Origin of the sequence: Micromonospora sp. NPDC047793, assembly GCF_040642635.1 — a bacterium.
GTDB lineage: Bacteria > Actinomycetota > Actinomycetes > Mycobacteriales > Micromonosporaceae > Micromonospora.
In genome coordinates this window covers 171,386-215,889 of record NZ_JBEYSG010000010.1, presented here as the reverse complement: position 1 = coordinate 215,889, position 44,504 = coordinate 171,386, and the positions used below count along the sequence as shown (strand labels likewise).

The window sequence follows — 44,504 nt, the reverse complement described above, 5'->3', positions numbered from 1 at the left end:
ATCGACACACTCACCCCACACGACGCCCCATCGAAACCCTTCTTCGACGAGTCGTACCCGATCCCCAGAATCGTCTCCCGCACGATCGACGGAATGTCGGCATACGCCTTCGTCGTCACCTCACCCGCCACATGCACCTGACCAGTCGTGATCAGAGTCTCCACCGCCACACGGCTATGCGGATCCTGAGTGAGCAGGGCATCGAGAATACCGTCACTGATCTGATCAGCGATCTTGTCCGGGTGGCCTTCCGTGACCGATTCGGACGTAAAGAGGCGGCGTGACACGCTTGTCCTTCCCAGAGCGAGACGGGGTCAGTGGATAGGGCGTTCCGTGGAATCACCCCTTCATGGCAGCCTGCCATGCGGCAACCGTCGGCGGCGAGTCCATGTGTTCGGGAACGCGGCTGCGGACACCACGAGAGAGTGTGGCAGGCGGCCGACCCCCTTGACGAGAAAGGTCGAGGTCGTTCCAAGCCTCGGCGACGGTGCGCGGGATCGGCCCGTCGCCTACCGGCCCGTCGCAGCCAGGTCCAGCAGCGTACGCACGACGGCGTTGCGGGCCAGCGGCACCTTGAAGGCGTTCTCCGGCAGCGGTCGCGCGTCGGCGAGCTCGGCCTCCGCGGCCCGGTGCAGTCTGTCCTCCGTGGGCGGTCCGCCGCGCAGCAGGTCCTCGGCGCGGGTGGCCCGCCACGGCCGGTGCGCGACGCCGCCCAGCGCGATCCGGACGTCGCGGATGCGTCCGTCGGCCAGGTCGAGCGCGGCGGCGACGGAGACCAGGGCGAACGCGTACGAGGCCCGGTCGCGGATCTTGCGGTAGTAGGAGCGGGCGGCGAAGGTCAGCGGAGGCAGGTCGACGGCGGTGATCAGTTCCCCGTGGGCCAGCACCGTGTCCGTCTGAGGTGTCGATCCGGGCAGTCGGTGTAGCTCGGTCAGCGGGATGGTGCGGCTGCCGTCCGGCCCGGTGGTCTGCACCAGGGCGTCCATCGCGGCCAGCGCTACGGCCAGGTCCGACGGGTGGGTGGCGATGCACTCCGGGGAGACGCCCAGGATCGCCAGGTCGCGGTGGTGTCCCTCGACAGCGGAGCAGCCGGTGCCCGGGGCGCGCTTGTTGCACGCCGTGGTGACGTCCTGGAAGTAGGGACAGCGGGTGCGTTGCAACAGGTTCCCGCCCACTGTGGCGAGGTTGCGCAACTGGGTGGAGGCGCCGTTGAGCAGCGCCTGCGCGACGACCGGGTAGCGACGCCGGATCAGCGGATCTGCGGCCAGGTCGCTGTTGGAGACGCCCGCGCCGATGCGGACGCCACCGTCGGGCAGCTCCGTGACGCTCCGGGAGGTGACGTCCCGCAGGTCGACCAGGAGGTCGGGGCGGGCCACGTCGAGCTTCATCAGGTCCACCAGGTTGGTGCCGCCGCCGAGGAAGGCCGCCTGTGGCGAGCGGGCCAACAGGGCGACCGCGCCGGCCAGGTCGGTGGCGCGCGCGTACCGGAAGGGCCTCATGACCGGGCCACCTCCTGGATCGCCGGGATCATGTTCGCGTACGCGGCGCAGCGGCAGAGGTTGCCGCTCATCCGTTCCCGGATCTCGTCGGGGTCGGCGGTGAGGTCGACCGGCCCGTGGGCGGCCGGGTCGGTGCGGTCGGGGTCGCGTACGGTGACCGCGCTGAGCCACCCGGATGCCGCCTCGGCGAGCATGGCGACCGCCGAGACGATCTGTCCCGGGGTGCAGTAGCCGCACTGGAAGGCGTCGTGGTCGATGAAGCTCTGCTGCACGGGGTGCAGTCGACCGTCGTGGGCGAGTCCGGCGGCGGTGATCACCTCGGCGCCGTCGTGGGCCACCGCCAGCGCGAGGCAGCTGTTGGCGCGTCGGCCGTCGAGCAGCACGGTGCAGGCGCCGCACTGGCCGTGATCGCAGCCCTTCTTGGGGCTGGTGTTGCCCAGTCGTTCGCGCAGCGCGTCGAGCAGGGTGGTGCGGGTGTCGACGGTGAGCCGGTGGTCGGCGCCGTCCACGCGGAGTGCGATCTCGGTGTCCATGCGGTCGTCCCCCGGAGGATCGTGGGTCGGCGAGTTAACGCTATTAAACGGATCTGTAACGCCCAAAGTCGTTAAAAGCGATAGAAAGGTACGCAACGACGTCTGGGGGTGTCGGCGGATGTTGGCGGAGGTGTGGCCGTTCGTCGAGCGGCGGTACGCGGCCGGGCAGCGGGTCGTGCTGGCCCGGCTGGTACGGCGAACCGGCCCCGGCTCCCGGCCGCTGGGCGCCACCATGGCGGTCGCCGCCGACGGCGGTTGGGTCGGCTCGGTCTCCGGTGGTTGCGTGGAGGGGGCCCTGCTGGCGGAGGCCCGCGCGGTGCTCGACGGTGCCCGCCCCCGTCTGACGGCGGTCACTCCCGCCGCGGAGTTGATGCCCTGGGAGGCCGCGCCCGCCTGCGTCGCCGAGCTGGGGGTGCTGATCGCGCCGGCGCCCACCGGCGCGGTGTACGCGACCATCGGTGCCGCGTTGGCCGCGCGCCGTCCGCTGGCGGTGGCCGTCGCGTTGCGGGAGCCGTTCGACTGGTCGGTCGCGGCGAGCCGGGACGGGCTGCCCGCCGATGAGGAGTGCTTCGTCGAGCAGTGGCGTCCCGGCCCGCTCCTGGTGCTGGTCGGTGCGACGGATCTGGCCGCCGCGGTGGCCGCGCTGGCCGTGCCGATGGGTTACCGGGTGACGGTGGTCGACCCGCGACCCGCGTACGCCTGTCGGGAGCGGGCGCCGGCGGCCGACGACGTGGTCTGCGACTGGCCCGACCGGTGGCTGTCCGCTGCCCCGGTCGGGCCTCGCGACGCGGTGCTGGTGCTGACCCACGACCCGCGCATCGACGATCGCGCGATCAGGGCCGCGTTGTCCGGCCGGGCCGGTCATGTGGGGGTGCTGGGGAGCCGGGAGACGCATGATCGACGGTTGGCCCGGTTGGGTGGTCTCGCCGGTCTCGACCGGCTCGCCGGTCCGGCGGGCCTGGATCTCGGCGGGGACTCGCTGGCCGAGACCGCTTTGTCCATGCTGGCCGAGGTGGTGGCGGTGGCCAATCGGCGTACGGGCGGTCGGTTGCGGGACGCGTACGGTCCCATCCGGGTCGGTGGCGCGTTGCCGGTGCCTGGCTGAGCCGATCCGTCAGGGGGATCGGGTCGACGGGTGCGGCATACGTCCGACGCGCACCGAAGGATGAGCGTGTTACCTAATTTATCCTATTTGCCCCGCCACTCTCCTCCGTCCGTGCTCGTTGCAAACGATGTGCGTCGGACGGGACGGACAGCGCCACGGTGCTCACCCGGTCCCACACTGGAGGGAGCGCGGTTCTGAACCGGATCGCAGGAATGATCATCGCGGCGGGAGGTGGCCGTCGTATCGGTGGCCCCGAGGCCCTGCTGCACCAGGGTGACAAACCCCTGGTCGACCAGATGATCGACACGCTGACGGAGGCGGGCTGCGGGCAGATCGTCGTCGTCCTCGGCGCCGCCGCCGACCAGGTCCGTGACACCGCGCACCTGGACCACGCCACGGTGGTGGTCAACCGGGCGTGGGGCACCGGAGTCGGCTCGTCCATCCGTGCCGGCCTGGCCGGCATCGACGACGACCGGGTGGAGGCCGCGGTGGTGGTCCCCGTCGACATGCCCGGGCTGACCGCCGAGGCGATCCGTCGGGTCACCGCGCTGCCCTTTCCCGACGTGCTGGTCTGCGCCACCTACAACGGGCTGCGCGGCTACCCGATGCTGTTCGGCCGTCGGCACTGGCCGGGCATCGCCACCCTGGCCAGTGCCGACGTCGGTGCCCGGCCCTACCTGCTGGCGCACAAGGACCAGATCGTCGACATCGCCTGCGACTCGGTGGCCGACGGCAGTCGGGTGGACACCCCCGAACTGATGGCGCTGTACGGCCTGACCGTGCCCGAGCAGCGCGTCGGCGTCTGACCCGCTCAGTCGGGTAGGACGTTGCCGGCGGCCAGGCGCTGGTACCAGTGGGCACTGTCCTTCCAGAGGCGTTCCTGGGTGTCGTAGTCGACGCGGATGATCCCGAAGCGGCGGTCGTAGCCGTACGCCCACTCGAAGTTGTCCAGCAGCGACCAGACGAAGTAGCCCCGCACGTCGACACCCGCCGCCATCGCGTCGTGCGTCGCGGCGATGTGCCGGCGCAGGTAGTCGACGCGGCGGTCGTCGTGCACCGCGCCGTCGGGCGAGACCACGTCGTCGAAGGCGGCGCCGTTCTCGGTGATCATCAGCGGCAGGTCGGGGTACTCGCGGTGCAGCCGCAGCAGCAGCTCGGTCAGGCCGGCCGGCTCGATGTTCCATCCCATCGCCGTGTACGGGCCCGGCTGGGGCAGGAAGTCGACCCGGTCGGCGCCGACCCAGGCGGAGTGCGCCGACCGGCCGTGGCCGTCCGCGCTCGACCGGGCCGAGACGCCGTCCCAGGTGCGGACCAGGGTGGTCGAGTAGTAGTTGACGCCGAGCACGTCGAGCGGGACGGCCGCGGTGCGCTCGTCGCCGTCGCGGACGAACGACCAGTCGGTGACCGCCGCCGTGTCGGAGAGCAGGTCGGCCGGGTACGCGCCGTCGAGCATCGGGCCGAGGAAGGCCCGGTTGGCCAGCGCGTCGGTGCGGCGTACCGCGTCGGCGTCGGCCGCCGAATCCGAGGCCGGACGGATCACGTGCAGGTTCAGCGTGACCGACAGCCGCGCCGCCGGAGCCAGGTCGCGGATCACCCGGCCGGCCAGACCGTGCGCCAGGTTCAGGTGGTGTACGGCGCGTAGCGCCGCCTCCGGTTCGGTGCGTCCCGGCGCGTGTACGCCGGAGGCGTATCCGAGGTACGCCGAGCACCACGGCTCGTTGAACGTGGTCCAGGTGTGCACCCGGTCGCCCAGCGCCCCGACGATCGCCGTGGCGTAGTCGGCGAAGCGCAGCGCGGTGTCCCGCTCCGGCCAGCCGCCGGCGTCCTCCAGTTCCTGCGGCAGGTCCCAGTGGTAGAGCGTGGCGACCGGCTGGACACCGCGCTCCAGCAGCCCGTCCACCAGCCGGGAGTAGAAGTCCACGCCGGCCTGGTTGACCGGGCCGGAGCCGCCGGGCTGCACCCGGGGCCAGGCGATGGAGAAGCGGTACGCGTCCAGCCCGAGCGCGGCGATGTGGTCCAGGTCGGACTCCCACCGGTGGTAGTGGTCGGCGGCGACGTCGCCGGTGTCCCCGTTCAGGGTGCGTCCCGGTGTGTGGCTGTAGGTGTCCCAGATCGACGGTCCACGGCCGTCCACCCGGGCTGCCCCCTCGATCTGGTACGCGGCCGTGGCCGACCCCCAGACAAAGCCCTCAGGGAACACGACATCACTCACTTCGTCACCTCCGTGACCTCGCAGCGGTACCCCGACGAGTCGCCCGCCACCACCTCGGCGGTGGCCGTCCCGTCGCGGTGGTACACCTCGAACTCCGTGCCGGACCCACGGTCGGGCGCGGGCACGCGTACCCGGGTCCGCTGGCCCGGTGCCGGAGCGTACAGGCGCAGGGTGACGTCGTCCGCCCAGCGGTAGTCGGGCCGGTCGGTGACCGTCCCGAACGGGATGACCGAGCCGGGCCGGGCCAGCACCGGGACGCTGTCGAAGCCGTGCTTCTCGGTGACCCAGCCCGGGCCGGTGACCTGTGCGCCGCTGGTCAGGTGGGTCCAGGTGCCGGCCGGCACGTAGTAGGTGACCTGACCGTCGGCGCTCATCACCGGGGCGACCAGCAGGTCCGGGCCGAGCATGTACTGCCGGTCCAGGTACGCGGCGGTCGGGTCGTCCGGGAACTCCAGGATCATCGGCCGCATCACCGGTACGCCCTCGCGGTGCGCCTCGTCGGCCGCTGCCGCCAGGTACGGCATCAGCGACATCTTGAGTCGGGTGAACCGGCGCAGCACGTCGACGGCCTCGTCGTCGTACGCCCACGGCACCCGGTACGAGCCGGAGCCGTGCAGCCGCGAGTGCGAGGAGAGCAGCCCGAAGGCGATCCACCGCTTGAACACCGCCGGGTCGGGCGTGCCCTCGAAGCCGCCGATGTCGTGGCTCCAGTAGCCGAAGCCCGACGCGGCCAGCGACAGGCCGCCGCGCAGCGACTCGGCCATCGCCACGAAGGTGGACTCGCAGTCGCCACCCCAGTGCACCGGGAACTGCTGACCGCCCGCCGTGGCGGAGCGGGCGAAGACGACCGCCTCGCCCTCGCCTCGCTCGGCCGTCAACAGCTCGAAGACGGCCTTGTTGTAGAGGTGGGAGTAGTAGTTGTGCATCCGCTGCGGGTCGGCGCCGTCGTGCCAGACCACGTCGGTCGGGATGCGCTCGCCGAAGTCGGTCTTGAAGCAGTCGACGCCCATGTCCAGCAGCACCTTCAGCTTGTCGGCGTACCACCGGACCGCGTCCGGGTTGGTGAAGTCGACCAGCGCCATCCCGGCCTGCCACTTGTCCCACTGCCAGACCGACCCGTCCGGGTTGCGGACCAGGTAGCCGGCCTGTCGGCCCTCCTCGAAGAGGTAGGACCGCTGGGCGATGTACGGGTTGATCCAGACGCAGACCTTGAGGCCGCGTTCGTGCAGCCGGCGCAGCATCCCCTCCGGGTCGGGGAAGGTCGCCGGGTCCCAGATGAAGTCGACCCAGTGGAACTGCCGCATCCAGAAGCAGTCGAAGTGGAACACCGACAGCGGCAGGTCCCGCTCGGCCATCCCGTCGATGAACTCGGTGACCGTCTTCTCGTCGTAGGAGGTGGTGAACGAGGTGGACAGCCACAGCCCGTACGACCAGGGCGGCACCCGGGCCGGGCGACCGGTCAGCGCCGTGTAGCGGCGCAGCACGTCCTTCGGGGTGGGGCCGTCGATCACGTGGTACGTCAGGGACTGCCCCGGCACGCTGAACTGGGTCTGCGACACCACCTCGGAGCCCACCTCGAACGACACGTGTTCGGGGTGGTCCACGAACACCCCGTACCCGGCGCTGCTGAGATAGAACGGCACGTTCTTGTACGCCTGCTCGCTGGCGGTGCCGCCGTCGGCGTTCCAGATGTCGACCGTCTGGCCGTTCTTGACGTACGCGCCGAAGCGCTCGCCCAGGCCGTAGATCGTCTCGCCGACGCCGAGCGAGAGCCGGTCGTGCACGTACTTGTGGCCCTCGGCGTCGGTGACCACGCCGATGCTGCGTTCGGTGGAGGAGGTGACCAGCTTGTCGCCGCGCAGGAAGTCGACCCGCCACGGGCCGGTCAGCGCCACCCGCACGGTCATCTCGCCGGTGGTCAACCGCGCGCTGAGCCCGGTGACCTCCACGTGCACCGGGTGTGCGGTGCTGTCGGCGAGGGCGAAGCGGGGCTGCTTGGGGAGCCCGCCGGAATGGTGTCCGACGGTCACCCCGACCACGCCGGGGGCGGGGGAGAAGAAGCGTACGGTCACCACTGGGCGGTTCAGGGTGTCGCCGCGTCCGGTGATCCTGCCGATCGGGGCGAAGACGGTGAAGGACCGCTCGTCCGGCTCCACCGACTCGACCGTGCCGGGGCGCAGCACGCTCACCCCGGGACGCAGTTGCCAGTATCCGTCGGTGAACTTCACTTGTCGGCTCCTGCCGTGATGCCGCGCGCCAGGGTGCGCTGGAAGACGAGGAAGAACAGGATCGCCGGGAGGAGACTGAGCAGCGCGCCGGCGTTGGTGGTGGGGGCGTCCATCAGCCGGTCGCCCTGCAACGAGGCGAGCGCGACCGGGATGGTCTGGGTCTGGTTGTCGATCAGCATGACCAGGGGGATGAGGAACTCGTTCCAGGTCCAGATGAAGAAGAAGACCAGCAGCACCGAGATGGTGGGCCGGACGTTGGGCAGCACGACCCGCCACAGGATCCGCCACTTGCCGGCCCCGTCGAGCGCGGCGGCCTCCAGCAGCGGGCGCGGGAAGGTGCTGAGCACCGAGGCGAGCAGGTACGTGCCGAAGGCGGCCTGGATGACGGTGAAGATGATGATCACCGCCAGTCGGGTGTTGTAGAGCCCGGCCTCCTTGGCGAAGTGGTACAGCGGATAGATCAGGGCTTCCTGCGGCAGCATGTTGGCCAGCAGGAACAGCCCGATGATCCAGAGCCGGCCCCGGACCCGGCCGATGCCGAGCGCGTACGCGCTGAGCAGGGAGACGACCACGGCGAGCACCGCGACGGAGCCGGAGATAAGGATCGAGTTCCACAGTTTGACCGGGAAGTCGACCTGCTCCCAGTAGGTGCGCAGCCCGGTCGTGTAGAACTCGGTCGGCCAGCTCAGCGGGCCGTTGGTCGAGTAGTCGCCGGGCGACTTGAACGCGTTGAGCAGCATGAACGCGAACGGCACCAGCATCACCAGCGCGGCGACGGTGACCAGGGCCAGCACGATCCAGCGGGTGACGCCCCGGTGGTGCCGGTCGGGAACCCGGCGGGTACGGCCGCCGGTGCGGGGTGGGGTGAGCGTGACGGCCATCAGATTCCTCCGTCGCGGCGTTCGGCACGGTTCTGCGCCCGGATGAACAGCACCGCCACCACGACGATGATCAGTGTCAGCACCATCGAGATCGCCGAGCCGTAGCCGACGTTGAGCCGCTTGAAGAAGGTGAAGTAGGCGAAGTAGGAGGGCACGTTTGTGGCGTTCTCCGGGCCGCCCCGGGTCAGCGCGTAGATCGGGCCGAACACCTTCATCGCGGCGATGGTGCAGGTGAGGCCGACCACGAAGGTCTCCGGCCGGATCTGCGGGAGGGTGATCGCGCGGAACCGTCGCCACCAGCCGGCGCCGTCGATCTCCGCCGCCTCGTACAGCTCGGGGTTGACCCGTTCCAGCGCCGCCATGAAGACGACCACCGGGTAGCCGAGCTGCACCCAGATCATCACGGCCATCACCATCGGCAGGGCGGTGTCCGGGTCACCGAGCCAGTCGTGGCTCAGCGTGCCGAGCCCGATGGCGTCGAGCAGCCCGTTGAGCGCGCCGTCGGGGCGCAGGATCCAGCCCCAGACGATGCCGGCCACCACGACCGGCAGCACCTGCGGCAGATAGAAGGCGGCCCGCAGTGCGGCGGCGGTACGCGGGCGGAAGCGACGTCCGATGGTGTCGAACAGGACGGCCGCCAGGACCAGGCCGATCAGGGTGGGCAGCACCACCATCGCGACGATCATCGCGATGGTGTTCGTGAACGAGGTCCAGAAGACGTCGTCGGTGAGCAGGGTGCGGTAGTTGTCCAGGCCGATGAAGCTGGGGTCGCCGACGCCGGACCACTTGGTCAGGGAGAGGTAGCCGGTGTAGACCAGCGGGCCGCCGATGACGAGCAGGAACAGCGCCGCACCGGGCAACAGGTAGAGCCAGTAGCCGGCGTCGGGGCGTCGGGGTCGGCGCGGGGTCCTGCCCGTCGGGGGAGACGGGGTCGCCCCCGGGCGGGCGGCGACGGTGTCGGGCACTGCCATGGGAGTCCTTCCACGGTGGGGCGGGCGTCACCGCCTCGGGTGACGCCGACGGGTACGCCCGCCCCGGCCGCCGCTCAGTCGCGCGTGATCTCCGCGACGCCGTCCTGGTAGGGCTTGGCGATCGCGTCGAGGACCTGCTCGGGCGACCTGGACTGGTTGATCAGGCCCTGGAAGCCGGAGACCAGCACGTCGTAGTAGCCGGGCACCGGCCAGTCCGGATAGAAGGCCAGGCCGTCCTGGCCGCTGATGGTGTTGAAGTTCTCGATCAGCTTGCGGTCCTTCTCGTCGCTGATCGCGGCCGGGTCACCGGCCACCGGCACGCCCCCGTTGTTGCCGATCAGCGCCTGGATCTCCGGCCGCATGGTGATGTCGATGAAGTCGTACGCCAGGTTCTTGGCCTTGCTGGTCTCCGGGACCACCCAGAGGTTGCCGGAGGAGCCGGCGTGCATCGTGTTGCCGGGGAAGAGGAAGCTGTCCCAGTCGTAGGAGATCTCGCTCTTGAACCGGCCGTACCACCAGCTACCGGAGACGATCATCGGGACCTTGCCGGAGATGAACGAGGTGCCCATGTCCTCGGCCTTGAGGCTGGCCGAGTCCTTGGCGATGTAGCCCTTGCCGACCCACTCGGCGAAGGTCTGTGCGCCGTACCTGAGCGGGTCGGCCTTGAAGTCCACCGGGTTGGCGTAGAGCTGGTAGTCGTTGACGAAGGTGCGGTCCGCGCGGGAGAGCGCGAGCTGGTAGAAGAGCTGACCGGCCGGGTACTCGGCGCCGGACATGCCCAGCGGCGTGACGCCCTTGGCGACGAAGGTGTCCATCGCGGCGGTCATCTCGGCCAGCGTCGTCGGCACGGTGACGCCGTGCTCGGTGAAGAGCTCCTTGTTGTAGTAGACCATCACGTACTCGCCGTAGTTGGGTACGCCGTACCAGTTGCCCGAGCCCATCACGCCGTTGTCGTACTTGGCGGTGGTCTGCAGGCTGGGGCTCAGCGCCTTGTCCCAGCCGCGCTCGGTGGCCTCGGCGGTCAGGTCGGTGAGCAGGCCCTGCGAGGAGAGCAACCCGGCGGTGGCGTTGCCCTTGTTGTACTCCATGATGTCGGGGCCCTCGGCCGAGTTGATGATCATGCCGGCGTTCTGCTGGATCTGCTCGAACGCCTTGCGCTCGAAGCGCACCTCGACCCCGGGGTGTTCGTCCTTGAAGATCTCGATCGCCCGGTCCCAGGCGATGCCCATCGCACTGTTGGCGCTCTCGTAGTGCCAGAGTTTGAGGACGTTCGCCCCACTGTCGTCCCCGTCACCGCCGCAGGCGGCCAGGCTCGTCGCCGTGAGCGCGGCCACCGTGGCCGCCACGGCTACGCTGCGGAATCGTCGCATTGCTAGTCTCCCTGGTGAGTATCGAGCCGGTACTCCTCAAGCCCGTCGTCGCGTGGCAGCGCGACGGCGGGCTGCTTCACTGCCCGGAGCCGGCTGGTCGCCGCCGGCCCCCGTGTCACTCGTGCCGGCCGTACGCGGCGGAGCGCTGGATCCGCGGACCTCCAACGCGCACGGCAACAGTTGTTGGCGGATCTCGTCGCCACCGCCGTCGACGTGACGCAGCAGCGTCTCGATGGCGATCCGCCCCACCGCCGACCCGGGCGAGTTCATCGCGGTCAGTGCGGGCGTGGCCAGTTCGGCGACCTGGGGCGAGGTGACCATCGAGACGACCGAGACGTCGTCGGGGACCGTCCGACCCCGGGTGGCCAACTCGCCGAGCAGGCCGAAGACGGCGCTCTCGTTCATCGCCAGGATCGCGGTCAGGTCGGACACCTGCCGCAGCGCGGTGTCCAGTGCGGCCCGGCCCCCGGCGGCGCTGTCCTCGGCGGGGATCATCAACGGCTCCAGACCGTGTCCGGTCATCGCCGAGGTGAACGCGTCGCGGGTGCGCAGCGCCGGGCCGTACCCCTCGGCCAGGGTCTCGGCGGAGTGGTTGACGTAGACGATCCGGCGGTGCCCGAGGTCGACCAGGTGGCCGACGGCCTCCTGGACGGTCTGCGCGAAGTCGATGTCCACGTAGGACAATCCGGTGGTGTCCGCGGTGCGACCGATGAGCACCAGCGGTACGCCGACCTCCCGCAACACGTCGACCCGGGGATCGTGGAGCTGCACCTCCATCAGCAGCGCGCCGTCGAGCATCCGCTGGCTGGCCAGCCGGCGCAACTCGTCGAGGTCGCCGACGCCGATGGGGGAGAGCACCAGGTGGTACCCGGCCGCACCGGCGGCGGCCGCCGCACCGGTGACGAAGGCCGTCTCGGTGGCGCCCAGACCCCGCTCGTCCATCGGCAGCAGCAGGCCGAGGATGCGGCTACGTCGGCTGGCCAGTCCACGGGCCATGGCGTTGGGCTGGTAGTCGAGCGCGGCCATCGCGGCGAGGACCTTGTCCCGGGTGGCCTGGGAGATCGGGCGGGTGCCGGTGAGCACGTACGACACGGTGCTGACCGAGACCCGGGCGAGGCGCGCCACGTCCTGCATGGTGGCCACGGCACCTCCCCACACGGGCTCGTCGAAACGCTTCGACTAAGCGGTTCGACAGAAGGTAGGTCACGTGTTACAGCCACGTCAATAGCCAATGACGAACCGACGTCGCAGCCCCGGACGCCCGCCGCCGCACCCCACTTACCCGCCGATCATGGACGTGTGGTGCTCACAAATGCCACCTGTCGGGGCAATCCTTCAGCCACCACTCCATGATCGGCGGCTGGTGGCGGTGCGTCCCCAGCGACGGCCGCCGGCCCGGCCTCGACGAGATCAGATGTCGAGGTGGAACTTCTCCAGCACCGACGGGGCGACCAGGCCCAACGCGGCCAGTGTCGAGACGACCATGAGCCCGGTACGCACGAAGACGGTCTCGGTCCGTCCGCCGGCCCGCATCGCGATCTTGTCGGGCAGGCTGATCGGCGTCCACATCCGCCGTTTGATCGGAATCGGCCACAGGATCGGTACGCCGGCCCGGGTGATCATGTCGCCGAGGATGTGCACGAACGAACCCACCCCGACCGCCAGGCCGATCATCGGATACCCGCGATCACCGGGCAGGTTGACAGCGGTGAACACGGCGGCGCCGGCCGAGACCAGCGTGACGATGACCCAGCCGGCGCGCGCGGCCCACTTGTCGAACAGGCCCCGCAGCGCCAGACCGATCATGAAGAACAGGATGCCGATGACGGCCCACTTGCCGTACTGGACGCAGAGCGTGGTGGTGCCCCAGCCGACCAGCACCGTGAACGGGATGGTGTGGGTCAGCGTCCGGTGGCCGTTGTTGCGTTTCGGGTCCCGGCTGAGCTTGGTGGCGTAGTAGACGCCCAGCGAGATCTTCTCCACCACCTCGGCGACGAACAGCGAGAAGACGCCGAAGGTGCGGGCCACGGTCGCGCCGCCCCGGTTGCGGGTCACCTTGCCGGAGAGGTCGATGTCCGGCAGCAGTGCCGCACCGGCGCAGACAGCGGTGCCGACGGCCAACGCCAGCGGCGACTGCTCGTAGTCGTAGAAGTGCTGGAGCGCCCAGGACCCGCTCAGCCATACCGCTGCGCCGGACAGCGCGTGCGACGGACCCATCATCTCGGCTCGCCCTCCCCAGGGATCTTGAGCGCCAAAACTACGTCACTGTAGTTCTCCGCCACGCCGCAGGGGGACCGTCATGAGGATCCACAAGGGACACCGTTGCGGCGCTGCCCGAGGAACGACCCGACCACCAGGGAGTATGGCAGCGCCGGACGGCCCGCCGGACCGCTTGTGTCGGCCATGGGACGCGGCGTTCCGCCGACCTGTCACAGCCCGGCGGTACGGTCTCGGGGAGGTCGTCGCCGCACGTCGGCGCTTTCGGACAGGGTGGCCGCATGCCCGCAGAAGTCTCCTTCGACAGGATCGCTCCGGTGGTGCCGGTGCGTGACCTGGACGCCGCGCTCGACCGCTACCGGCGGCTCGGCTTCACCGTGCGGTCCCACCCCGGGCCCGAGCGCTACGCATTCGTCGAGCGGGACTCGGTCTCGTGGCACCTCACCGAGTGGGCCGAGCACGACCCGACCCGCACGGCGTCGACGCTCTACCTGTACGTCTCCGACGCCGACGCGCTGCACGCCGCCTGGACCACCTCGGGTGTCGACGGTCGGCTGGGCGAGCCCCACGACACCCCCTACGGGCTACGCGAGTTCGCCTACGTCGACCCGGAGGGCACGCTGCACCGCATCGGCTCGCCCGTCTCCGCGCCGGGCTGACCGGTCGTCGACCGGACCACCCCAACCATCGGTGTGCCCCCTGACGTTCTAGAGCGGTGAGGGGGTGGGCATGGTCCAGTCGTTCCACGAGTTCGTGGTGGCGGCGACGTCGGTTCGCCGAGCTGTCGGAGGGCCGGCGGGTCCGGGCGGCAGAGGGCGAGGGGTGATCAGCTCCACCAGCGTTTGCGGGGCGCCCGGACGGTCACGTCGCCGAAGATCGCACGGCAGGTCACCTCGATCACCGGGGAACCGGGGGTGACCGGCCCGGTCAGCTTCGACTTCTTGTTGCCGAAGACCGCGCTGCCGGTGAGCCGGACGTCGGTGCCCTCCGGCACGACGACCGTGACGTTGCCGAAGATCGCGTCCGCGTCGATCCGGATCACCCGGGCGGAGAGTTCGGCCTCGTGCAGCTCGATCCGGCAGTCCCCGAAGATGGCCCGCGCCTCGATCAGCTCCGGGGCCGTCCAGGTCCCCTTGCGGACCTCGTTGCCGAAGACGGCCATCAGCTTCTCCGGCGTCGGGGCGAGCGCACCGGTCGTCCGGCCCAGCGTCCGACCCGGGGCGTCGGGCAGGTCCGTGGTCAGCCGGGCCAGCTCACCACGCGTCTGGGAGGCGTGTGCGGCGCCGGCCCGCTCGGTGTACTCGTCGAGGGTGATCCGGCCCTCGGTCACCGCCTTGCCGAGCACTTCGACGACCTCCTCCCGCTCCCGGTCGGAGACTCGCAGCCGGTCAGTGTCGTCGTGCCGTTCCCGTTCCACGCCCCCGAGCCTAGCGGCGTACCGCACCGGGCCACCCCACCCCACCTGGGGCGGGCCGACACCGCACCGTCGCGAACACCCTGCGGGTGCCGTCGCGTCCGGGACTCAGCGGCGGGGTCGGAAGCTGGTGCGGATGGTGGCGAACTGGTCGGTCGAGGGCTTCCAGTCGTACTCGTGGGTGATCCAGCCGAGCGTCCAGACGCGGTCGCGGGTCCGTTCGTCCGGCACGATCTGGGTGGCGCGCAGCCGGTCGCCGTGCGGGGTCAGCCAGCCGAACTCCCAGGCGGTGGCGTCGTCCATCCGCCCGAGCCGGAACTCCTGGTAGCCGGGGAGGGTGCCGGCGGCCAGTTCCCGGTCGCGGACCGCGCGCAGTCGCGCCACCGGCCCGAGGCGGGTGTCGGTGCTCCGGGCGACGGTGAGCGCGCGGCCGGTCGCCGGATCCTGGAAGCAGGCCACGTCGTCGTCGCGGGAGTACCGCCACTCGGCAGGTACGGCCACCCGGAAGCCGGTGCGGTCGGTGTGCCAGGCCCAGCCGGTCGGCGGCCGGAACTTCTCGTCGTCGGTCACCGGTGCGGCCGTGTCGATCGGCCCGCCCTCGACCCAGGGTCGCACGCAGGGCAGCGGAGGCGGTACGAGCCCGCCCGGCGGCGGCGGGCGTCTCCCGTCGCGCGGGGGCGGACCGCCCGGCTCCGGACCACCGGCCTCGAACGGGTCCGCTCCGGGCTGCGGTTCGGCGGCCTCGTACGGGGAGCCGGCGTGGTCGTCGCCGGTGCCGACGACGGTCAGCGCGGTGCCGATGCCGGCGGCCATCGCCACCAGGACGGCGACGGCGGCGAGTGCCCAGGCCCGAGGCACGGCGACCCGGTCGCGATCCGGTTCGTCCGCGCGGGCTCGCCGTGCGGGTGGGTCGGACAGGTGTGGCGGGGCGTCCCGTTCACCGGGAGCGGCGTCTCGTTCCTCGGATTCAGGAGCGGCCCCGCCACCGCTCTGCTGCTCGTCGGTGAGGCGTCGGTGCGCGGAGTCGTGCGAGGGCGGGTCGGTGGATTTCCGGTCGGTGCCGGGGACGGTCCCGGGACCTGCGACCGGCGCGTCGCGCGCCTCGGAGCCGGTGGGCAGGGGAGCGGTCTCGTCGCCGGTCTGCGGCGAGGTCTCCCCGGAAGCGGCGGCAACGAGCAGTCGGAGGCGGGTCTCGGGGTGGCCGGCGCGGTGCGCGGGCTCGCGGCGCAGCAGCCCGGCCAGCACCGCCGAGAGCGGACCGGCGTGCCGGGCCGGGTCCGGTGGCGCGGAGGCCAGCGCGCTGAGGGTGGCCATGGCGGTGCTGCGTGCGTACGGCGAGCGACCCTCGACGGCCGCGTAGAGGGTGGCGCCGAGCGACCAGAGGTCGGCCGGCGCGCTGGACACTCCGTCGGCGGCACGTTCGGGGGCGACGTACTGCGGGGAGCCGAGAATGGTGCCGGCGCCGGTCATCGCCACGTCGCCGTCGAAGACGGCCAGCCCGAAGTCGGTCAACAGGACCCGGCCGTCGTGGGCGAGGAGCACGTTGGCGGGTTTGACGTCGCGGTGCAGGACCCCGGCCTCGTGCGCGGCCCGCAGCGCGTCCAGCAGGGCCAGGCCGATGCGGGCGGCGCGCTGCGGTGGCAGTGGGCCGTCGGAGTCGAGGACGTCCTGGAGGGTGCGGGAGGGCACGTACTCCATGACGATCCACGGCGTGTCGTCGTCGGAGACCACGTCGTAGACGCGGACCACGTTGGGGTGGTTGAGCCGGGCGGCGGTGCGGGCCTCGCGCAGCGTACGGGCGCGCAGGTGGTCGAGTTCGTCACCGCCGAGCCGGGCGGGCAGGACGACCTGCTTGACGGCGACCTGTCGGTGCAGCAACTCGTCGTCGGCCCGCCACACGGTGCCCATTCCGCCGCGACCGACCAGGTCGAGCAGTCGGTACCGGCCGGCGATCAACGCTCGCACGTGTCCCCCATCCGCCGTCCGGCGTACACACTAGCCAGCGGATCGGGGATCACCTATTCGCGCGTGCGTGTCTCGACCCTCAGCAGGCGGCCCCTCACACGGCCAGCAGGTTGCCGTCGGGGATGGTGATGGTGCGGCGGCGTGGCGACGGGTCGACGGCAGGGTGCCGGGAGCGCGTGGGTCCGTGTTCGCGGCGGGCGACGGCGTAGCTCTCGGCGGTGCGGGCGGCGATGGTGGCCCAGCCGTACCGTCGGCCGACCATGGTGCGGGCCTGTCGGGCCACCCGGCGGGCGAAGACCTCGTCGCCGAGGAGCTGACCGACCGCTCCGGCCAGCGCCGACGGATCGCTGTGCGGGAACGTCACGCCGGTGACGCCGGGTTCGACGATCTCGGCCAGACCGCCGGTGCGGGCCACCGCCAGGGGTGCGCCGGCCGCCGCGGCTTCCAGCGCGACCATGCCGAAGGGCTCGTAGAGGCTGGGCACGACGGTGGCGTCAGTGGCGCCGAGCATCGCCGGGAGCTGGGTGTTGTCCAGGAATCCGGCGAAGCGGACGGTGCCGCCGAGCCCGAGCTGCCCGATGCGGTCCTCCAACTCGCCCCGGTAGGGGCCGTCGCCGGCGATCAGTACGCGCAGGCCGGGGTGCTGCTCCCGCAGTTCGGGTACGGCGTCGACCAGGTGCTGCACGCCCTTCTCGTAGACCAGCCGGCCGGCGTACCCGATCAGTGGGCCGTCACCGGCGAAGCGGGCGCGGGCGGTGGCGACCGCGCGGGGGCGGGCCCGCCAGGCCCGGTCGTCGACGCCGTTGGGGACCACGTCGACGTGTCCGGCGGGGACGTCGAAGAGCGTGGTGACCTGGTCGCGCATGTAGCCGGAGCAGGCGATCAGTCGGGTGGAGGCGTTGCTGAGCCAGTGTTCGACGCCGTGGATGGTGCGGTTCATCTCCTCGGGCAGCCAGCCCTGGTGCCGACCCGCCTCGGTGGCGTGGATGGTGGTGACCAGCGGCAGGTCCAGGTGTTCGGCCACGGTGATCGCGGTGTGCGCGACCAGCCAGTCGTGGGCGTGGACGACGTCGTAGTCGCCGGTGTCGGCGGCGCGCAGCGCGGCGCGGGTGAGGGTGTGGTTGAACGCCATCGTCCAGGCCAGCAGGGAGCCGGTGGCCAGGGGGAAGGTGACCGGGTCCTCGGCGGCGCGCACGACGCGTACGCCGTCGATGTGTTCTTCCAGCGGCGCGCCGTCGGCGTGCCGGGTGACGACGGTGACCTGGTGGCCGGCGGCGGCCAGGGCGACGGAGAGGGCGTGCACGTGGCGGCCGAGCCCGCCGACGAGGACGGGCGGGTACTCCCAGGACAGGATCAACACCCGTTGCGTCCGTGCGGCGTTGATGTCGATCACGTCGGCGTTCGGTGACATACGCGCCCCCTTGGAGTTGTCCCCGCGCGCCCGGAGTCAGGCCCCCCGGCGGGCCTGTCGGTGTCGCGGTCGGATCGGGACCCATCCTGGTCGGGCCTGGATAACCAGCGGAGACGTAGCCGTTGCGACGGTGTAAAGGGCTGCCGGCGTCTCGGTTCGTCGGGTGTCAGCCGGGACCGATGTGGTGGGGCGCCGGTGTGGGCGCCCCACCGTGCGTCAGCGGCGGGCGCGCAGCAGTTCCGCGACCGACCACGCCTGGAACGGGCAGCCGGTGGCGATGTGCGGGGACGCGCCGTCGGCGGTCTCGCTGACCGACCCGAGGCCGTACTCGGTCAGGTGGGCCTCCAAGCCGGTGAACAGCGTGTCGACGGAGAGGCCGGCGCGTCGGCTGGCGTCGGCGTACGGGCCGATCAGCCACGGCCAGACGGTGCCCTGGTGGTAGGCGCTGTCCCGTTCGGCCGGTCCGCCCCGGTGCCGGCCGATGAATCCGGGGCAGTCGGGGGAGAGGCTGCGCGGGCCGAGCGGGGTGAGCAGCCCGGCGCCGACCAGGCCGACCGCGCGCGGGTCCGGCTCCAACGGCGCGAACGGCAATGACCAGGCCAGGAGCTGGTTGGGTCGCATCAGGTCGTCGTCGTGGAAGGCCGCTCCACCGAGCGGGTACGCCGGGGCGGGCGCGTCGACGACGTCGTGCAGCCAGCCGGACGGGGTGGGGAAGCGGTCCCGGAACGCCTTGGCGGCCCGTTCGTGCAGTCGGTGCAGCCCGTCGGAGTCCTGCCCGGCCAGGTCCGCCAGCTCGGCGACTCCGGCCACGCCGTTGATCCACAGCGCGTTGACCTCGACCGGCTTGCCGTGGCGCGGGGTCACCGGCACTCCGTAGACGCGGGCGTCCATCCAGGTCAGCGCCGCACCGGGGGCGCCGGAGGTGAGCAGTCCGTCGGCCGGGTCGACGGCGATGCCGTAGCGGGTGCCGGCGAGGTGGGCGTCGACGACGCCGCGCAGCGCCGGCAGCAGTTCGTCGCCGAGGTCGGTGTCGCCGGTGACGGTGACGTGCCGGCTGACCGCGTGCAGGAACCACAGCGTGCCGTCGACGGTGTTGTACTCGACCCGTCCGGTGTCGGCGGTGTTGGCCAGCATCCCCTCGGACAGGGTCGCCGCGTACGAGCGCAGCAGCTCCCGGCCGCGATCGGCCCAGCCGGTCCGGAGGAACAGGCCCTCGTAGGAGATCATCGTGTCCCGCGACCAGGCGCCGAACCACGGGTAGCCGGCGACCACCTCCACGGGCGCGTCGTCGGTGCGCACGATGAACGCGTCGGCGGCCAGTGCCAGGGTGGCCTCGACGTCGTCGGTGGGTGTGGTCGACGCGACGACCTCCCGGTTGCGGCGGCGGGCCGCCGCGACCACCTCGGTGGCCGGTGGCGGTGCCGGGGCCGGGTCCTGCGCCCAGGCCAGCACCGACACGGTGTCGCCGGGGTGGCGCAGGGTGTCGCGGAACTGGCCCGCGTACCAGAGGTCCTCCTCCGGGTGCAGGCCGCGCGTGGCCTCCTCACGGTGGTAGACGCCCCGCCACCAGTGGCCCTGCGGGGACCAGCCGGGACCGGACAGCCGGTAGGCGCCCTCGATGACCGCGCCGCCGTCGACCGGGTCCATCCGCAGCGGCGGACCGTCGGCGCGCCGCTCGCCGTGGGCGTCGCGCCAGGTGCAGGCCGCCGCGAGTTCCAGCTCGACCGGGCCGCCGCTGATCAGCCGGTGCACCACCGCCACGCAGGAGCGGCCGTGCAGCATGGCCAGTTCCCGCTCGATCACCACGTCGCCGATGCGCCACCGCCAGCGGGGCAGCCCGTCGGTCAGGTCGAAGCGCTCCAGCAGCTCGAAGCCGCGCGGGTCGACGTCGCCGGAGACCCACTCGTGCGCGCCGAGGCGGACCCGGGCGCCGGAGGGCAGCAGCACCGCCGGGTCGAGGCTGGCCAGCCCCACCTTGCGGGCGGCCGGGGTGTTGCCCGGCACCACCAGCAGCCCGTGGTACCGGCGGGTGCGCAGCCCGCCGACGGTGCCCATGGCGTACCCGCCGAGGCCGTCGGGCACCAACCACTCGCGGCCGGCGGCGCTGGTCAGCTCTCCGCAGACCTGCGTGCCGAAGCGAATCTCGATCAACTTTCCTCCACCGGCGGCGAGGTGTAACACGACACGACGACAATGGCCGCTGTGGTGAAGTACCCAGGCGGCGTCGAAGATGTAGAAGTGATCACTGACGGTTCGCCCTCCGCCCCGGCCCCCGATGCCGAACGGGTCCGGCTCGCCCAGGCCGATGCCGGCGAGCAGGACTGGCGTGCATGGGGTCCCTATCTGTCCGAACGGGCGTGGGGGACGGTACGGGAGGACTACAGCGAGCACGGCACAGCCTGGGACTACTTCCCCCATGACCACGCGCGGTCCCGAGCCTACCGGTGGTCCGAGGACGGCATGGCGGGCGTGTGTGACGATCGACAGACCTTCTGTTTTGCCGTCGCGCTCTGGAACGAGCGGGATCCGATCCTCAAGGAACGGATGTTCGGTCTCGGCGGGGACGGCGGCAACCACGGCGAGGACGTCAAGGACTACTGGTGGTACGAGGACTCCACGCCGACCCATTCGTGGATGCGCTGGCGCTACCACTACCCGCAGGCCGCCTTCCCGTACGACGAGCTGGTAGCGGTCAACGGGCTGCGGGGTCGGGACGACACCGAGTACGAGCTGGTCGACACCGGCATCTTCGACGACGACCGGTACTGGGCGGTGACGGTCGACTTCGCCAAGGCCACCCCGACGGACATGTGCGTGGTGGTGACCGTGGTCAACCGGGGGGACCAGCGCGAGCGGCTGCACGTGCTGCCGCACCTGTGGTTCCGCAACACCTGGGCGTGGGGGCTGCCCGGCGGTGACCGGGTGCCGCAGATCGTCGGGGAGGGCAGCCGGCTGGTCGGTGAGCACTGGGTGCTCGGGCAGGTCCGGCTCGAAGGTGACGGCGACCCGACGCCGCTGCTCTGCGACAACGACACCAACGCCGAGCGGCTGTGGGGGCTGGCGAGCCGTACGCCGTACCCGAAGGACGGCATCAACGACCACGTGGTCGACGGGGCCGAGACGGTGAATCCGGAGCTGACCGGCACCAAGGGCGCGCTGCACTACGTGCTGGACGTGCCGGCCGGAGAGCAGCGTCAGATCCGGCTGCGGCTGACCCGTACGGCCCCGCCGCCGGGTGCCGTCGACCCGCCCGCGGCGGATCTGGGCGACGGTTTCGAGGCCGTGGTGTGGGCGCGGCGGGCGGAGGCGAACCGGTTCTTCGACGGGGTGATCCCGGCCAAGGCCAGCGCCGACGAGGCGTTGATCGCCCGGCAGGCCATCGCCGGGCTGATGTGGGGCAAACAGTTCTACCACTTCGACGTCAAACGGTGGCTCGACGGCGATCCGGGGTCGGCGCCGCCGGCCGGGCGCCGGCACGGCCGCAACAGTGCCTGGTGGCACATGACCAGCTTCGACGTGATCTCGATGCCGGATCCGTGGGAGTACCCGTGGTACGCCGCGTGGGACCTGGCCTTCCACTGCGTGAGCATCGCGCGGGTCGACCCCGGCTTCGCCAAGGACCAGCTGCTGCTCCTGCTGCGGGAGTGGTACCTGCACCCCAACGGGCAGATCCCGGCGTACGAGTGGGCGTTCGGCGACGTCAACCCGCCGGTGCACGCCTGGGCGGCGTTGAAGGTGTTCGAGATCGACGGCAGCCGGGACCACGACTTCCTGGCCCGGATGATGCACAAGCTGCTGATGAACTTCACCTGGTGGGTCAACCGCAAGGACACCGGTGGCAACAACGTCTTCGAGGGCGGCTTCCTCGGGTTGGACAACGTCGGCCCGTTCGACCGGTCGGCGGCGTTGCCGGTGGCCGGGGTGCTGGAGCAGTCCGACGGCACCGGCTGGATGGCGATGTACGCGCTCAACCTGCTGGACATCGCCATCGTGCTGGCCGAGCACGATCGCACCTGGGTGGACACCGCGACGAAGTTCTTCGAGCACTTCACCTACATCGCGGCGGCCGCGTACGACCAGGGGCTCTGGGACGAGGAGGACGCGTTCTTCTATGACGTGCTGCGGCTGGCCGACGGGACGAAGGTGCCGTTGAAGGTGCGTTCGGTGGTGGGCCTGCTGCCGTTGGCGGCCGTCACCCGGCTGCCCGCGCGGACCCTGCACCGGCTGCCGGAGCTGGGTGCCCGGCTGCGCTGGTTCCTCACCCACCGCCCCGAGTACGCCTCGGTGGTCGGCGCCCGACGCATCGGCCCGGACGGGCGTCAGCAGCGGCTGCTGTCCATGTGCGGTCCGGAGCAGGTGGTCCGGGTGCTGGCCCGGATGTTGGACACCGACGAGTTCCTCTCCGAGTACGGCCTGCGGACGCTGTCGCGCGCGCATCTGGACAAGCCGTTCGCGGTGACCCTGGGCGGGCAGGAGTTCTGCGTCGGGTACGAGCCGGCCGAGTCGACCAGTGGCCTGTTCGGCGGCAACTCCAACTGGCGCGGCCCGATCTGGATGCCGACGAACTTCCTGCTGATCAGCGCGTTGCGCGACTACGCGGCGTTCTTCGGTGAGGACCTCCAGGTGGAGTACCCGACGCGTTCGGGGGTGAAGAAGACCCTCGACGAGATCGCCGACGACCTCTCCGCCCGGCTGATCGCGTTGTTCACCCGCGACGACTGGGGGCGGCGGCCGATCTATGGCGCGGCGCAACTGTTCCAGACCCATCCGGACTGGCGGGACCTGATCGCCTTCCCGGAGTACTTCCACGGCGACAACGGTGCCGGGCTCGGTGCCTGGCACCAGACCGGCTGGTCGGCCCTGGTCGCCGACCTGATCCTGACGTTGCGGCGCTGACCGGCCGGGCGCAGAGTCGCCATTCCGTCGCGGAGGGTTCGCCGGGGAGCGGCGCGACTACGCTCGGCGGGGTGTCCGGAGCAGAGCACGGAGACGGTGAGCTGGGCGGTGACGCGATCGTCGCCACCGCCTGGCGGTTGGCCGAGGCCGAGGGGTGGGCGGGTGTGACCGCCCGCCGGCTGGCCGAGCGCGCCGACGTCGACCTCGGGGCCCTCTACGAACGCTTCGCCGACCGTGAGGCGGTGGTCGCCGCGGTCGCGGTGCGGGGTTTCGCCGATCTGGCCGCCGCGTTGACCGGCGCCCGGGTGGCGGTGGACCGGCCGGACGAGGTGTGGCCGGCGGTGATGGCGGCCTATCTCGACTTCGCCTACGCCCACCCGGAGATCTACGACGCGATGTTCGCTCACACTCCGGACCTCACGCTCGGGGCCGAGGAGGTGCCGGAGACCGTCGCGGCGGCTTTCGGTGAACTGCGGGCGGCGCTGACCGCGTCCGCCGCCGCGCAGGCCGACGACACGCTCGCCGAACTCGGCTGGAGTCTGTTGCACGGCATGGTGATGCTCACCCGGGGTGGGCGGTTGCGCCCCGAGGCCCAGGAGCAACGCGAACAGCTCCTCGGCAACCACCTCTTCAGCCCGCGCTGAGCCGCTCACCCTGCCCGTGTCGTACCCGCCGGAGGCGGGGGCGGCTTCCCCATGTCCCTCCACAATGGATTTATGTGCACTCGATGTTCACGTAAACATTGTGGGCGCTCGTGCGGAACGCGTGGGGCGTACGGCATTGCAGTGGATCTTTTAATGGTGTGTACGCAGGGCCGGGAATGGTGTCACCGATCCGCGCGCAAGCCTGTTGACATTGGCAAACGTCAACTCCTCCGCGTCGGCGGAAAGTACTTCTTGAACGCTCCGTAACTTTGTGGCAATCTCACCTTCATCGATGCGTAGCGTTCCCTCGTCGCCTGTCGTCTGCCCGACGAGCACCTCAGCCGGCCGGTTGTGTTAGCGCTAACTCATCGACTCGACGCGACTCTGGAGGTGCTGGGAACATGAAGACACTCGTCCACCCGAGCGGTCCTCCGCGACGGCGATGGTCCGCCGCACCGGTGGTGCGCGCGCTCGCGGTCGGCCTGCTGGCGGCCGGCGCGGCGCTGGCGCCCGCCGGCGCCGCCACCGCGGGCACCACGTTGGGCACCTCGGCGGCGGAGAAGGGCCGCTACTTCGGCGCGGCGGTCGGCACGTACAAGTTCTCCGACACCACGTACATGAACGTGCTGAACCGCGAGTTCAACAGCCTCGTCGCCGAGAACGAGATGAAGTGGGACGCGACCGAGCCGCAGCGGGGCGTGTTCAACTACAGCGCCGGCGACCGCATCGTCAACCACGCCCGGTCCCGAGGCATGTCGGTCCGGGGACACGCCCTGCTGTGGCACGCCCAGCAGCCCGGATGGGCGCAGGGACTGTCCGGTGGTGACCTGCGCAACGCCGCCATCAACCACGTCACCCAGGTGGCCACCCACTTCCGGGGGCAGATCCACTCCTGGGACGTGGTGAACGAGGCGTTCGCCGACGGCGGCAGCGGCGCCCGCCGCGACTCCAACCTGCAACGCACCGGCAACGACTGGATCGAGGCCGCGTTCCGGGCCGCCCGCGCGGCCGACCCGAACGCCAAGCTCTGCTACAACGACTACAACACCGACGGGATCAACGCGAAGTCGACCGGCATCTACACCATGGTGCGCGACTTCAAGGCGCGCGGTGTACCGATCGACTGCGTCGGGTTCCAGTCCCACCTGGGCACCACGATCGCCGGTGACTACCAGGCCAACCTGCAACGCTTCGCCGACCTCGGCGTGGACGTGCAGATCACCGAGCTGGACGTCACCCAGGGGTCCAACCAGGCCACCATCTACGCCACCGTCACCCGCGCCTGCCTGGCGGTGTCGCGGTGCACCGGCATCACCGTGTGGGGTGTGCGGGACTGCGACTCCTGGCGTGGTGGCGACAACGCCCTGCTGTTCGACTGCGCGGGCAACAAGAAGCCCGCGTACACGGCGGTCCTCGACGCCCTCAACGGTGGCACCACCCCGAATCCGACCGGCAACCGCCTGCGCAACGAGGCGTCCGGCCGGTGTCTGGACGTCGACGGCGCGAGCTCGGCCAACGGTGCCCCGATGCTGGTCTGGGACTGCCATACCGGGGCCAACCAGCAGTTCACCCAGAACGGGCGGGCCCTGCAGGTGATGGGCAAGTGCCTGGACGTGCCGAACAACGCCGCCGCCGGGACCCGGGTGCAGATCTGGGACTGCCACGGTGGGGCGAACCAGCAGTGGGTCGTCAACGGCAACGCCACGATCAGCAACGCCCAGACCGGCCTGTGCCTGGACGTCAACGGCGCCGGCACCGCCAACGGCACCGCGGTCATCGTGTGGAGCTGCCACGGCGGCACCAACCAGCGCTGGACCCGGTTCTGACCTGACGAGCGCGACAGTCGGCACCGTACGAGAAGGGAACGACAGTGACCCGATCCCGATCGCGTCGCCACCTGCGCCGGATCCTCTCCTGCGCGCTGGCCGCCCTCGTGGCGGTGCCGACCGCCGTGCTCGGTGGTGTCCCACCGGCTGCTGCCGACACCACCGCGTTCCGGGGCGTCAACTGGGCCAGGTTGGGAGACAACTTCCACGGTGGACCACTGGTGCTGTACGGCCTGAGCAGCTCCGACAGCTATGCGACGGTGACGGCCAAGGCCACCGCGATCTACACCGGCTTCCAGAACAACCTGGGTGCCAACACGGTCCGGCTGCCGATCAACACCTACACCGTCGGCACCACCTGGTGGAACGCGTACACCGGCGCGATCGACGCCGCCACGGCGAAGGGCTTCAAGGTCGTCCTCTCCTACTGGGACGACGGGGTGGCCGCCAGCGGCGGCCGGATCGTCAACACCACCGCCTTCAACACCATGTGGAACACCGTGGTCGCCAGGTACGGCACCAACGACCTCGTGTACTTCGAACCGATGAACGAACCTGGCGGGCACAGCGCCGCGGAGTGGGCCAACCTGGTCAGCGACTGGCTGAACGCCCGTCCGTCGATCCCACGCCACCGTGTCTTCGTCAGCGGTGCCGGCCTGAACACCGACATCAAGTCGATGTGCGCCGACCGTCGACTCGACGGCACGATCGTGTCGCTGCACCACTACACCTTCTTCAGCGGCGCGAAGAACTACGACCAGTGGGTGACGTTCCTGCGGGACGCGATCGGCTCCTGTGCCGCCCGCACGGTGATGGACGAGTTCGGTGCGCCGATGGACACCGGGCTCAACTACCTCGACGCCACCAGCACCGACAATTTCGTGCGCTACTTCCGGGCCACTGCCGACGTGCTGAGGGAACTGCGGATCGGATCGATCTACTGGCCGGGGCTGGGTGGCAAGGTCACCGCCGGTCAGGGCGACGACTGGTACTCCATGCAGAAGCTGCACGGCACCGGCACCAACCTCACCCTCAGCACCCCCAACGCGAGCGGGCTCAACCGCCTCAGGCATGCCTGGGGGTTGACCGACGGTGGTGTTCCGGACGAGGCCAGCCTGCTCCGCAACGTCGGCACCGGGCAGTGCCTGGACCTTCCCGGCGCCACCACCGCCGCCGTCCAGGTCCAGGTGTACCCCTGCAACAACACCGCCGCCCAGCGGTGGACCGTGACCTCTGGTGGGCAGATCACCGCTCTGGCGGGCCAGCGGTGCCTCGACGCATACCAGCGGGGGACCAGTAACGGCACCGTCGTCGGCACGTACGCGTGCAACGGCGGCGACAACCAGCGGTGGACCGTCGGCGGCGACGGCACGATCCGCAGCGCACAGTCCGGCCTCTGTCTGGACGTGAACACCGCGACGTCGAAGGTGCAGCTCTGGTCCTGCTGGGGTGGCGACAATCAGAAGTGGCAGGTGCAGAAATGAGATCCCTCGTCCGTACTGCTAGGGGTTCGCTGCTCGCGCTGGCGGTGCTCGTCTCCGCCGCGCTGCCGGCGGTGGTGGCAGATCAGGCTCCGGCGCTGGCCGCGGTGCAGGAGACCCTCTATGTCGCACCGGGAGGGAACGACGCCAACCCGGGCACGATCGCGTCCCCGTTCCGGACCCTCCAGCGGGCGCGGGACGTGGTCCGCACGAAGACCGCGACCATGACCGGCGACATCCAGGTGCTCCTGCGCGGCGGAAGCTACCCGGTGGGCGGTACGGTCGAGTTCGGGTCGAGTGACTCCGGCACCAACGGCCACCGGGTCGTGTACGCCGCGTACCCGGGCGAGACGCCGGTCCTCGACGCCGGTGTGCAGGTGACCGGCTGGACCCAGCACAGCGGGAACATCTGGAAGGCGCCGCTCGACCGGGCCAACAAGCTGCGGGCCCTCTACGTCAACGGCCAGCGGGCCCAGATGGCCGCCAAGACGATCACCTCGGCGGGATGCCACGGCACGTACACCATCACCGCCGGGCAGGCCGACTGGGCGTGGGAATCCGGCTCACAGTGCGACGGCGCGAGGTACGGCCTCGGCGACTTCCCGGCGATCTCCCGCAACCAGGAGGACATCGAGATCGAGACGGCCACGACCTGGACCACCGCCATCGTGGGAGTCCGGCAGGTGACCACGAGCGCCGACGGTCAGAGCCGTATCGCCCTGTTCCAACAGCCGGGTGCCGCCATCGCGCAGGGGGCGTTCAACGGCAACGCCCAGGTCGCCGGCGCTCACAAGGTCATGAACGCCTACGAGTTCCTGGACGCGCCGGGCGAGTTCTACTTCGACAAGTCCAGCCGGACGCTCTATTACTACAAGGCCAGCGCCGACAACATGTCCACCGCCACGGTCTTCGCGCCCAACAACGTGACCACCGCCCTGCGGATCGCCGGCACCTCGACCAGCAGCCGCGCCCGCAACATCACGTTCTCGGGTCTCACCGTCCGGCACTCCGACTGGAACCTGTTGACCGTCGCCGGCTCGGTGTACAAGCAGGCGCAGCAGGGCAACTTGGGCGCGATGGCGTACGCGAAGGGCAACTTCCACGTCTACTACTACCGCAACGTGGACGTCACCCCGGGCATCGTCCACGTGCAGAACGCCGACGGGATCCTGCTGGAACGCAACCGCATCGAGCACACCGGGGCCGACGGGATCAACATGGTCAACGACGTGACGAACTCACAGGTGATCGGCAACGTCACCAGCGACGTCGCCGGGTCCGCGATCTCCGTGGGACACCCGCAGCACGTCTTCGTCGGCGACCACACCTCGACCAACCGCGAGAAGTACCCGCCCCAGGTCGAGGGACTCCCGAAGAACATCGTGATCAGGAACAACTACATCCACGACAGCGCGGTGCTGTTCAACGGGCACGGCGCGGTCGCGGCGTACTTCGCCGACACGCTCACGATCCAGCACAACCGCATCGAGAAGACGCCGTGGGCGGGCATCACGCTCGGCTGGGGATGGTGGAACTTCGACGGATCCTCCGGATCGATCGCGCCCAACCGGCCGACCACGACGGCGAGGAACAACACCATCAGCCACAACCACATCATCGACACGGTGCAGCGACTCAGCGACACGGCACCGATCTACACGCTGGGCAGCCAGCCTGGCACCACGATCCACAGCAACTATCTGCAAGGTGTCCCGGCCGGCCACAAGTACGGGCTCCACCCGGACGAGGGGTCGGCGTACATGACCTTCCGGGACAACGTCCTGAGCGTGGACAAGAACATCACCTGGATGATCAACTCCGACGACTTCGGACGCAAGCACGACCTGAGCATCACGCAGACGTACGGCCCGATCAACAAGGTCTCCCAGAAGAACCTGCCGAACAGCACCATCCACGACATCCTCGTCTCCGCCGACTACGTCTGGCCGGCGGCGGCCTACGGGATCGCGGTGAACTCCGGGCTCGAAGCCCCGTTCCGGGACATCACCGCACCGCGCAACCTGCCCCTGGCGGACCAGGTCCTGCCGGCCAGCACGTTCGTCGGCAGCGGCACCACCTCGATCCCGGTCCGCAGCACGGGCGATGCGACCAGGTCGCTCTGGCTGGCTCCCTCCGGCACCACCACCTTCACCGCCGGTCCGACGATGACCCGGGCCGACGGCACCGCCACCGCCATCGCCGTACCCGTCACCTCGGGTGACTACCGGCTCTACGTCGTCGACGCCCAGGGCAACCGGTCGGCCGAGTCGACGTCGCTCGTCCGGCGGCAGGGCACCGGCAGCGCCCCCGACGCGCAGATCGTGGGCGGCCAGTCCGGCCGGTGCGTCGAGGTCCCCGGCGGCGCCACCACCAACGGCACCCAGACCCAACTCTGGGACTGCTCCGGCGCCACGCAGCAGCGGTGGACCCACACCGCCGGCAAGCAGCTGACCGTGTACGGCACGAAGTGCCTGGACGCCAACGGGGCGGGCACCACCAACGGCACCACGGTCATCATCTGGGACTGCCACGGCGGGCTCAACCAGCAGTGGAACGTCAACGCCAACGGCACCATCACGAACGCCCAGTCCGGGCTCTGTCTCGACGCCAACGGCGCCGCCACCGCCAACGGAACGAAGATCATCCTCTGGTCCTGCAACGGCGGCACGAACCAGCAGTGGACTCGACGCAGCTGAGAGCGGTCCCGGGGCCAGGCATGTTCCCGCCTGGCCCCGGGCCGACCGCGTGCGTCCGTCGGCCAGATCGAGCAGTCGGACACTGTCTCCCGTATCGCATCGGCAGCAGGTGAATCGGGTGTCGCGGCAGCGGGCTGCGGTGTAGGTTCACGGTCACGCCGTCGAGCCGGAAGGAGGTCAGAACGATGTCCGATGTTCTGCGCCCCCTCCGCGATCCGGCGTCCCCGCGGAACTGAGCCGGGGCGCCGCGTTCCGGAGGATCACGCCATGGCTGATCTGGTCATCCGCCCGCTCGTCGCGGGTGAGGAAGAGTTGTTCGATTCGATGCCCGACCCGTTGCCGCACGTGCGGCAGGTCGGTTACGCCGACGGGCTCGCCGGTGGCGGTTTCCGTCCTGAGCGCACGTGGGTGGCGCTGCGCGCCGGCCGGGTGGTCGGCCGTGCCGCCTGGGCGCTTCCGCCCGGGTCCGTCGGCGACCCGTGGCTGGACCGGTTCGATCTGGCCACCGCGCCGCAGGACGGTGCCGCGCTGCTCCGTGCCGCACACGAGGCGCTCGGCGGCCCGAAGGTGTACCACGCCGCGCTGCCGGCGTACTGGCGCCGACAGCCGCAGGTTCGCGACGTGGTCGCGGCCCCGATGGCGGCGGCCCGTCTCGCCGGTCTGGTCGAGCAGGGGGAACGGTTGCGGTGCTCGTGGACGGGCGGAGCGCTCCCTGCCTTCACCGGCCGGTACACGTTCCGCCCGGCCACCGACGCCGCAGAGATCACCTCGTTGGTCGCCCGGATCGCCGCACCGGACCTGCTCACCGGCGCGGAGACGGCGCGGGCGGTGGCGGGGGTGGACCTGGCCACCGATCCACTGTCCTGGCTCCGCGGGTCGGCCCGGGAATGGCGGGTGGCGCTGGACGGCGGCGAACCCGTCGGCCTGGCGGCACCGGCGAGCCGGGCCTGCTTCCCGATGATCGCCTATCTCGGCGTGCGGGCGCCGGCGGTGCGGGCCGACCTGCTGGCCGAGGTGGTCCGGACGTTGTCGGGCGAGGGCGCGTACGAGGTGATCGCCGACGTGGACGCGGACCGGGTGGCTGTGCTGGCGGATCTGGAACGGGCCGGGTTCCGTCGGATCCGTGCCCGGGTGAGCTTCACCCCGGCCGACGCCTGACCTGTCGGGGACGGTCTCCGCGATCGACGGAGACCGTCCCGACTGACGGCTTCCGCCGTCGCGCGGGCGAATTATCGGGTCGCCGAGATCGTCCGGGTCGCCTACCGTCGCCGCGTGACGCATGACAGGTCGATCGAGCCGGGGCAGGTGCTCGTCTTCGATGCGGACGACACGCTCTGGGAGAACAACGTCGTCTTCGAGCGGGTGATCGACGACTTCCTGAGCTGGGTGGACCATCCGACGCTCGACCGGACGCAGTTGCGGGCGGTGCTCGACGACATCGAACGGGCCAACGCCGTCGCACACGGGTACGGCAGCAAGGTCTTCCTGCGCAGCCTGCGGGAGTGCCTGGAGCGGCTGCGGGAACGGCCCGCCACCGAGGCGGAGCGCCGCGAGATCGACGAGTTGGCTATGGCGCTGATCAACCATCAGGTCGAGCTGATGCCGGGGGTGGCCGACGCGCTGGACGAGTTGGCCGGGCGGCACGAGTTGCTGCTGCTGACCAAGGGGGAGCGCGAGGAACAGCAGCGCAAGCTGGACGCGTGTGGGCTGCTGCACCACTTCACGGCGGCGCACATCGTGCCGGAGAAGGACGTGGCGACCTATCACCGGTTGAGCCGGGAGCACGCCGTCGACCCGACCCGGGCGTGGATGATCGGCAACTCGCCCCGGTCGGACATCCTGCCGGCGCGGGCGGCCGGATGGCGGGCGGTGTTCATCCCGAACGACAACACGTGGGTGTTGGAGCACGACGAACTGGACCCGACCGACGAGGGCGTCCTGCGTCTGCGCGCTTTTCCCGACCTGCTCGCGCACTTCTGAGGCCGACCGGGGCCGCCGGTGACCCGGTGGTCCGCTGATCAATCGCTCCGACCGGGTCAGCGCCTGGCGCCCGCCGGGTGTTACACGCTCCTGCCGCTATTTCCCGTTGCTGGCAATAGTGCGTGCCGGCCCGCGCGGGCTCGACCCGGGCACGCCTAGCCTCGGCCCCAGGTGCCGCGACTCGCCGGGGTGGGTCGCGGTACCGGGTCCGGTCGTGGGGCACCGTGGAGCTGAGTGCTGGCGGACCGGCTGCCGTGCCGGCGCGTGCTGACACGTGCGTCGGCAGGCGGCTGGTTCGCTGCCCACGCCGGACGGGTCAGGGCCGGGTCGTGCGGGTCCGGTCCTGACCCGTGTCGTCGTCGGGTCGGCTCAGGTGGTCTCGCCGCGCACGATGGCGACGGCGACCCGGCAGAACTCGTCCATGTCGGGTTGGAAGGCCGCGGCGATGTCCGGGTGCAGGCCGGCCCGGGTCTCGTCGAGCAGTTGCTGGCAGACCTGCTCCACCGGCTCGCCGGTGTAGGCGTCCCGGATCCGCTCGGCGGCGACCTGGAGTGCCGATGTCAGCTGCTGCTCCAAGGGCCCGCGCAGTTTCTCCTGGACCGGGTCACGAGGTTCCAGCGTGACATGTGGCTCCGACATCGGTGCTCCCTTCGTCGGCGGCAGCGGTACCCGACCACGACCGTCCGTCAAACCACGTTCGGTACCGCGGCGACGCGGACCTGGTACGAGAATTCCTCGCCGGGCTCCTCCGCGTACGACAACCGGCGGATCTGCCGGTCGTCCTCGTAGAGGGCGACGTCGACCAGGACTCCGAGGTGGGCGAGGCCGATGCTGGTCACCCGCTTCTTGTCCTGCAGCACCGCGCACACCCCGCCCAGCAGGGTGCTGGCGTCGGAGGTGCGGTGCCCGGGCGGGCAGCGCAGCGTCAGGTCCACCTCGATCGGGCCGGACAGCGGGGTCCAGCCGGTCTTCTGTGCCGCCTCGCAGGCGGCCCGGAGCAGGGTGCGTACTCTCGTCGCCTGCCGGTGACCGGCAGCGAAGATGGACAGCGCCTCGGTCTTGACCGGTGGCAGGCCGCTCACCTCGAACGTCAGGGCGAGAGCGCGGGTGTCCTGCACCACGACGGCACCTCCTCGTTGGGGACGATCCTGCCCAACAGGTGAAGCGGTGACGGGGTGTTCCCGTGAGAACCCACCGATCGGGCGGATCGGGGTCGGCCGGGGCGTATCGACGGCGACGGCGTACGCGCTGGTGGGCTTAGACGCTAGTCCACCTGGCTCCCGCCCGGTAGCAGCCGATCACCCGTGTCAGATGGTGAACGGTCGGTCCGGGGAGTACCGGGCGTCGGGGTGGAAGGCGGAGAAGGTGTTGCCGGAGGCGGCGTCGGGCGGGGAGTTGCACGAGGAGCGGGTGAGCGTCGGCCGGGTAGGCTCCACGGCGTGGAGATCGAGCCTCGACCTGAGCAGTTGTCACGGAAGCCGAGTGAGCTGGAGCAGGAGGCCGCCGCGACGGCGCTGCAGGAGGCGGTCGGCGAGGGCCGGCTGACCCTGGAGGAGTTCAGCGATCGGGTCGGGGCGGTGTGGGCGGCCGAGCGCATCGAGGATCTGGAGCGGGCGACGGCCGGGGTGGTGGTTTCCGCGCCTCCGGTCGGTAGTACGCAGACCGTGTCGACCGTGGTCGCGTTCCTCGGTGACCAGCGGCGGGTGGGACGGTGGCGGTTGCCGGCCCGACTGCGGATGTTCAGCGTGCTCGGCGATGTGCATCTCGATCTGCGGACGACTGTCTGCGCCGAGGCCGTGGTGGAGATCGAGGCGTGGAGCCTCCTGGGTGACATCAAGATCGATGTGCCCGACGGGGTGGATGTGGAGCTCGCCGGTATCGGGTTGCTCAGCGACCGGGAGCTCCGGTTGGCGTCGATGCCCCCGGTGCCGGGAACGCCGCGGATCCGGGTCAGGGTGCACTCGCTGCTGGGCGACGTGCGGGTCAGATCGACGAGTGCGGGCAAGGACGTGGCGGGTTGGCGGCGCTGGTTGCTCGGTCAGCAGTCGCCACCCGCGACCGGGCACCACTCACCGCCGCCACCCGCGGTGGGGAGCCGCTGACCCGGTCGTCGGCGACCTGCGGTACGAGGCTGCCGGCGGCGCCACACGTGTCGTGGCCGCACACCGTGGCTGCCGCCTCTGCTCAGAGCAGCTCGAAGTCGTAGATGGAAGAGTCGATGTAGATCATCCCGCGGTCGTCGGCGGCGGCGGCGATGGCGGGGGTCCACCCGATCAGCGTCCCGGGAATCTCGATCCGGTTCGAGTGGTGCTTGCGCGCGGAGAAGCCCATCCGCACCGCGAGGGAGACGATGGAGTGCGGATCGCCCATCGTGTCGCTGGTGTTCATGAAGATGTGCCCGCCAGCGGCGAGGTGCGGCTTCACCTCGTGGAAGAAGCGCTGGTGGAGGGCGTACCCGGGGTCGAACACCGAATGCTCGATCGGCCGGTCGTAGGCCCGGTCCTCCCGCGCCCGCACGAGGGGCGGGTTGGACACGATCAGGTCGAAGACGTCCTCCGGGCCGAGTTCGAGGAACAGGTCGCTGGTCAGCGCTTCGACCTTGTGCCCGACGTCGTGTGCCTTGGCGTTGAGCACGGTGTTGGCCACCGCAGCCGGGTTGATGTCGGTCGCGACGACGCGTTCGCAGCCGCTCATGGCGGCCACCACGCTCGTGACGCCCGCGCCGCACCCGATCTCGAGGAACCGGGTGCCGGAGCCCAGGGGCAGCGCGGACGTGAACACCTCGGTCGCCGGATCGGGAGGCCACACCTCGGGCAGCACGGACCAGGTCGATCGCATGAGCTCTCTGGTGCCACCGTCCTTGATGAGCGAGTCGGCCTGGGCGACCAGCCAGTCGCCGACGTCGTCGGCGAACGTTCGGTCCATGATTCGTCCTCGGGTTCGGTGTGTCGTCGAATGGCTGGCGACGCGTGACGCCAGTCGTGCCGGTCGGGTGAAGCGCCTGTCGGGTTAACGCACCTGCGGGGCTGTTCCGGCTCGGGGAACGGTAACCGTCCGCCGGTGTTGTTGCCAAGCAGTGAGCCGTTCCGTGCATGGCGCTGACTCCCGGAATTCGCTACCCGGCTTCCTTGGCGTTAAGTCCGAGTCGGAACGGGCGCACCCATGGAGCGCTCTCCGGACAGGAATTTGCGACAGCAAATTTCCCCGCCGGTGATATCGGTTCTGCCAACATCCAAGATGGACATTAAAGGCGTGTCATCACTAATCGGTGGCTGAGTCTTGCCGGAGTCGACTAGAGGGCGGCGTGTGGGTGGAGTGGCGGGTAAGCGGATGCATTATCGATTTGGCACGTCGTCGCCAATCTGAGACGTACTGCCGGCGGGAGGGGGTCGTGTGCAACGGTTCGGGCGGGCTCCGGACACGTGCGGACGCGGCCGGTTCGGGCCGGCCCGTCGTGAAGTGTGATCCGCGTGCTTTCCTTTGATCGTCCGTAATTGGGGTGGTGCGGCATGGTTGCGGCGCGTCCGCTGCATCGTTGACCTGCGGTTGTCCTGACGTGGGCCGCCCGGCTGCCGGACCGTCTGTCGCATGTGGATCAGATAACTCCTTCGGCCGCAAGGGCTCGCCGGATCATCTATTCATCCTTACTTTTGACCGGATTGGCCGCTGACACTGCGAAACCGAGGGCTTTAAGGGGCAGGGGCCAGGCCGCTCAGGTGCGAATTTTTTGCCGTTTTGATCGTCCTGCCGCGGCGGCCAATCGCACCCCGAAGCGGTGTGCAATTGAGCCACTACTGCCCGTAGTGTCGATGCTCGTCTTTACGGCTTGCGGCGCTTCCGTGTATGGTCCGTCGCACGGAGTTGACAATCTCATGCAACTTGCAATGAAGGCGAAGCGGGCACCTGCTGCTGATGTCCACTCATTGCGTGCAGGGTCTCCGAACAAACGGGGCAATCGTGTAATAGGTTCCTCCGACGCCGGGCCGACTCAGCCCGGCGTCGTCCATATGGGTGTGCGAAGGCGAATGTTGGAGCGATGTTCGCGTACATTACGCGTGCCCTTTCCATCATTACCGGGGGCGGCTGGACAATGGCGACAGTAGGGGTCATCGGCGCGGGCGTCATGGGCAAGGACGTGGCCATCACGTGCGCTGCCAAGGGTTACGACGTCATCCTGTCCGACCACGACTCCGACGTGCTGGCCACCGCGCCCCGGGACATCCGGCAGCTCGTCCGGAAGTTCCGGATGATGTCTCCGGCCGCCGCCGCCTGGAAGGCCGACGAGATCCTGGGCCGCATCCGCTTCGGCACCGACCTCGGCGACCTCGCCGGAGTCGACTGGATCGTCGAGAACATCGTCGAGGACCTGGCCGCCAAGGAGCGCCTGTACCTCGATCTGCGTGACGTCTGCGGCGAGAGCACGAAGATCGCCGTGAACACGAGCTGTATCTCCATCACCAAGCTCGCCGCCGGCACGCCACGACCCCACAACGTCGTCGGCATCCACTTCATGAATCCGGTTCCCCTGCTGGAGTGCGCGGAGGTCGTCCGTGGCTACCACACCTCCGAGGACACGATCAAGCAGGCCGAGGAGTTCGTCCGGTCGCTCGGCAAGCAGTCCATCGTGGTCAACGACATGCCCGGCTTCGTGTCCAACCGGTTGTCGCACCTGTTCATGAACGAGGCGGCCTTCCTGGTGCACGACGGCGTCGCCGAGCCGGAGCAGATCGACGCCATCTTCAAGCTCGGGTACGGGCACAGGATGGGCCCGCTGGAGACCGCCGACCTCATCGGCCTGGACACCGTGGTCGACTCCCTGAACGTGCTCTACGCGGAGTTCCAGGACAGCAAGTTCCGCTGTTGCCCGACGCTGAAGAAGATGGTCGCCGCGGGCCGGCTGGGACGGAAGAGCGGTCAGGGCTTCTACACCTACGCGAACCACTGAGATCTCCCCGAACGCTGACGCGGTCATCGGCTGCGCCACCGGGCAGCGATCCCCCTGGAGGACTTCGATCTATGAAGATGGCGAAGTGTGTCGTCTGGGACCTCGACGACACGCTGTGGCACGGCACCCTGTCCGCCGGCGACGACCTCGTCCTCCGCGACGACGTGGTCAACGTGATCAAGACCCTGGATGCGCGCGGCATCCTTCAGTCGGTGGCCAGCAAGAACAACCACGACGACGCGGTGCGCAAGCTGGAGGAGGTCGGCCTCGCCGAGTACTTCCTCTATCCGCAGATCAACTGGAACAGCAAGTCCAGCTCGCTCGCCGCGATCCGCGAGAAGCTGAACATCGGCATCGACACGATCATGTTCGTGGACGACCAGCCGTTCGAGCGCGACGAGGTGGCCTTCGCCCACCCGGAGGTCGAGACGGTCGACGCGGCGGATCTGGGCACCCTGCTCGCGATGCCGCGCCTGTCACCCCCGGTGGTGACCGAGGACGCCGCCCGCCGTCGGCGGATGTACCTGGAGGATCACGCGCGCAACGCCGCGGAGCTCGAGCACCGGGGCGCCCCGGACGAGTTCCTCAGCGGTCTCGACATGATCTTCACGATTTCTCAAGCGAGGGACGGCGACCTGCTGCGCCTCGCTGAGCTGACCGAGCGCACCAACCAGCTGAACTCCACCGGCATCCAGTACTCGCACCAGCAGCTCGAAGAGCTGATGGGCAGCCCCGACCACGACATCTGGGTGTGCGAGCTGACCGACCGCTACGGCTCCTACGGCAAGATCGGCGTGGCGCTGGTGGAGAAGCAGGACGACCGCTGGACGGTCAACCTCCTGCTGATGTCGTGTCGGACGGTGTCCAAGGGCGTGGGCACGGTCCTGCTGTCCTTCCTGTTGAACCGGGCCGCCGAGAACGGGAAGCGTCTCCTGGCCCGCTTCCGCCGGACCGACCGGAACCGCCAGATGCTGGTGACGTACCAGTTGGCGAACTTCCGCGTGGTGTGGCGCGAGGGCAACGACTACCTGTACGAGCACGATCTCGCGGTCCGTCAGGACTATCCCGGTTACATCAAGGTCAAGATCGATGCGTGACGAGGCGGTGGTGAACATGGCAGACGTGATGGTGGCGGACGCTGCGAACAGGATCCGGGAGTACCTCCGGGAGAACATGACCGCGTTCAAGGACGTCGAGCTGGACGACGAGGAGAACATCTTCGAGCGTGGCTATTTCACGTCGTTGTTCGCCATGCAGCTCCTGCACTACGTCGAGTCCACGTTCGACATCGTGGTTCCGGACGACTACATCATCCTGCAGAACTTCAGTTCGGTCCGCCGCCTCGCGGACATGGTGGGTGAACTGAAGGCCTCGGCTGGTGAGTGACATGGACAGGTCCGACGTCATCGCACGCGCCATGCTCTTCGCCGAGACCGAGCTGGCCCCAAGGGCCGCGGAGTTCGACCGGGACGAGGCCCTGCCGCGCGACGTCATCCAGAGGATGGCGGCGGAAGGTCTGCTCGGTGCGTCGATCCCGACGAAGTGGGGCGGACTCGGCCTGGACCCGCTGGAGTACGGCGAGGTCACCGAGGCGATCGGCAAGGCCTGCGCGTCCACCCGGGCGCTGCTGACCGTCCACACCTCGATCGTCGCCGGGACGCTGCTGGAACTGGCGTCGCGGCGGCTCAAGGAGAAGTACCTCACCGCCCTCGCCCGGGGCGAGATGATCGGCTGCTTCGCGCTGTCCGAGGAGGGCGCCGGGTCGGACGCGGCGGCGGTCGCCACGACGTACATCAGGAAGGGCGACTCCTTCGTCCTCAACGGACGCAAGAAGTGGATCTCCTTCGCCGGTGTGGCCGACCTGATCCTGGTGCTGGCGACCGACAACGGCGTCACGAGCGCGTTCATGGTGGAACGCGACATGCCCGGCGTACGGACCTGGCCGATGTCCGGCTTCCTGGGCAACCGCGCGACCCACATCGCGGAGATCGAGCTGGACGACGTCGAGGTGCCGGCGGAGAACCTCATCGCGGGTATCGGGGCCGGCTTCGGCTTCGTGGTGAACACGGCCCTCCTGCACGGTCGCTACAGCATCGCGTGGGCCGGTGTCGCGCTGGCCCAGGCGGCGCTGGAGGAGATGTGCACCTACGCGACGCGACGCGAGCAGTTCGGGGTCAAGATCGGCACGCAGCAGTTGGTGCAGAAGATGGTCGCCGACGCGGTCACCAGCGTCGCCGCGGCCCGGGAACTGTGTCGCAGCGCGGGCCGGTCGCTCGCGCAGCGCAGTGCCGACGCGGCCACCGAGACGATCATCGCGAAGTACTTCTCGTCCACCGTCGCCCAACGTGCGACGTCGGACGCGGTCCAGGTGCTGGGTGGGAACGGGTGCTGGTCGGGATACCCCGCGGAACGCCTGTTCCGGGAGGCGAAGATCCTCGAAATCATCGAGGGCACCTCCCAGCTGCAGCAGATCATGATCGCCGACGCCGGCTACAAGAAGTACGCCCGGAAGGCATAGGCGATGACCCCGTGTCCGATCCCGCGCGCCGCGAACACCCTGGAGACCGTCATGGCAAGCACCCCCGGTGGCTGGGTGGTGAGGCACCGGTGACCATTCCCTGGATCCTCAGTACGCCGAACGAGCAGGCGCTGCGCGATGTCGCCGGGCGGTTGCGTGACCTCGTCGAGGAGTGCGCCGCCGACCCCTGGGACGTGGGGCGCACGCTGGCGGCCCGCCCGTCACAGGCGCACCGGGCCGTGCTGCTGGGCGGCGGCGACAGCCTCGTGACGGCGGTACGGCTGCTCGCCCAGGGGCGGCCGAGTCCGCACGTGGCGCGGGCGACGGCGGCGGACGTGACCCGCCCGGCGTTCGTCTTCCCCGGCCAGGGCGCGATCTGGCCGGGTATGGCGGCAGAGCTGCTCGACTCCGCGCCGGTGTTCGCCCGGCGCATCGGGGACTGCGCCGACGCGCTCGCACCGCACGTGGACTGGTCGCTGGTCGACGTGCTGAGGTCGGACTCCACGGACCTGTACCAGCAGACCGACGTCGTGCAGCCGGTGCTGTTCTCGATCATGGTCGCGCTCGCCGAGTTGTGGCGTTCGCACGGTGTCGAGCCACAGGCGGTCGTGGCGCACAGCATCGGCGAGGCTGCCGCCGCCTGCGTGTCCGGGGCACTGTCGCTGGACGACGCCGCGAGGACCGCCGTGCTGTGGAGCCGGGCCCAGTCGACGCTGGCCGGCCGAGGCGGGATGGCCGTGGTGGCGTTGCCGGTGCACGAGGTGACCTCGTGGTTCGCCGAGCACGGTCACGACGTCGACGTCTCCGGCCTGATGGCACCCCGCACGGTGGTGGTCTCCGGTGACAGCGCGGTTCTCGCGCTCGCCGCCGAGCAGTTGCGCGCCGCAGGCGTCTACGCGCACGTGACATCCGTGCCGCTGGCCGCGCACTCGCCGCGCGTCGAGGAGGTGCGGGACACCGTGCTGACCTCGCTCGCCTCGATCAGCCCGCGCACCTCGGACATTCCGTTCTACTCCGGCATGACGGGTGGGGCCTTCGACACCGCCGGGCTGGACGCGCAGTACTGGTATCACAACCTGCGTCGACCGATGCTCTTCGAGAGCGCCACGAGGGCCATGCTGGCCGACGGCTATCAGGCTTTTGTCGAGCTCAGCGCACACCCGGTGCTGACCCTGGCCATGCGGCAGACCGTGGAAGCCGTCGGCACGGCGGTGCCGGTACTCCACTCCCTGCGTCGCGACGGGCAGCGCATGGATCACTTCCTGGCCTCGCTCGCCGAGGCGCACGTCCAGGGTCTCGCGGTGAACTGGGAGCCGGTGTTCGCCGGGCGCGGCCGGCCGATCGACCTGCCCGACCTGGACCTGCCCGGATCGGCCGGAGCCGGCGCGGACGTCGCACCGGTCCGGTCGGTGGCAAGCCTGGTGTCCACACAGGTCGCGGGCGTGCTCGGTATCGGCCCGGAACTGGCCCAGGACGACCACACCAGGAGCCTGTTCGAGCTGGGCTGCACGTCGGTGCAGCTGATCGAGCTCCAGAGCGGGCTGGCCAGGGAACTCGGTGTCTCGCTGGAGAGCACGTTCATCATCGACCATCCCACCGCGCACGCGCTCACCGACGAGCTGACCCGCCGGGTCGAGCGGGGACGCGCACCGGCCGAGGCGCGCGCCGCCGCCCCGGCGTCGACGGGGTCGTACTCCGCGGAGCCCGTCGCGGTGGTCGGCATGGCGTTCCGGCTCCCCGGCGGGATCGGCACCCGGCACCAGCTCTGGGAGACGTTGAGCGGCAAGGTCGACGTGGTGCGGGAGGTACCCGCCGACCGGTGGTCGCACAGCGACCTCGACACCAGCGAGGTGACCACCACCCAGGGCGGCTACCTCGACCAGGTGGACCAGTTCGATCCGCTGTTCTTCAGCATCTCGCCCGCGGAAGCCGCGTCGATCGACCCGCAGCAGCGCCTGCTGCTGGAACTGACCTGGGAGGCGCTCGAAGACGCCGGGTTGAACCCGGTGACGGCGGGGCGGGACCGGCGCGTCGGCGTGTTCGTCGGTATCTACAACAACGACTACGCCCAGGTCGGCAAGAACCTCGGGCACCCGGCGGAGCGGTACACCTACACCGGGAACATGGCCAACTCGGCGGCCGGGCGGATCTCCTACAGCTACGGCTTCGACGGTCCCAGCCAGGCGATCGACGCGGCCTGCGCCTCCTCGCTGTACGCGCTGCACCAGGCCGGACGGGAACTGCGGCAGGGCGGCTGCGACATGGTCGTCGCTGCGGCGGTGAACCTGATCCTCAGCCCCGAGGGGCACGTGTCGTGGTCGCGCCTACAGGCGCTGTCCCCGACCGGGCGGTGTCGCAGCTTCGACGACGGGGCCGACGGCTACATCCGCAGTGAGGGCGGAACGGTCGTCATCCTCAAACGGCTGTCCGACGCCGAACGCGACGGTGACGACATCCTGGCCGTGATCAGCGGGTCGGCGATCAACCACAACGGCCAGGGCGGTGGGTTCACCGTCCCGAGCGGGGCCGCCCAGCAACGGGTGGTCGAGGCCGCGATGGCCGAGGCGGGCGTCGGGATCGAGGACGTCTCCTACGTCGAGGCCCACGGCTCGGGCACACCGATCGGCGATCCGCAGGAGCTCAACGCCCTGGCCCGGGTCTTCGCCGGCCGGAGCGGCAAACTGCGCGTCGGCAGCGTCAAGTCCAACCTCGGGCACCTGGAGTCCGCGGCGGGTATGGCGGCGCTGTGCAAGGTGATCGTGTCGATGCAGCACGGCCGCCTTCCGGCCACCCTGCACTTTCGCGAGGGCAACCGCCTGATCGACTGGGACGCCGTCCCGATCGAGGTGGTGGCGGACGAGATCGCGTGGCAGCCGGCCGGCGGCCGGCGGCGTGCCGGGATCAGCTCCTTCGGCATCAGCGGCAGCAACGCCCACATCATCGTGGAGGAGTACGAGCCGACGTCGCGCCGCACGTCGTCGACGCCCGGTCTGCCGCGCCTGCTGCCCGTCTCGGCGAAGTCGGACGCGGCGCTGCGCGCCGCCCTGCGGACCCTCGGCGAGTGGAGTGCTGACACGACCGCCGACCTCGCCGACATCGCGCACACGCTGGGCACGCGGCGGGCGGGTCTGCGACACCGGGCGGCACTGGTCTGCGACGCCGTCACCGACATCCCGGGTGCGGTCGAGGCGGTGCTGGCCGACGGGGGCGTGCGTGACCAGGCGGACCCGGGACAGGTCTTCGTCTTCTCCGGCCAGGGTACGCAGTACCCGGGCATGGCGCGGGAGCTGTACCAGCACGCCGACCTGTTCCGGCGCGAGTTGGACGAGATCGACCGGGTGTTCCGGCGGCTCGGCGACGTCTCCCCGATCGAGGCGATGTTCGGTGACGACGAGGCGTCGTTCCAGTCGCCGCGGCACACCCAGCCCATGATCTTCGCGGTCGGGTTGGCGCTCGCGCGGTACTGGCAGGCGCTCGGCGTCACGCCGTCGGCTGTGATCGGCCACAGCATCGGCGAGTACACGGCCGCCTGCTTCGCCTCCGTCATGAGTCTCACGCAGGCGGTCGACCTGGTGACCCGCCGGGCGCGGGTCGTGGCGGCCTCGACCGGCGACGGCTCCATGGCGACGCTGCTGTGCTCCCGGGAGCGGGCGGAGCAGCTGCTGACCGACTATCCCGACGTCTCCGTCGCCGCCGTCAACGCTGCCGAGAACACCACCGTCGCCGGGTCCGCCGAGAGCATGGCCGAGGTGTTGAGGGCCGCCCGCAGACAGCGGATCTTCACCGAGCGCCTGGACGTCTCACACCCGTACCACTCGGTGCGGATGGCTCAGGCCGCCGACGACCTGTACGCGCAGATCCGGCACCACGAGTTCGAGCATCCGGCCATCCCGTGGATCTCGACGCGCACCGGTGGGCCGGTCACGGCGGACGCGCCGATCGACGCGTCGTACTGGAGCCGGCACCTCGTCGAGCCGGTCCTGTTCCAGGCGGCCGTCGGGGTCGCGATCGCGCGCGGCTCGCGGGTCTTCGTCGAGATCGGCGCGACGGCCACGGTCGGCGGTCTGATCGCGCAGGAGTTCGCGGACGCCGCCATCGTCGTTCCGAGCCTGCGCAAGGGGCGCTCCGATTGTCGGCAGCTGCTCGAGAGCGCGGGTGAGCTGTGGCGGCTGGGCCGGTCGCTGGAGTTCGGTCGGCTGCCCGGCGCGGCGGGCGGCCTCGTCCGCGACCTGCCGCGTACGCCCTTCGACCGGCAGCGGATCTGGTATTCCGACCGCGCCGGAGACCCCATCGCCGTGGCGCGGCCCGCCGTCGCCGAACCGGAAAGGACCGGTGTCCAGCGGATGGCCGATCGAGGACCCGTCCTCACGTTCGTCAAGCAGTGCGTCAGCCAGGTCACCGGGGTCGGCGTCGACGCGATCGACGAGTCGGTGCACCTGTTCGCGCTGGGAGTCGACTCCCTGATGCTCGTCCAGTTGGGCAAGCGCGTCGAGGCCGAGTACACCGTCGAGATCCCGATCAAGGCGTTCTTCGAGTCCCTCTACACGCCGGGTCTGCTGGCCGACTTCGTTCTCGAACAGCGGCCCGCCGAGGTGACGCCGGTGCCGTCGGCGGAGCCCGTGGCCGTCGCGCTTCCGGAACCGCGGGCCGCCGCCGCGCCGCCGGCCGAGATCCGCGGTCGACTCGACCCGGCCGGCACACCGGCGCGCGGAGTCGAGGACCTCATCCGGCAGCAGCTGGAGATCATGCAGCAGCAGCTGGCCGTGCTGTCGGGGGTGCCCTCCGGCACGCCGACGCCGACGCCGGTCGTCCCGGAGACGACGGCACGCCGCGCGACGCCCGTCTCCCGCAAGGTCGGCTCGTACAGCAACAACATCGAGCTCAGTCAGGACCGGCTCACCGACGAGCAGAGCGCGTTCATCCGCGACTTCGTGGCGCGGTACACCGCGAGGACACCCACCTCCAAGGTGTATGCCGGGCAGCACCGCGAGGTGTTGGCGGACTGGATCGCCTCGCTGAACTTCAACCCGAGTATCAAGGAGACGGTCTACCCGGTCGTGTCGGCCCGGTCGCGCGGGGCGACGTTCTGGGACGTGGACGGCAACGAGTACGTCGACACCGCGATGGGTTACGGCGTGCACTTCTTCGGCCACCAGCCCGACTTCATCCTCGACGCGATGCGGGACCAGCTCGACCGGGGCTACGAGCTCGGCCCGCAGAACATGGTGGCGGGTGAGGTCGCGGCACTGGTCCACGAGATGACCGGCGCGGAGCGGGTCGCGTTCTGCAACACCGGTACCGAGGCCGTGATGGTGTCGGTGCGCCTGGCCCGGGCCGTCAGCGGCCGGGACAAGGTGGTCAGGTTCCTCACCTCGTTCCACGGCAGCTACGACGCGGTGCTGGCCGAGGCCGACGGCGAGGAGAGCATTCCCACCTCGATCGGTATTCCGCAGTCGGCGGTCGACGACACGATCGTGCTCACCTATGGCAGCGCCGAATCGCTGGACCGTATCCGGCGGCACGGCTCCGAGCTGGCCGCCGTGCTGGTCGAGCCGGTCCAGTCGCGCAACCCGACGTTGCAGCCCACCGAGTTCCTGCGGGAGCTGCGCGAGATCTGCACCGAGAACGGCATCGCGCTGATCTTCGACGAGATGATCGTGGGCTTCCGGATCGCGCTGGGCGGCGCGCAGGAGCACTTCGGCGTCGAGTCGG

Annotated in this window: 34 protein-coding genes (1 of these 34 cut by a window edge); 16 read left to right on the top strand and 18 right to left on the bottom strand. The window is 70.2% G+C overall.

Annotated features, from left to right (window positions below; all coding sequences use genetic code 11):
* The 3 genes from ABZ738_RS21200 to ABZ738_RS21190 form a co-directional block, all read right to left on the bottom strand.
* Positions 1-287: S-adenosylmethionine synthetase N-terminal domain-containing protein (locus ABZ738_RS21200; RefSeq protein WP_357215605.1), on the bottom strand; the 287-nt coding region annotated here is incomplete at its 3' end.
* Between the two features lie 222 nt (positions 288-509).
* Positions 510-1,499: a xanthine dehydrogenase family protein subunit M gene (locus tag ABZ738_RS21195; protein ID WP_131053209.1), complete on the bottom strand. Its 990-nt coding sequence runs from the start codon at positions 1,497-1,499 to the stop codon at positions 510-512.
* The gene (locus ABZ738_RS21190) at positions 1,496-2,032 is read right to left on the bottom strand and encodes a 2Fe-2S iron-sulfur cluster-binding protein (RefSeq protein ID WP_131053208.1); all 537 of its coding nucleotides are present in this window, start codon (positions 2,030-2,032) and stop codon (positions 1,496-1,498) included. Before ABZ738_RS21190 ends, ABZ738_RS21195 begins: the two co-directional genes overlap by 4 nt.
* A gap of 118 nt (positions 2,033-2,150) precedes the next feature.
* Between ABZ738_RS21190 and ABZ738_RS21185 the strand changes: the two genes are divergently transcribed.
* On the top strand, positions 2,151-3,137 hold the full coding sequence (locus ABZ738_RS21185; RefSeq protein ID WP_161594960.1) for an XdhC/CoxI family protein: 987 nt from the start codon (positions 2,151-2,153) through the stop codon (positions 3,135-3,137).
* Positions 3,138-3,349: 212 nt separating this feature from the next.
* Complete coding sequence (locus ABZ738_RS21180; RefSeq protein WP_131053206.1) at positions 3,350-3,943, top strand: NTP transferase domain-containing protein; 594 nt, start codon at positions 3,350-3,352, stop codon at positions 3,941-3,943.
* 5 nt (positions 3,944-3,948) lie between these two features.
* Here the strand turns inward: ABZ738_RS21180 and ABZ738_RS21175 are convergent, their stop codons facing one another.
* The 7 genes from ABZ738_RS21175 to ABZ738_RS21145 all read right to left on the bottom strand — a co-directional run bounded on the left by ABZ738_RS21175 (position 3,949) and on the right by ABZ738_RS21145 (position 13,019).
* Complete coding sequence (locus ABZ738_RS21175; protein ID WP_131053205.1) at positions 3,949-5,349, bottom strand: GH1 family beta-glucosidase; 1,401 nt, start codon at positions 5,347-5,349, stop codon at positions 3,949-3,951.
* Entirely contained in the window at positions 5,346-7,577 is a 2,232-nt protein-coding gene (yicI, locus tag ABZ738_RS21170) for an alpha-xylosidase (RefSeq protein ID WP_131053204.1), read from the bottom strand. Before yicI ends, ABZ738_RS21175 begins: the two co-directional genes overlap by 4 nt.
* Positions 7,574-8,458 (bottom strand): carbohydrate ABC transporter permease, encoded by an 885-nt coding sequence (locus ABZ738_RS21165; RefSeq protein ID WP_131053203.1) that lies wholly within the window; start codon positions 8,456-8,458, stop codon positions 7,574-7,576. Before ABZ738_RS21165 ends, yicI begins: the two co-directional genes overlap by 4 nt.
* Positions 8,458-9,429 carry a sugar ABC transporter permease gene (locus tag ABZ738_RS21160; protein ID WP_131053202.1) on the bottom strand — a complete coding sequence of 324 codons (972 nt, stop codon included), beginning with the start codon at positions 9,427-9,429 and terminating at the stop codon, positions 8,458-8,460. The genes ABZ738_RS21165 and ABZ738_RS21160 overlap by 1 nt, the downstream gene beginning before the upstream one ends.
* Positions 9,430-9,503: 74 nt before the next feature.
* Positions 9,504-10,799, bottom strand: a complete 1,296-nt coding sequence (locus tag ABZ738_RS21155; RefSeq protein ID WP_131053201.1) for an extracellular solute-binding protein — start codon at positions 10,797-10,799, stop codon at positions 9,504-9,506.
* A 36-nt stretch (positions 10,800-10,835) separates the two neighbouring features.
* The gene (locus ABZ738_RS21150) at positions 10,836-11,933 is read right to left on the bottom strand and encodes a LacI family DNA-binding transcriptional regulator (RefSeq protein ID WP_357215638.1); all 1,098 of its coding nucleotides are present in this window, start codon (positions 11,931-11,933) and stop codon (positions 10,836-10,838) included.
* Positions 11,934-12,209: 276 nt separating this feature from the next.
* Positions 12,210-13,019, bottom strand: coding sequence for a metal-dependent hydrolase (locus ABZ738_RS21145; protein ID WP_131053199.1), 810 nt, complete (start codon positions 13,017-13,019; stop codon positions 12,210-12,212).
* Positions 13,020-13,297: 278 nt separating this feature from the next.
* On the opposite strand from ABZ738_RS21145, the gene ABZ738_RS21140 reads away from it, so the two are divergent.
* Entirely contained in the window at positions 13,298-13,675 is a 378-nt protein-coding gene (locus ABZ738_RS21140; protein WP_131053198.1) for a VOC family protein, read from the top strand.
* Between the two features lie 167 nt (positions 13,676-13,842).
* Here the strand turns inward: ABZ738_RS21140 and ABZ738_RS21135 are convergent, their stop codons facing one another.
* From ABZ738_RS21135 to ABZ738_RS21120, 4 genes are all read right to left on the bottom strand, one after another.
* Positions 13,843-14,433 carry a DUF1707 domain-containing protein gene (locus tag ABZ738_RS21135; protein WP_161594959.1) on the bottom strand — a complete coding sequence of 197 codons (591 nt, stop codon included), beginning with the start codon at positions 14,431-14,433 and terminating at the stop codon, positions 13,843-13,845.
* A 105-nt stretch (positions 14,434-14,538) separates the two neighbouring features.
* Complete coding sequence (locus ABZ738_RS21130; RefSeq protein ID WP_357215594.1) at positions 14,539-16,395, bottom strand: protein kinase; 1,857 nt, start codon at positions 16,393-16,395, stop codon at positions 14,539-14,541.
* A gap of 94 nt (positions 16,396-16,489) precedes the next feature.
* Positions 16,490-17,806, bottom strand: a complete 1,317-nt coding sequence (locus ABZ738_RS21125) for a glycosyltransferase family 4 protein (protein WP_131057004.1) — start codon at positions 17,804-17,806, stop codon at positions 16,490-16,492.
* Between the two features lie 216 nt (positions 17,807-18,022).
* Positions 18,023-19,957, bottom strand: coding sequence for an amylo-alpha-1,6-glucosidase (locus ABZ738_RS21120; RefSeq protein WP_357215590.1), 1,935 nt, complete (start codon positions 19,955-19,957; stop codon positions 18,023-18,025).
* Between the two features lie 42 nt (positions 19,958-19,999).
* Between ABZ738_RS21120 and ABZ738_RS21115 the strand changes: the two genes are divergently transcribed.
* The 7 genes from ABZ738_RS21115 (at position 20,000) to ABZ738_RS21085 (ending at position 31,329) form a co-directional block, all read left to right on the top strand.
* A complete protein-coding gene (locus ABZ738_RS21115) occupies positions 20,000-22,702 on the top strand; it encodes a glucosidase (RefSeq protein WP_357215587.1) in 2,703 nt (900 codons plus the stop codon).
* Between the two features lie 71 nt (positions 22,703-22,773).
* Positions 22,774-23,346 (top strand): TetR/AcrR family transcriptional regulator, encoded by a 573-nt coding sequence (locus tag ABZ738_RS21110; RefSeq protein ID WP_236145986.1) that lies wholly within the window; start codon positions 22,774-22,776, stop codon positions 23,344-23,346.
* A 401-nt stretch (positions 23,347-23,747) separates the two neighbouring features.
* Entirely contained in the window at positions 23,748-25,172 is a 1,425-nt protein-coding gene (locus ABZ738_RS21105) for an endo-1,4-beta-xylanase (RefSeq protein WP_357215584.1), read from the top strand.
* 44 nt (positions 25,173-25,216) lie between these two features.
* The gene (locus ABZ738_RS21100; RefSeq protein WP_357215581.1) at positions 25,217-26,656 is read left to right on the top strand and encodes an RICIN domain-containing protein; all 1,440 of its coding nucleotides are present in this window, start codon (positions 25,217-25,219) and stop codon (positions 26,654-26,656) included.
* A complete protein-coding gene (locus ABZ738_RS21095; RefSeq protein WP_357215578.1) occupies positions 26,653-29,349 on the top strand; it encodes a ricin-type beta-trefoil lectin domain protein in 2,697 nt (898 codons plus the stop codon). Before ABZ738_RS21100 ends, ABZ738_RS21095 begins: the two co-directional genes overlap by 4 nt.
* Positions 29,350-29,616: 267 nt before the next feature.
* Positions 29,617-30,507 (top strand): acetyltransferase, encoded by an 891-nt coding sequence (locus tag ABZ738_RS21090; protein ID WP_357215575.1) that lies wholly within the window; start codon positions 29,617-29,619, stop codon positions 30,505-30,507.
* Positions 30,508-30,654: 147 nt separating this feature from the next.
* Positions 30,655-31,329 (top strand): HAD family hydrolase, encoded by a 675-nt coding sequence (locus tag ABZ738_RS21085; RefSeq protein ID WP_131052703.1) that lies wholly within the window; start codon positions 30,655-30,657, stop codon positions 31,327-31,329.
* A gap of 369 nt (positions 31,330-31,698) precedes the next feature.
* Here ABZ738_RS21085 and ABZ738_RS21080 read toward each other — a convergent pair whose 3' ends face one another.
* The 3 genes from ABZ738_RS21080 to ABZ738_RS21070 all read right to left on the bottom strand — a co-directional run bounded on the left by ABZ738_RS21080 (position 31,699) and on the right by ABZ738_RS21070 (position 32,765).
* Positions 31,699-31,968: a hypothetical protein gene (locus ABZ738_RS21080; RefSeq protein ID WP_131052697.1), complete on the bottom strand. Its 270-nt coding sequence runs from the start codon at positions 31,966-31,968 to the stop codon at positions 31,699-31,701.
* Between the two features lie 47 nt (positions 31,969-32,015).
* Positions 32,016-32,447, bottom strand: a complete 432-nt coding sequence (locus ABZ738_RS21075) for a hypothetical protein (protein ID WP_131052704.1) — start codon at positions 32,445-32,447, stop codon at positions 32,016-32,018.
* Between the two features lie 189 nt (positions 32,448-32,636).
* Entirely contained in the window at positions 32,637-32,765 is a 129-nt protein-coding gene (locus ABZ738_RS21070; RefSeq protein ID WP_255446604.1) for a hypothetical protein, read from the bottom strand.
* Between the two features lie 3 nt (positions 32,766-32,768).
* On the opposite strand from ABZ738_RS21070, the gene ABZ738_RS21065 reads away from it, so the two are divergent.
* Positions 32,769-33,431, top strand: coding sequence for a DUF1707 domain-containing protein (locus tag ABZ738_RS21065; protein ID WP_161594940.1), 663 nt, complete (start codon positions 32,769-32,771; stop codon positions 33,429-33,431).
* An 82-nt stretch (positions 33,432-33,513) separates the two neighbouring features.
* Here the strand turns inward: ABZ738_RS21065 and ABZ738_RS21060 are convergent, their stop codons facing one another.
* Complete coding sequence (locus ABZ738_RS21060; protein WP_176094563.1) at positions 33,514-34,254, bottom strand: methyltransferase; 741 nt, start codon at positions 34,252-34,254, stop codon at positions 33,514-33,516.
* 1,165 nt (positions 34,255-35,419) lie between these two features.
* Between ABZ738_RS21060 and ABZ738_RS21055 the strand changes: the two genes are divergently transcribed.
* The 5 genes from ABZ738_RS21055 to ABZ738_RS21035 form a co-directional block, all read left to right on the top strand.
* Entirely contained in the window at positions 35,420-36,274 is an 855-nt protein-coding gene (locus ABZ738_RS21055; RefSeq protein ID WP_176094562.1) for a 3-hydroxyacyl-CoA dehydrogenase family protein, read from the top strand.
* A 71-nt stretch (positions 36,275-36,345) separates the two neighbouring features.
* A complete protein-coding gene (locus ABZ738_RS21050) occupies positions 36,346-37,371 on the top strand; it encodes an HAD-IIIC family phosphatase (protein ID WP_357215568.1) in 1,026 nt (341 codons plus the stop codon).
* Positions 37,364-37,660, top strand: a complete 297-nt coding sequence (locus ABZ738_RS21045; protein ID WP_357215565.1) for a phosphopantetheine-binding protein — start codon at positions 37,364-37,366, stop codon at positions 37,658-37,660. Before ABZ738_RS21050 ends, ABZ738_RS21045 begins: the two co-directional genes overlap by 8 nt.
* Before the next feature lies 1 nt (position 37,661).
* Positions 37,662-38,792 carry an acyl-CoA dehydrogenase family protein gene (locus tag ABZ738_RS21040; RefSeq protein WP_131052702.1) on the top strand — a complete coding sequence of 377 codons (1,131 nt, stop codon included), beginning with the start codon at positions 37,662-37,664 and terminating at the stop codon, positions 38,790-38,792.
* 89 nt (positions 38,793-38,881) lie between these two features.
* Positions 38,882-44,504: the 5' portion of an amino acid adenylation domain-containing protein gene (locus tag ABZ738_RS21035; RefSeq protein ID WP_357215561.1), read on the top strand. 4,301 nt of this gene lie beyond the right edge of the window; 5,623 of the gene's 9,924 nt are visible here — the first part of the coding sequence; it begins with the start codon at positions 38,882-38,884; its stop codon lies off the right edge, out of view.

Excerpts from the sequence above, each read along its gene's own strand:
- ABZ738_RS21055 (WP_176094562.1), top strand. The coding sequence starts at position 35,420 with ATGGCGACAGTAGGGGTCATCGGCGCGGGCGTCATGGGCAAGGACGTG.
- ABZ738_RS21045 (WP_357215565.1), top strand. The coding sequence starts at position 37,364 with ATGCGTGACGAGGCGGTGGTGAACATGGCAGACGTGATGGTGGCGGAC.
- ABZ738_RS21050 (WP_357215568.1), top strand. The coding sequence starts at position 36,346 with ATGAAGATGGCGAAGTGTGTCGTCTGGGACCTCGACGACACGCTGTGG.
- ABZ738_RS21180 (WP_131053206.1), top strand. The coding sequence starts at position 3,350 with ATGATCATCGCGGCGGGAGGTGGCCGTCGTATCGGTGGCCCCGAGGCC.
- ABZ738_RS21040 (WP_131052702.1), top strand. The coding sequence starts at position 37,662 with ATGGACAGGTCCGACGTCATCGCACGCGCCATGCTCTTCGCCGAGACC.
- ABZ738_RS21150 (WP_357215638.1), bottom strand. The coding sequence starts at position 11,933 with ATGCAGGACGTGGCGCGCCTCGCCCGGGTCTCGGTCAGCACCGTGTCG.
- ABZ738_RS21080 (WP_131052697.1), bottom strand. The coding sequence starts at position 31,968 with ATGTCGGAGCCACATGTCACGCTGGAACCTCGTGACCCGGTCCAGGAG.
- ABZ738_RS21125 (WP_131057004.1), bottom strand. The coding sequence starts at position 17,806 with ATGTCACCGAACGCCGACGTGATCGACATCAACGCCGCACGGACGCAA.
- ABZ738_RS21145 (WP_131053199.1), bottom strand. The coding sequence starts at position 13,019 with ATGATGGGTCCGTCGCACGCGCTGTCCGGCGCAGCGGTATGGCTGAGC.
- ABZ738_RS21195 (WP_131053209.1), bottom strand. The coding sequence starts at position 1,499 with ATGAGGCCCTTCCGGTACGCGCGCGCCACCGACCTGGCCGGCGCGGTC.
- ABZ738_RS21060 (WP_176094563.1), bottom strand. The coding sequence starts at position 34,254 with ATGGACCGAACGTTCGCCGACGACGTCGGCGACTGGCTGGTCGCCCAG.
- ABZ738_RS21190 (WP_131053208.1), bottom strand. The coding sequence starts at position 2,032 with ATGGACACCGAGATCGCACTCCGCGTGGACGGCGCCGACCACCGGCTC.
- ABZ738_RS21105 (WP_357215584.1), top strand. The coding sequence starts at position 23,748 with ATGAAGACACTCGTCCACCCGAGCGGTCCTCCGCGACGGCGATGGTCC.
- ABZ738_RS21185 (WP_161594960.1), top strand. The coding sequence starts at position 2,151 with ATGTTGGCGGAGGTGTGGCCGTTCGTCGAGCGGCGGTACGCGGCCGGG.
- ABZ738_RS21115 (WP_357215587.1), top strand. The coding sequence starts at position 20,000 with ATGGCCGCTGTGGTGAAGTACCCAGGCGGCGTCGAAGATGTAGAAGTG.
- ABZ738_RS21160 (WP_131053202.1), bottom strand. The coding sequence starts at position 9,429 with ATGGCAGTGCCCGACACCGTCGCCGCCCGCCCGGGGGCGACCCCGTCT.
- ABZ738_RS21140 (WP_131053198.1), top strand. The coding sequence starts at position 13,298 with ATGCCCGCAGAAGTCTCCTTCGACAGGATCGCTCCGGTGGTGCCGGTG.
- ABZ738_RS21090 (WP_357215575.1), top strand. The coding sequence starts at position 29,617 with ATGGCTGATCTGGTCATCCGCCCGCTCGTCGCGGGTGAGGAAGAGTTG.
- ABZ738_RS21155 (WP_131053201.1), bottom strand. The coding sequence starts at position 10,799 with ATGCGACGATTCCGCAGCGTAGCCGTGGCGGCCACGGTGGCCGCGCTC.
- ABZ738_RS21095 (WP_357215578.1), top strand. The coding sequence starts at position 26,653 with ATGAGATCCCTCGTCCGTACTGCTAGGGGTTCGCTGCTCGCGCTGGCG.
- ABZ738_RS21165 (WP_131053203.1), bottom strand. The coding sequence starts at position 8,458 with ATGGCCGTCACGCTCACCCCACCCCGCACCGGCGGCCGTACCCGCCGG.